The sequence below is a fragment of the Paenibacillus agri genome (assembly GCF_013359945.1).
In the GTDB taxonomy this organism is placed as follows: Bacteria; Bacillota; Bacilli; order Paenibacillales; family Paenibacillaceae; genus Paenibacillus_AQ; species Paenibacillus_AQ agri.
The window spans coordinates 1-57,671 of sequence record NZ_JABWCS010000215.1; the positions used below are offsets into that span (position 1 = coordinate 1).

The 57,671-nt window shown below is 47.7% G+C and carries 54 protein-coding genes (1 of these 54 running past the window's edge); 42 read left to right on the plus strand and 12 right to left on the minus strand.

From position 1 onward, the window contains the following. The coding region (locus HPT30_RS19195; protein WP_175372947.1) for an S-layer homology domain-containing protein at positions 1-794 on the plus strand (794 nt) is incomplete at its 5' end. 310 nt (positions 795-1,104) lie between these two features. After that, positions 1,105-2,067, plus strand: a complete 963-nt coding sequence (locus HPT30_RS19200) for a copper amine oxidase N-terminal domain-containing protein (protein ID WP_175372948.1) — start codon at positions 1,105-1,107, stop codon at positions 2,065-2,067. Positions 2,068-2,514: 447 nt separating this feature from the next. On the opposite strand, the gene HPT30_RS19205 is transcribed toward HPT30_RS19200, so the two are convergent. Continuing rightward, a complete protein-coding gene (locus HPT30_RS19205; protein ID WP_246317281.1) occupies positions 2,515-2,790 on the minus strand; it encodes a hypothetical protein in 276 nt (91 codons plus the stop codon). Positions 2,791-3,036: 246 nt separating this feature from the next. Between HPT30_RS19205 and HPT30_RS19210 the strand changes: the two genes are divergently transcribed. From HPT30_RS19210 to HPT30_RS19265, 12 genes are all read left to right on the plus strand, one after another. Continuing rightward, positions 3,037-3,414, plus strand: coding sequence for a hypothetical protein (locus HPT30_RS19210; protein WP_175372950.1), 378 nt, complete (start codon positions 3,037-3,039; stop codon positions 3,412-3,414). Positions 3,415-3,558: 144 nt separating this feature from the next. Further along, positions 3,559-4,482, plus strand: coding sequence for a glycosyltransferase family A protein (locus HPT30_RS19215; protein WP_175372951.1), 924 nt, complete (start codon positions 3,559-3,561; stop codon positions 4,480-4,482). Between the two features lie 255 nt (positions 4,483-4,737). Continuing rightward, positions 4,738-5,259 (plus strand): serine O-acetyltransferase, encoded by a 522-nt coding sequence (locus tag HPT30_RS19220; RefSeq protein WP_175372952.1) that lies wholly within the window; start codon positions 4,738-4,740, stop codon positions 5,257-5,259. A 348-nt stretch (positions 5,260-5,607) separates the two neighbouring features. Beyond that, the gene (locus HPT30_RS19225; protein WP_175372953.1) at positions 5,608-6,618 is read left to right on the plus strand and encodes a LacI family DNA-binding transcriptional regulator; all 1,011 of its coding nucleotides are present in this window, start codon (positions 5,608-5,610) and stop codon (positions 6,616-6,618) included. Between the two features lie 180 nt (positions 6,619-6,798). After that, a complete protein-coding gene (locus HPT30_RS19230) occupies positions 6,799-9,144 on the plus strand; it encodes a glycoside hydrolase family 65 protein (RefSeq protein WP_175372954.1) in 2,346 nt (781 codons plus the stop codon). Positions 9,145-9,160: 16 nt separating this feature from the next. Then, positions 9,161-10,465 carry an ABC transporter substrate-binding protein gene (locus tag HPT30_RS19235; RefSeq protein ID WP_175372955.1) on the plus strand — a complete coding sequence of 435 codons (1,305 nt, stop codon included), beginning with the start codon at positions 9,161-9,163 and terminating at the stop codon, positions 10,463-10,465. A gap of 62 nt (positions 10,466-10,527) precedes the next feature. Continuing rightward, entirely contained in the window at positions 10,528-11,424 is an 897-nt protein-coding gene (locus HPT30_RS19240; RefSeq protein ID WP_175372956.1) for a carbohydrate ABC transporter permease, read from the plus strand. Between the two features lie 16 nt (positions 11,425-11,440). Further along, positions 11,441-12,280: a carbohydrate ABC transporter permease gene (locus HPT30_RS19245; protein WP_175372957.1), complete on the plus strand. Its 840-nt coding sequence runs from the start codon at positions 11,441-11,443 to the stop codon at positions 12,278-12,280. A gap of 52 nt (positions 12,281-12,332) precedes the next feature. Beyond that, a complete protein-coding gene (locus HPT30_RS19250; protein ID WP_175372958.1) occupies positions 12,333-14,537 on the plus strand; it encodes an alpha-L-rhamnosidase-related protein in 2,205 nt (734 codons plus the stop codon). 51 nt (positions 14,538-14,588) lie between these two features. After that, positions 14,589-15,257: a beta-phosphoglucomutase gene (gene pgmB / locus HPT30_RS19255; protein ID WP_175372959.1), complete on the plus strand. Its 669-nt coding sequence runs from the start codon at positions 14,589-14,591 to the stop codon at positions 15,255-15,257. 503 nt (positions 15,258-15,760) lie between these two features. Beyond that, positions 15,761-16,228, plus strand: a complete 468-nt coding sequence (locus HPT30_RS19260; RefSeq protein ID WP_175372960.1) for a restriction endonuclease — start codon at positions 15,761-15,763, stop codon at positions 16,226-16,228. A 111-nt stretch (positions 16,229-16,339) separates the two neighbouring features. Further along, positions 16,340-16,972, plus strand: a complete 633-nt coding sequence (locus HPT30_RS19265; protein WP_175372961.1) for a carbohydrate-binding family 9-like protein — start codon at positions 16,340-16,342, stop codon at positions 16,970-16,972. A gap of 450 nt (positions 16,973-17,422) precedes the next feature. Here the strand turns inward: HPT30_RS19265 and HPT30_RS19270 are convergent, their stop codons facing one another. The 3 genes from HPT30_RS19270 to HPT30_RS19280 are packed head-to-tail and all read right to left on the minus strand — an operon-like array spanning position 17,423 to position 20,267. Next, a complete protein-coding gene (locus HPT30_RS19270) occupies positions 17,423-18,094 on the minus strand; it encodes a LutC/YkgG family protein (RefSeq protein ID WP_175372962.1) in 672 nt (223 codons plus the stop codon). Then, positions 18,091-19,518, minus strand: a complete 1,428-nt coding sequence (locus HPT30_RS19275) for a LutB/LldF family L-lactate oxidation iron-sulfur protein (RefSeq protein WP_175372963.1) — start codon at positions 19,516-19,518, stop codon at positions 18,091-18,093. Before HPT30_RS19275 ends, HPT30_RS19270 begins: the two co-directional genes overlap by 4 nt. Then, positions 19,515-20,267: a (Fe-S)-binding protein gene (locus HPT30_RS19280; protein ID WP_175372964.1), complete on the minus strand. Its 753-nt coding sequence runs from the start codon at positions 20,265-20,267 to the stop codon at positions 19,515-19,517. The genes HPT30_RS19275 and HPT30_RS19280 overlap by 4 nt, the downstream gene beginning before the upstream one ends. Before the next feature lie 166 nt (positions 20,268-20,433). Here HPT30_RS19280 and aldA point away from each other — a divergent pair, with 166 nt between their 5' ends. Then, positions 20,434-21,879 carry an aldehyde dehydrogenase gene (gene aldA / locus HPT30_RS19285; protein ID WP_312876355.1) on the plus strand — a complete coding sequence of 482 codons (1,446 nt, stop codon included), beginning with the start codon at positions 20,434-20,436 and terminating at the stop codon, positions 21,877-21,879. Positions 21,880-21,955: 76 nt separating this feature from the next. Here aldA and HPT30_RS19290 read toward each other — a convergent pair whose 3' ends face one another. Then, positions 21,956-22,174 (minus strand): hypothetical protein, encoded by a 219-nt coding sequence (locus HPT30_RS19290; protein ID WP_175372965.1) that lies wholly within the window; start codon positions 22,172-22,174, stop codon positions 21,956-21,958. Positions 22,175-22,316: 142 nt separating this feature from the next. Here HPT30_RS19290 and HPT30_RS19295 point away from each other — a divergent pair, with 142 nt between their 5' ends. After that, positions 22,317-22,847, plus strand: coding sequence for a hypothetical protein (locus HPT30_RS19295; RefSeq protein WP_175372966.1), 531 nt, complete (start codon positions 22,317-22,319; stop codon positions 22,845-22,847). Positions 22,848-22,916: 69 nt separating this feature from the next. Here the strand turns inward: HPT30_RS19295 and HPT30_RS19300 are convergent, their stop codons facing one another. After that, on the minus strand, positions 22,917-23,216 hold the full coding sequence (locus HPT30_RS19300) for a hypothetical protein (RefSeq protein WP_246317284.1): 300 nt from the start codon (positions 23,214-23,216) through the stop codon (positions 22,917-22,919). Positions 23,217-23,376: 160 nt separating this feature from the next. On the opposite strand from HPT30_RS19300, the gene HPT30_RS19305 reads away from it, so the two are divergent. The 11 genes from HPT30_RS19305 to HPT30_RS19355 all read left to right on the plus strand — a co-directional run bounded on the left by HPT30_RS19305 (position 23,377) and on the right by HPT30_RS19355 (position 34,685). Then, entirely contained in the window at positions 23,377-24,504 is a 1,128-nt protein-coding gene (locus HPT30_RS19305; RefSeq protein WP_175372967.1) for a DNA alkylation repair protein, read from the plus strand. Next, on the plus strand, positions 24,505-24,792 hold the full coding sequence (locus HPT30_RS19310) for a Dabb family protein (protein WP_175372968.1): 288 nt from the start codon (positions 24,505-24,507) through the stop codon (positions 24,790-24,792). A gap of 857 nt (positions 24,793-25,649) precedes the next feature. Continuing rightward, on the plus strand, positions 25,650-26,567 hold the full coding sequence (nikB, locus tag HPT30_RS19315) for a nickel ABC transporter permease (RefSeq protein WP_281364519.1): 918 nt from the start codon (positions 25,650-25,652) through the stop codon (positions 26,565-26,567). A gap of 24 nt (positions 26,568-26,591) precedes the next feature. Then, positions 26,592-27,416: a nickel transporter permease gene (gene nikC / locus HPT30_RS19320; RefSeq protein ID WP_175372969.1), complete on the plus strand. Its 825-nt coding sequence runs from the start codon at positions 26,592-26,594 to the stop codon at positions 27,414-27,416. 23 nt (positions 27,417-27,439) lie between these two features. Beyond that, the gene (locus tag HPT30_RS19325; RefSeq protein ID WP_217622450.1) at positions 27,440-28,228 is read left to right on the plus strand and encodes an ABC transporter ATP-binding protein; all 789 of its coding nucleotides are present in this window, start codon (positions 27,440-27,442) and stop codon (positions 28,226-28,228) included. Between the two features lie 107 nt (positions 28,229-28,335). After that, on the plus strand, positions 28,336-29,148 hold the full coding sequence (locus tag HPT30_RS19330; RefSeq protein WP_175372970.1) for an ATP-binding cassette domain-containing protein: 813 nt from the start codon (positions 28,336-28,338) through the stop codon (positions 29,146-29,148). Between the two features lie 23 nt (positions 29,149-29,171). Next, positions 29,172-30,860: a nickel ABC transporter substrate-binding protein gene (locus tag HPT30_RS19335; protein ID WP_246317285.1), complete on the plus strand. Its 1,689-nt coding sequence runs from the start codon at positions 29,172-29,174 to the stop codon at positions 30,858-30,860. 3 nt (positions 30,861-30,863) lie between these two features. Beyond that, positions 30,864-31,616, plus strand: coding sequence for a class I SAM-dependent methyltransferase (locus tag HPT30_RS19340; protein WP_175372971.1), 753 nt, complete (start codon positions 30,864-30,866; stop codon positions 31,614-31,616). A 6-nt stretch (positions 31,617-31,622) separates the two neighbouring features. Beyond that, a complete protein-coding gene (locus tag HPT30_RS19345; protein ID WP_175372972.1) occupies positions 31,623-32,372 on the plus strand; it encodes a class I SAM-dependent methyltransferase in 750 nt (249 codons plus the stop codon). Positions 32,373-32,426: 54 nt separating this feature from the next. Beyond that, positions 32,427-33,233, plus strand: coding sequence for an AAA family ATPase (locus HPT30_RS19350; protein WP_175372973.1), 807 nt, complete (start codon positions 32,427-32,429; stop codon positions 33,231-33,233). Between the two features lie 195 nt (positions 33,234-33,428). Continuing rightward, complete coding sequence (locus HPT30_RS19355; RefSeq protein WP_175372974.1) at positions 33,429-34,685, plus strand: outer membrane protein assembly factor BamB family protein; 1,257 nt, start codon at positions 33,429-33,431, stop codon at positions 34,683-34,685. Positions 34,686-34,732: 47 nt separating this feature from the next. On the opposite strand, the gene HPT30_RS19360 is transcribed toward HPT30_RS19355, so the two are convergent. Then, positions 34,733-35,491 carry a creatininase family protein gene (locus HPT30_RS19360; RefSeq protein WP_175372975.1) on the minus strand — a complete coding sequence of 253 codons (759 nt, stop codon included), beginning with the start codon at positions 35,489-35,491 and terminating at the stop codon, positions 34,733-34,735. A 168-nt stretch (positions 35,492-35,659) separates the two neighbouring features. On the opposite strand from HPT30_RS19360, the gene HPT30_RS19365 reads away from it, so the two are divergent. The 4 genes from HPT30_RS19365 to HPT30_RS19380 all read left to right on the plus strand — a co-directional run bounded on the left by HPT30_RS19365 (position 35,660) and on the right by HPT30_RS19380 (position 38,198). Then, on the plus strand, positions 35,660-36,244 hold the full coding sequence (locus HPT30_RS19365; protein WP_175372976.1) for a TetR/AcrR family transcriptional regulator: 585 nt from the start codon (positions 35,660-35,662) through the stop codon (positions 36,242-36,244). 74 nt (positions 36,245-36,318) lie between these two features. Beyond that, positions 36,319-36,978, plus strand: a complete 660-nt coding sequence (rnhA, locus tag HPT30_RS19370) for a ribonuclease H (RefSeq protein ID WP_175372977.1) — start codon at positions 36,319-36,321, stop codon at positions 36,976-36,978. Positions 36,979-37,094: 116 nt separating this feature from the next. Beyond that, positions 37,095-37,763, plus strand: a complete 669-nt coding sequence (ung, locus tag HPT30_RS19375) for a uracil-DNA glycosylase (RefSeq protein WP_175372978.1) — start codon at positions 37,095-37,097, stop codon at positions 37,761-37,763. A 30-nt stretch (positions 37,764-37,793) separates the two neighbouring features. Then, entirely contained in the window at positions 37,794-38,198 is a 405-nt protein-coding gene (locus HPT30_RS19380) for a hypothetical protein (protein ID WP_175372979.1), read from the plus strand. Between the two features lie 110 nt (positions 38,199-38,308). Here HPT30_RS19380 and HPT30_RS19385 read toward each other — a convergent pair whose 3' ends face one another. From HPT30_RS19385 to trhO, 4 genes are all read right to left on the minus strand, one after another. Next, complete coding sequence (locus HPT30_RS19385; RefSeq protein WP_175372980.1) at positions 38,309-39,424, minus strand: AI-2E family transporter; 1,116 nt, start codon at positions 39,422-39,424, stop codon at positions 38,309-38,311. A 961-nt stretch (positions 39,425-40,385) separates the two neighbouring features. Then, entirely contained in the window at positions 40,386-40,649 is a 264-nt protein-coding gene (locus HPT30_RS19390) for a hypothetical protein (RefSeq protein ID WP_175372981.1), read from the minus strand. Positions 40,650-40,844: 195 nt separating this feature from the next. Continuing rightward, complete coding sequence (locus HPT30_RS19395) at positions 40,845-41,561, minus strand: helix-turn-helix transcriptional regulator (protein ID WP_246317287.1); 717 nt, start codon at positions 41,559-41,561, stop codon at positions 40,845-40,847. After that, positions 41,519-42,415 (minus strand): oxygen-dependent tRNA uridine(34) hydroxylase TrhO, encoded by an 897-nt coding sequence (gene trhO, locus HPT30_RS19400; RefSeq protein ID WP_175372982.1) that lies wholly within the window; start codon positions 42,413-42,415, stop codon positions 41,519-41,521. The genes HPT30_RS19395 and trhO overlap by 43 nt, the downstream gene beginning before the upstream one ends. A gap of 334 nt (positions 42,416-42,749) precedes the next feature. Between trhO and HPT30_RS19405 the strand changes: the two genes are divergently transcribed. The 10 genes from HPT30_RS19405 to HPT30_RS19450 all read left to right on the plus strand — a co-directional run bounded on the left by HPT30_RS19405 (position 42,750) and on the right by HPT30_RS19450 (position 56,382). Then, positions 42,750-44,573 carry a cache domain-containing sensor histidine kinase gene (locus HPT30_RS19405; RefSeq protein WP_175372983.1) on the plus strand — a complete coding sequence of 608 codons (1,824 nt, stop codon included), beginning with the start codon at positions 42,750-42,752 and terminating at the stop codon, positions 44,571-44,573. Next, entirely contained in the window at positions 44,566-45,606 is a 1,041-nt protein-coding gene (locus HPT30_RS19410) for a response regulator transcription factor (protein ID WP_175372984.1), read from the plus strand. The genes HPT30_RS19405 and HPT30_RS19410 overlap by 8 nt, the downstream gene beginning before the upstream one ends. Positions 45,607-45,728: 122 nt before the next feature. Further along, the gene (locus HPT30_RS19415; RefSeq protein WP_175372985.1) at positions 45,729-47,405 is read left to right on the plus strand and encodes a type 2 periplasmic-binding domain-containing protein; all 1,677 of its coding nucleotides are present in this window, start codon (positions 45,729-45,731) and stop codon (positions 47,403-47,405) included. A 28-nt stretch (positions 47,406-47,433) separates the two neighbouring features. Beyond that, the gene (locus HPT30_RS19420; protein ID WP_175372986.1) at positions 47,434-48,336 is read left to right on the plus strand and encodes an ABC transporter permease; all 903 of its coding nucleotides are present in this window, start codon (positions 47,434-47,436) and stop codon (positions 48,334-48,336) included. Positions 48,337-48,353: 17 nt separating this feature from the next. Continuing rightward, complete coding sequence (locus HPT30_RS19425; protein WP_066363873.1) at positions 48,354-49,244, plus strand: carbohydrate ABC transporter permease; 891 nt, start codon at positions 48,354-48,356, stop codon at positions 49,242-49,244. A 38-nt stretch (positions 49,245-49,282) separates the two neighbouring features. After that, positions 49,283-51,061: a glycoside hydrolase family 36 protein gene (locus HPT30_RS19430; protein ID WP_175372987.1), complete on the plus strand. Its 1,779-nt coding sequence runs from the start codon at positions 49,283-49,285 to the stop codon at positions 51,059-51,061. A 467-nt stretch (positions 51,062-51,528) separates the two neighbouring features. After that, positions 51,529-52,200, plus strand: coding sequence for a YitT family protein (locus HPT30_RS19435; RefSeq protein ID WP_175372988.1), 672 nt, complete (start codon positions 51,529-51,531; stop codon positions 52,198-52,200). Between the two features lie 348 nt (positions 52,201-52,548). Next, positions 52,549-54,099 (plus strand): spore germination protein, encoded by a 1,551-nt coding sequence (locus HPT30_RS19440; RefSeq protein ID WP_175372989.1) that lies wholly within the window; start codon positions 52,549-52,551, stop codon positions 54,097-54,099. A gap of 5 nt (positions 54,100-54,104) precedes the next feature. Continuing rightward, positions 54,105-55,232, plus strand: a complete 1,128-nt coding sequence (locus HPT30_RS19445; RefSeq protein WP_175372990.1) for a GerAB/ArcD/ProY family transporter — start codon at positions 54,105-54,107, stop codon at positions 55,230-55,232. Continuing rightward, positions 55,210-56,382, plus strand: a complete 1,173-nt coding sequence (locus HPT30_RS19450) for a Ger(x)C family spore germination protein (protein ID WP_175372991.1) — start codon at positions 55,210-55,212, stop codon at positions 56,380-56,382. The genes HPT30_RS19445 and HPT30_RS19450 overlap by 23 nt, the downstream gene beginning before the upstream one ends. 71 nt (positions 56,383-56,453) lie before the next feature. On the opposite strand, the gene HPT30_RS19455 is transcribed toward HPT30_RS19450, so the two are convergent. Further along, positions 56,454-57,071: a hypothetical protein gene (locus tag HPT30_RS19455; RefSeq protein WP_175372992.1), complete on the minus strand. Its 618-nt coding sequence runs from the start codon at positions 57,069-57,071 to the stop codon at positions 56,454-56,456. Between the two features lie 198 nt (positions 57,072-57,269). Between HPT30_RS19455 and HPT30_RS19460 the strand changes: the two genes are divergently transcribed. Next, positions 57,270-57,671: the 5' portion of a response regulator transcription factor gene (locus tag HPT30_RS19460; RefSeq protein WP_175372993.1), read on the plus strand. Its footprint extends 300 nt past the window's final position; the window shows 402 of its 702 coding nt (coding positions 1-402); the start codon lies at positions 57,270-57,272; the stop codon falls past the right edge of the window.

The window sequence follows — 57,671 nt, forward strand, 5'->3', positions numbered from 1 at the left end:
AGCCTGCTGCGCCGACCAAGTCAGGCTATACTTTTGCAGGATGGTACAAAGACCAGGCATTGAGCAACAAATGGAGCTTTACAACAGATACAGTACCAGCGGCTGACATTACGCTCTATGCGAAATGGGAAGCTAACACTCCTTCAGGCAACGGTGGTGAAGGCGGTTCAGTTTCAACACCAGTACAATCTGTGCCTGAATTGAAGCCTTCTCAACCTTTACCTGTGGAGGGAGAGAAACCAGTAACACCAACAACACCTATAGCACCAAAACCTGCGATTACCTTTAAAGATATTGCAACAAGCTGGGCAAAGGACATGATTGAGGATATCGCAGCCCGCGGCATTATTACGGGTTATCCAGATGGGACATTCCATCCCAATGAGCCTATTCAACGCCAGCATATTGCTATCATGTTTGCCCGTGCGTTTGAACTGACACCAATCCGTGAGGCTGTGTCATTTAGTGATGTATCACGAAGCCATCCGTATTATGAAGCTATCACCTTACTGCAGCAGGCGGGTATTGTAGATGGTGCAAATGGTGCATTTCAGCCGGCTGCACCGCTGACTCGTGCACAAATGGCAAAAATCTTAGTTGTGGCACTGGGCATTACACCAAAAGGTACGAGCACATTCCAAGACGTTCCAGAACAACATTGGGCTCATGACTATATTGCTGTATTAGCAGATAAGGGGATTGCTTTAGGTAATAAAGGAGGCTTTAGACCGGATGATTCTGTAACACGTGCAGAGTTTGTGGTATTTATGTATCGCGCATTGAATTTGAAATAAAGTCATCATTACAAATACTTAACCTCAGCTAAGCAGCTTTGGTCCTGAATCTCATAGGACTGAGGCTGTTTTGTTTTTCTTAAATAGATCCATGTAGTAGCACATGGCTCCTGCTCAATCGTAAAACCGAAAATTCTGAACCTCGCATTACTATGTGTGGTAAAATATTACTAAATGCTATAAAACGACAATGACTTGTAATCAGCATACATAAATGGATTATGGTTAGTTTCAAAAAGTAGCTTTGAGCATCAGCAATATTTTAATAATTCTGTAATCTATCCAATCAAAGAGGAGAATTAAATTTATAATGAAAAAACAAATAGTAACTTTAGCAGCCGCAACATTTATTTTCGCATCATTACAGAACGTGTCTTTTGCAGATAGTTTAGATGGTAATTATGATTCTATAGCAACAGCACAAAATCAACAAAATTTAGCTTCTAAAACTATTGACCTCTCGGATACCGGCGTAATTTATAAATCAAGTTCCTTAATTCCTGCTACTTCTATTTTCAAAGCATTTGGTGGCGTTACTGAATTTGATGCAAAGGCAGGATCTATTAAATTGACGTTGGGGAAAGATAAGTTTGTCGGAAAGGTTAATGATAAAGTTTATTACCTCAACGGCGTAAAAAGAGCATTAACAACATCACCGCAAATAATTAACGGGAAATTAATGATACCTGTTCAGGTGCTAAAAGATGCCTTCAAATCTAAAATTAATAAAGAAGGCGACTATTTAACAATACAAATTTCCAATGTTACGGTGAATATATACATTGATCCCAATTATGAAATGTATTCAGTTTATCTTAATAAGACGTTATATTTCTACAATGTGTACTATAACGCTATAGATGCTAATACCGGAAATATAGTAAATATTAAAAATCTATCTGCAATTTATATAAATAAAATAGATACATTAGATAATGGGAATGTGAAAATATGGTTCACTCAAAACAAAAAATATTATTATTCTACAGTTGATTATAATGATCTAGGTGATTCGAAGGAAAATCCGTTTCTAACTAAAGATGTACATACCATTTATAAATATTCGGCAGCAGTATGGACATTAATAGAAACGAACAACATTAAAGCAGGAATGGATAAAACGGCAGTTATTTTATCATGGGGCGTACCTGATAGAAAAAATGAATCTAGTAGTGGTTTTATGGATCAATGGGTTTATGAACAAGATGAGGAAACAGTATATGTATATTTCACGAATGGAGTTATGAAAAGTTGGAGTTCCAGCGATTATTAAAAATTAATTAGGTGATTTAATCCACTTACTCATAGTTTCAACATGATATATTGTTCCATGATTTCCAAATGTATGATACTACGATATTCAATGCTGAGTGAGGAAGATAAACAGAGAGCAGTAAAATGTGTATTTAAAGATTAGCCACTTCAAAATGAAGTGGTTTTTTTGTGAACACGTATACCAATCATAGTAAGGGTTTGGCGAAACAGGCAGACGCACAGGACTTGAAATGCGGTAGGGACTACCGCACCGGTTCGATCCCTGTCCTCGGCATCCACGGAAAAAACCTCGAGAAATCAAGGTTTTTTTGTTTTATATAATTGTTTATAGACTACGGGTCCTGTGAGCTTCGGAAAAGGTTGATGCCGCCGCACAGGAATTTTGCTAAAGGTCCTCTTTTGAGCTATCTGTTCTTCACAAAACAGGTAGGGGGAAGGCGGATTTTTATTTGTCTCGTCTTCTGAATACATAACTCAGAATATCCACAATAGCTCCTGTCAAAAAGAAGGAAGCAAAGTGTAACAAATAAGCAGTCGGACGAATGACATCATCGGTTCCGATGATCCAACTTCGAAAGGGTGGGTCGTTAACGACAGTGTTAAGGAAGGGATTAAAACCAATCAGCAAAATATTCTTGTCGTCGATTCCCATGTAGTTAAGCACACAAACTAGAATGCTTACTAATGAGAACCAGAAAGTAGCTTTTCTGAAAAGGGACATAAGATTCCTCCACGTTCTACAGATAAGAGACATGCTTTGTTACATTTTAATATAAATATTAGAAGTATATAAATCAAAATATTAACCTTTATTGTGCGTCATCTGCCAATTTGATGCTTTTATATATATGGAATGGTAGTATATGTATGAAGTAGAAATTTCATAATTCATAAAAGGATGTTGTGATGTCACTCTGGAATAACAAATTGATAAACATTGGATTAGAATATAGGTGGTGGATTATGGATGGTGAAACCATGGAAAATTGCCATATTTAGTTTCATCGGGATTATTGTTTTTTTAATGATAGATGCCGCTGTATACATCCATAATATTGGGTACAACAACATAAAACAGATGTATCGATTGCAAACAACAGGTCTATCCATTGTGCAGATCGAGAGCGATACAAGTGGGTATGAACGTTATCTTACAAAGGCAGAACAACCACAGGAGCTATTAAAGGCACGCATGAAAAAGGAAGGCTGGACTTATATCAGCCAGGAGGGTGCAGGTTATTTTTTTGAAAAGGATGGCCAGCAAGAGATTGTGACAATGAAAAAATGGAATCATTTTTATATGATTTACGATTTGAAGCTTAAAGTGGCTAACCTTGCAGATTAAATAGCTGAAGATTTAAGCCCTCCACAATCAAGTGGGGGGCTTTGTCGATCTCACACACAAAAACAAAATTTTAAATCCATACAATTTTCGACATAAAGTCTGTCATTATACGTGTATTATTATGGAAAAAAGGCTGTGGTGACTATGGGCAACTCTATTGAACTGTCTGTCGCTATATGCACCAGGAACCGGCATGATGATCTGTTGAAGTGTGTGGAATCCATCTCAAGACAAACGAACATGGAGGAGGACAGCATTGAGGTCATTATTGTGGATGATGGTGATACCGATAGAGAGTGGATCGACCACGCCGGTAGCCTCATTAACAAGGGGAAGATGTATCTTCGATACTATAAGAAAGACCCTAGTGAAGCTGGCTTGATCAAGTCTAGAGTTAAATCTATTGAGATTAGCAGCTACGAGACGATTCTTTTCATAGATGATGATGTTGAGCTTTCAGCTAATTATTTGGATGTTCTTAAGCACACGCTGATTACGTACCCGGAAGCAGTTGGAATTAGCGGCGCTGATCAAGGCTTTTCATGCTCTATCAAAGGTAGATTTATGATGATTCTTAGTGGTCGGAGCTTGTTTTCTCCGGGAAAATACTCGTTAAGTGGATTTGCTTCAGCTATGAACTTGTGGAATATTCAGAAGAATGTTTTTCGGACAGAGTTTTTGCATGGCTGCAATATGTGCTACCGGAAAAAGTACCTTTCTGAGATCGAAGCGGTAAGCTGGCTCCAAGGATACAGTCTGGGCGAGGATTTGTATATCTCTGCTTTGGCTGGTAAACACGGCCCGATGTATGTAAATCCAGATCTGAAATTAATACACCACGGATCACCGACCTCAAGGGATAATGCCGAGCAGGTTGCTCACACGAAAATTATAAATCACTTCCATTTGCTTAAAACGAGAAATAAGGCGAATTACCTCAGGTACTTCATGCTCAGATGGACGGCCGGATTCCTCAGTATGGAGGCCAAGTTTAGTCATAATCGTGAGGCTTACCTTGGATATAAAAAAGGAAAAGAAGAACTCCGTTCACTTTTTAAAGGTGCATAGCACGAATTTCTTTTTCCAAAAAAGAATGCTGAACTGGTTTCTTATTTTTATCCTATGGAAGTATTGGATATTTATATCACCCCCAAATCCACCCCTCCTTAGCTCTTACATAATGAATTATACTCCCATATCAGCAGTGAATTAAACCCAATCCAGAATGAAGCATGCTGAAGATCAGCCCTTTATGATGCGAGTGTGTTGGAAACAGCCCCTTATATGAAATGGAAATTAAATATATAAATGGAGGGAGCCCCGGTGATTAAATCTTTTAAAACAGATTTAAAAGCGAACCGTAAAAATCCGCAAACGCTCATGGTCTTATTTACTTATCGTTTTGGAAATTGGGTGCACTATCAGGTTAAAGGTAAGATCGTAAAGAAACCGCTGTGGATACTTTATAAGGTGATGGATTTGTTTTTCGTCAGGATTCTTGCTAACGGAGAATTACATGCACAGGCCAAGATCGGGGACTATCTTCATTTGCCGCATGGCCTAAATGGGATCGTTATTAGTCACAAGGCAGTGATCGGGAGCTATGCTACGATCTTTCATCAAGTGACGATCGGTGGAAGAAACGGTTTAGGTGAGCCGGTCATTGGAGACAGAGCCTTTATCGGAGTGGGGGCTAAAATACTTGGTCCTATCTGGATTGGGAATGATGCGAATATCGGAGCGATGTCGGTAGTAGTCAAGGATGTGCCTGACAACGCATCAGCCATAGGAATTCCTGCAAGAAACTTGCTCCGCAATGAACCTAAAGAAGGACATGCCAGATAAGATGAACAAAAGAAAGAAACAAAAGAAAGAAACAATAGCGAGGAGGAACGAAGGGGGAAGTTTGGAACTGTAGGAGCGAAGCGCATTGTCCTGAATGAAGCTGTATGAAATCGAGCAATCCCCCCCTTGAATTGGGCTAGAAATAAAGCCATTGAATGCAATCCTTTTCCTTGGTCAAAACTTCTAAAAAGACAAGCCGATCAAGGGGAAGTAGCATTTTTCCGGTAAGCACTATGGTTCTAATTCCCTTCGTTTGTGATCCCCTTAAATTCCTCGCCACGCCCTATGTGTTATAATGGGGTTTACATTCAGTCGTAGTTGAAATATCAAGAAGGATGGTAGTGCGGTATGGTATCGATTAAAGATGTGGCAAAACATGCGGGCGTGAGTATTTCTGCGGTCTCGAAGACGCTTAACGGGTACAGCGATGTCAGCGAAGCTACGCGGAAGAAGATTCTGCAGGCTGCGCAGGAGCTGAATTATTCGCCCAATATGTTAGCTAAAAATTTGAAACATAAGGTGACAAAGACGATTGCGCTGATCATCTCGAACTTTGAGCAGGCCAACGGTAAGGACGGCGTCATGTTCCAGATCATGAGCGGTGTCTATGCGGCGGCTACGCAGTTCAGATATGAGGTCGTGATTTATACCCGCAGTCTGTCCGAACAGCAGGATAAGTCATATTGGCAATTCTGCAAGGATCATAAGATCGCGGGCGTGGTGATCTCCGGTCTGCGGACGACGGACCCTTATTTTGAGGATCTGGTGGGAAGTGATATTCCCTGCGTGGTTATCGATGCAGATACGGTTGGTCCGCACGCTGGCTCTGTAATCACGGATAACCTTACGGCTGCCCGGCAAGCGGTGAAGTACCTGATCGGCAAGGGACATCGGGAGATAGGAATGATCAACGGGCATAAATATGCTACGGTCAGTATTGTTCGGCAGCAGGGGTACCGTGAAGCGCTAGAGGAAGCAGGAATTGAATATATTCCTTCGCGTGTGGTAGAGGCTGATTATAGCGAAGAGCAGGCTTATAATCTGGCAGAATCCTACATTACGGAGAACCCGCACCTTACAGCCGTATTTGTGGCCAGTGATCTTATGGCGATTGGATTCATGAACCGGTGCCGGGAACTGGGACTACAGATTCCAGGCAATATCTCGATCATGGGCTTTGATGATATTGTGCTGTCGAGCTATACAACACCGAAATTGTCCACGATCAGCCAGGACTTTGCCGGTATTGGATACTCCGCATTGGAGCAGGTTGTGAAGATGCTGGAAAATAATACCCCAGGATATCATAAGATTCTTCCTTTCAAAATAGTTGACAGAGAGACAATCATGCTTTTATAATTAGGTCGAAAACGTTTTCGAAATCCCTTACACAATTTGTTCCGCAAAGGGATCCCAATGAGTTTATCGAAATCGTTTTCGATGTTTTTTTCTGAAGTTCGAAAACGATTTCGATATCGCTTACAAAGATTCCCTGAATTAGAGAGAGAATACTAGGAGAAAGAAAGGAAAATCTAACCCATGCTTAATTACAACAAGACACTACCTGATGGAGCCCCGGGGTGGGTTGTATCGGAAGACCAATTCTCAAGCTTGGCACTAGCCAAATGTGAAGCTGTAATGTCTCTTGGCAACGGCTACATGGGACTTCGTTCCGCAACGGAGGAGTCTTATGTAGGAGAAAAACGCAATTTGTTCGTAAACGGTACATTCAACCGTTTCGATGAACTGGAAGTCAGCGAGCTGCCGAATGCGGCGGATCTAACGAAGCTGGACATTCGGATAGATGGCAAACGCTTTACTTTGGAGCAAGGTGAAGTGAAGGCGTATAGCCGCAGCTTGAATCTGCGCGACGCTGAATTGGTTCGTACCTTCATTTGGAACAACGGCGAAGGCAAGGAACTGGAATTCACATTCCGCCGTTTCGTTTCCCTGGATTCCCTGCATGTCATCGGACTGAAGATGGAAGTGAAAGTGCTTCGCGGTCCGGTAAATCTGTCGGTTAGTTCCGGTATTGATGCTCAAGTCAGCAACAGTGGTAGCCAACATTTCCATGAAGGCGAGAAGCGCATCTATGACAAGACTTATCTGGAGCTGATCCAGACGACAACAGAGTCGAAGGTTGATTTTGCTATCGGAGCCTCACACCGCTTGAAGGTAGACGGTCAATTGGTTGAAGTTGCACCAGCAATGGAGATCGACCGCCGTATTGTAGCAGTTGGTTACAGCTTGAGGCTGGAAGAAGGACAGTCCCTTACATTCGAGAAGGTAGCTACTGTATACACTAGCCGTGACAAGGAATTCGGTGACAACTACAGTCTGCCAGCGATGCGGGAAGTAGCACTTGCAGCATTGAAAACAGCACAAGAGTCCGGGTACGACGCATTGTTCAGCAGCCATACTGCTGCTTGGGCTAAGGTGTGGGAGAATTATGGAATTACGATTGAGTCCAGCAATCCATTTGACCTGCTTGGTGTACGCTTCGCACACTACCATTTGGTAGTAATGACGCCAGCTCACGATAACAGAATGGGTATTGGAGCTAAAGGTTTGAGCGGCGAAGGCTATAAAGGTCACTCTTTCTGGGATACAGAAATCTTCATCCTGCCATTTTACATCTACAGCAACCCGGAAATTGCCCGTTCTTTGCTGGAATACCGGTACCTGGGACTGGAAGGCGCACGGAACAAGGCGAAGGAGAACGGTTTTGCCGGAGCGATGTATCCGTGGGAAGCAGCTTGGCCGTCTGACGGCGAAGTAACACCAGTATGGGGTGCAGTTGATATTGTGACAGGTGAGCAGACCAAGATCTGGTCCGGATTCATTGAACAGCATATTACATCCGATATAGCTTATGCGGTATGGCATTACTTCCGGTCTACTGGAGATACCGATTTCATGGAGAAATACGGCTATGAGATTATCTTCGATACAGCTATTTTCTGGGCAAGCCGCCTGGAGTGGAATGAAGCGCTCGGACGCTACGAAATTAACGAAGTTGTCGGACCAGACGAATATAAAGAGCATGTCGACAACAATGCTTTTACCAATTATATGGCTCACTTCAACATCGAACTGGCAATGGATTACTATCAGGAGCTTGAAGCTCAGAGTCCAGAACTGTTCGCCCGTTATGATGAATTGTTGAACCTGAAAGAAGCTCATAAAGTGTGGGAAAGCAAACTGAATCTGATCTATCTCCCGCAACCGAACGAGGATCTGATTATTCCGCAGGACGATACGTATCTGCAAAAGGAAATTATTGACCTGACACCATACAAGGATCAGGAAAAAGTGGGCAGTATATTCAATGACTACAACCTGGATCAGGTTGGTAACTTGCAGGTTTCGAAGCAAGCAGACATTATGATGTTATTCTTCCTACTGGAGAATAAATTCTCACCAGAAGTAAAGCGTGCCAACTACCAATACTACGAGGAAAAAACATTGCATGATTCCTCGCTGTCACTGTCCACACACTCGATTCTGGCCAGCGACTTTGGTGACAAGGAACTTGCTTACCGTCTCTTCCACAGAGCGACCGAGATTGACCTCGGACCGAAGGTTCATTCCTCCGATGCAGGTATCCACTCGGCTTCACTTGGCGGAATTTGGGAATGTGCGGTAATGGGCTTCGCCGGCGTGAGAATGCTGGACGGAAAACTTCATCTGGCACCAAAACTGCCTGAGCATTGGGACCGGTTGTCCTTCCCGCTCTACTGGCAGGGTAAACGCCTTGAAGTTAACATTACCCCGCAAGAGATTTCCATTACGAATGTTACAGGTGGGTCGATTCAACTGATCGTTCACGGTAAGCAGCAAGAAGTTCATGAAAGTGCTACATTTGCTAATACATCGACATTATAAGGGGAGGTCTTTCTATATGAAAAAGACAGTATCCATGAAGATTGCCAGCGTGCTCGCAGGCGTTATGCTTCTTTCGGCTTGTTCCGCAGGTAACACAAACACAGGTAACAACGAAAGCTCCGGCAATGCCGGAGGCAAAAAGGTACAGCTGACCTTTACAACTTGGGGTGACGTAACCAGCGGTTCCTCGGAGCAACAACTGGCGGATGAATTCAATGCAGCACACCCTGATATCGAAGTGAAATTCGAGCCAGTTCCGGGCGACGGCTATGCAACAAAGCTGACAACCTCTCTGGCAAGCGGTACCGCAGCGGATGTATTCCTGATTGGGGAAGGCGACTTCTACTCCTACGTGGATAAAGGTGTTGTTGAGCCACTTGACGATTATATCGCCAAGGATTCTACATTTGACCTTGCCATGTACCAAAAAGACCTGATCGATATGGAGCGCATCAACGATAAGCTGTACTACCTGCCGAAGGATTTCAATCCACTCGCGCTGTGGTACAACAAACGTATCTTTGACGAAGCAGGCGTTCCTTATCCAAGCGATGACTGGACTTGGGATGATATGTTCGCTACAGCGAAGAAGCTGACCAAGCAAGAGAACGGAAAATATACACAATTTGGTTTCAACGCAGGCACTTGGGAGTATCCGATTTACACTTACTTGTGGACTAATGGCACTGATATTGCTAATGAAGAAGGCACCAAAGCTGAAGGCTTCATGAACAGTGAGAAGACCGTTCAAGCCATGGAGAAATATGTAGCGCTGTCCAAGGGTGATGGAAGAGTATCCCCTACACCACAAGATACACAAACCATGGGTGGTGACTCCTCCATGTTCATGACCGATAAGTTGGCCATGATGGTTACTGGTCGCTGGATCAAGTCTGATCTGGACAAATCCAATGTAGAATACGGCTCCGCGCTGATTCCTAAGGGTGCTGACGGCGAACGTGCCGGCATTATCGCAGCTGCAGGTTGGGCGATGAACTCTAAGACGAAGCATAAAGCGGAAGCTTTCGAACTGATGAAATGGTTGTCCGGTACAGACGCACAGAAACTGCGCTCCAAGAACGGATTGGTACTGCCTGCTACTGTAGCTGAACTGGATCAAGTGAAAACTACAGAAGAGAAAGACAAACCAGTTATCGAAATGATGAACTTTGCACGCAAACCGGTTACTATGCGTTCTGCTAACGGCCCGATTTTCAAAGAGGCCTTCACCCAGGCACTTGAGAAAATCCTGCTAGGTAAGCTGGATGTGAAGAGTGCACTCGACGAAGCAGCTAAAACCGCTGATTCCAAAATCAAATAAATAAGTTTGCGGGTGGAGCACTGATCACGGTGCTTCACCTGCTTTCCATCAAGGAGGCCGTCATGAATAATACCAAATCGGAGCGCGCGGGCTATTGGTTTATCCTACCGTGGCTGCTGGGACTGGTTATTTTCACACTTGGGCCGATGATCTTTTCGCTGATCCTATCCTTCAGCAAATGGGATGTAATCACCGGCGTCGAGTCGATTCAATTTGTGGGATTGGACAATTTCAAAGCCATTTTTCACGATGAATTGTTCTATCAGTCTTTAAAAGTAACCTTTATCTTCGCACTCGTCTCAGTGCCTCTCTTCCAAGTGGCATCCATTCTGATTGCATTGCTTCTAAATATGCGTTCGCGCGGAATGAAGTTTTTCCGTCTGATCTTCTTTATGCCTTCTGTAATTCCTGCTGTCGCCACCTCTATGATGTGGGTGATGATCTTCAATCCGGAATACGGGATTCTGAACAAGGCATTGGCTTGGTTCGGTATTCAAGGACCGGCTTGGCTGCAGGATCCTAGCTACGCGCTGGGCGCCCTGATCGTAATGGGTCTATGGGGCGTGGGTAACACAATTATCATCTATCTCTCAGGTCTGCAAGGGGTACCGGAGGACTTGTACGAGGCGGGTCAACTGGATGGTGCAGGTCCGCTCCGCAAATTTTTCAGTATTACGTTGCCAATGATTACGCCGACCGTATTTTTCAACTTGATTATGGGGATTATCGGCGGATTCCAATATTTCACCCAAGCTTTCGTTATGACGAACGGTGGACCGCTGAACTCGACCCTGTTCTATAATCTCTATTTGTACAACAAAGCATTTATGGAATTTGACATGGGTTATGCGTCCGCGCTCTCCTGGATTCTGTTCCTGATCATCATGATATTCACGCTATTGGTCATCCGCAGCTCGTCCTTCTGGGTTCACTACCAGGGCGATGATCAAAATGACTAAGGAAGGAGAAGCCAAGATGCAAAAAATACAACCTAGATTCAATCTGTCCCAACTAATTGCGCTGTTACTGCTGCTCGGTGGTTCTGCTATCGTACTGGTTCCGCTATTGTGGACGATTTCGACATCCTTGAAGACGCCGGCCGAAGTGTTCGGTTCTGCCTTCTGGCCGACTAAATGGCAATGGTCCAACTATGCGGATGCCGTGACGGCGATTCCGTTTTTTAAATTCCTGGGCAATACGCTTATTATCCTTATTCCAGTCATGATCGGTACGGTATTCACATCGGCGATCAGTGCTTACGGCTTCGCCCGCTTCAACTTCCGTGGCAAAAGAACGCTGTTCCTCGTACTGCTCGCGACAATGATGCTGCCGAGCCAAGTAACCTTGATTCCGACCTTCCTGTTGTTCAAACAAGTAGGACTCACGAACTCATTCTTGCCGCTGGTCCTTCCGGCGTTCTTCGGTCAAAATGCATTTAATATCTTCCTTGTACGTCAGTTTATGCGTGGAATTCCGCGTGAGCTCGATGAATCGGCTTATGTGGATGGTGCCAACCGCTGGCAGATTTTCACCCGGATTATGATGCCGTTGTCCAAAGCACCGCTTGTTGCCGTATCCATCTTCACCTTTATGGGCGTATGGAATGACTTCCAAGGTCCGTTGATCTATCTGAACTCCAATGAGAAATATACACTCGCACTGGGACTTTCCATGTTCAAGGGCTTGTACAACGTAGAATGGAACATGCTCATGGCGGCGACGATTCTCATTATGCTGCCGGCTTTGATCTTGTTCTTTATCGCGCAGAAATATTTCATCGAGGGCATTTCCATCTCCTCAGCTGTGAAAGGCTAATGGGGCTAAAGTGTTATCGTATGACCTACAGATAAGGAGATGAGTTACCTTAATGGCTAGAACTACTAGCAAGCATCCATTCAATCTATACTATAACGGTGGAGAATACGTCAAAATCTGCGGTACGCAGGACGGCTATTTTCCTGATTTCGGCCACCATGTTGCCAATGAGATGGGCGGCGTCTGGCTGCACCCGATCAAGCTGCTGGATGGCTTTTGGCTAAAGCTTACGGACAAGAAGCGGAATATTTCCGTCTGGTCCCGTGCGGATGGCTTCACAAGCGAGCCCTGGGACAGCCGGTTCCAATATGATCATGGCCTGAGCTACATCCCGGTATCCATGGAGCGTACACAGTTTGCTCCTGAGCATGTAAAAGGGATGACGGCTGCTTATGAAATTAAACACTACGGTGATGAGGAATTGCAGCTTCAGGTGGAACTTCTGTTCCGTACCGATCTGCGCCCGGTTTGGTACTCCGATGAGGTTGGTATTCATGATGGTACTGCGGATGAAGCGACCGTGCTTAACCCGCGCGAAGTGCTCGTGAAGGACTCCAGCCATGATTGGTACACACTGGTTGGTACCGATCTTCCTGGTGATCAAGTTGAGACTCGTCCGGATCTGTATGGACCTGAGTTTACTGCCGGAGCAGGCTGCGGTATCGCTTTCCGTACTGAACTGAGACTGGCTCCAGGTGAGAAGCACAGCTTTAATCTGTTTGTCGCTGGGTCCCACACTTCCCGTGAAGAGGTTGAGGAGACTTATCGTCATTTATCGGCTCATTATGCAGGTCTGCTGGCTGAGAAGCGTGAGGTATATAACGCCATTGCAGATCGGGCAAAGCTGACCATTGAAGGCGAAAACGAATGGAACGAAGCCTTTACCTGGGCAAAATGGAACAACCAATGGCTGATCCAAAAGGTGGATGGCATCGGACGTGCCCTGACTGCGGGCGGACCGACGTATCCATGGTGGTTCGGCTGTGACAATACGTATTCCTTGCAAGGGGTGCTGGCGATTGGTGATCCACAGCTGGCCAAGGATACACTGAACCTGTTGCTGCAAAAGTCGGAAGAAGTTAACGGCAACGGTCGTTTCATTCATGAAGTGACGACGCTTGGAGCGGTATCGAACAAGGGGAATACACAAGAAACAGCTCATTACATTGCTTTCGTATGGGATCTGTTCCGCTGGACCGGGGACGAGGAGTTGCTGCGCCGCCACTACGATTATTGTGTCAAAGGCATTGACTGGCTACTGGGTGAAATGGACCCGGATGGCGATCTGTTCCCTTCCGGTTACGGCATTATTGAAATTGCCGGATTGAACATGGAACTGATCGACAGTGCAGTGTATACAGCACAGGCACTGCGGGCCATGACCGAAATGAGCGGTTATTTGCAAAATAGCGAAGCCCAGAACAGATATAGTAAACTGGCTCAACGCTGCGCAGATGCCGTGAACAAGTACTTCTGGCAAGAAGAAGAAGGCTTGTACGCCGATGCAGTAGCTCCAGCTTCAGATGTTGCGCCAAAAGTAGACTACATGGTCTCCTTGGCAGAAGGACAAGGGATTAACGACTACCGTGAATATGTAGACGGACTCTTGGCTGCCTCTGGTGAGGATGCATCTGCTGACCGTGGTTGGTTGCTGAACAAGAACTGGGTTATTGTGACCCCGATGGAAGCTGGCATCGCTGAGCCTGATAAAGCTCGCCGGGCGCTGGACAACATGCGCAATGATACCTTCATCGGAGAATACGGTACGTACTTGTCCGGAATGTATCAACAGGGAACGATGACGATTTCAACGGGTGTGCACGCAGTAGCGGAAGTTGCCAACGGCAATCCGGACGCAGCATTGGATCTGTTGAACCGGATGAAACGCAGCTTCTCACGCGTAATGCCGGGTTCTTTTTCCGAAATGTCACCGGATTATGGTTGTGTAGTGCAGGCTTGGACCATTTATGCTATCGCGGTACCGTTTATTCGGCATTTCTTCGGCGTAGAGCCTTTTGCTGCTAATCACGAATTGAAAATCAAACCACAACTGCCTGCTGCCTGGAACGGCAAAGCTTGCTCATTGGAGCATTTGGTGGTTGCGGACGCAAAATTCGATCTGACCCTGACCCAAAACGATGGAACGCTGAAGGCGGTCATCCATAATGAGGCGGGCTGGAAAGTAACAGTAGATTGGAACGGCGAAACGGTAACTAGCAGTGAGAAACATATTGAACTTGAACTATCCGCAAACTAATCTATAACCTATATAAAGAGAACAGAACATAGAGCTGGGAGATGGAGAATAATGAAACTGGAAGCTGTTATTTTTGACCTGGATGGTGTCATTACTGACACTGCAGAATACCATTACGTAGCGTGGAAAAAGCTTGGGGAATCCATTGGAATTCCATTCGAGCGTGAATTCAACGAGACCCTTAAGGGCATCAGCCGCGGCGAATCCCTGGAGCGGATTCTGCGTCTGGGCGGCAAGGAAAATTCCTTCACGCCTGAACAAAAGGCCGAATTGGCCCATCAGAAGAACGAACATTACGTCTCCTTGCTGGTAGATCTTACACCGGCGGATACTTACCCTGGCATTGCTGAGCTATTGAAAGAGCTGAAAGAACAAGGCATTCCGGCAGTTATCGCTTCGGCGAGCAAAAACGCGCCGCAAATCCTGCGTTCCCTTGAGCTGGATAGCTTCTTCCAGTATGTGGTGCCCCCAGATTCCGTACAGCATGGCAAGCCTGCACCTGATCTGTTCCTTGCTGGAGCAGAGAAGGTCGGTGCGAATCCTGAGTTTTGTATCGGCGTCGAAGATGCTACAGCTGGTGTTGAAGCCATTAAATCGGCTGGCATGAAGGCTGTAGGTATCGGCGAGCGAGAAAGCCTTGAAGAGGCTGGGGCCGATGTAGTGCTTCCGGATACGACTGGCCTGAGCCTGGCGTTCCTGAACAAGGTGCTGGAAGGTTAAGACCTACATTCGCAAGCTACCAGCGTTCTTATGAGCCTGTGTGGCAGGGGAATTGATATAAGCCAGCAAGTCCTTTGGGACTTGCTGGTTTTTTTGTTGTTTAAAAGTTAGTAGAAAACTCATATATTATTTTACAAATAATGCTTATTAAGCTGAGATAAATAAGAAAAATATGGTATTATACTGATGGAGTTATTCTTCTAAAGTTTTACAAGACTTGGCTTGCTAGAGCTATTCCCTATAATTTAATTAAAGTCCCCGTAGTATAAACAGAAAAAATGGTTCACCTCTCCAATTAAGAGCATTTTCGTACCTTATTTTGCTTAAATATAGATAAATAGGTCAATTAAGAGCATTTTTGTATCTTAATTTCGAAAAATCGAGCTGAAATGCCTATTATGGAAAATTTAAGGTACAATATTGTCGTTAATTCCCACTAAGCGGTAGCTGCAGAGTATTTAAGGTACAAAAATGCCTTTAATTACACTTTGGTATAGTTATTAATGCGTTCCATATATTATTTGTTAGGTTATACGGGCGTTTATAAAACTTTAGGGAGTCGTGATTTTGGAGCTGATGTAATTTTCACAGACCGTCATGGAATCAGAAATGTTATCCAGGCAAAACGCTATTCTGTAGATAATACAGTGGGTATCAGTGCTGTCCAAGAGGTCTATTCTAGTATGAGATATTATAAAGCTAAAAAGGCTATTGTAATTACTAGTTCTAGATTTACAGAGCCTTGTGAGACGCTGGCGGGGATTAATCATGTGAAGCTCCTGGATCGTTCAGATTTGGTAAAAATGATCGAAGCCTTCAAAAGAGATGATATAAGAGAGGCCCGAAACATTATCGAAGCGGAGCCGCGAATGATACTAGAGTCTTGGAGTGAAGCTAATAGCACTGAACTAAATGAAATCCGTAAGGATTATAAGGCTGAGAAGCATATCAGCAAGGTAATGGGAGACTAAAATTCAATATTTCCCAGGGATGGGGAATATACTGCGTACATAACAAGAAGTGTTTTCGAGAAATTAGAGTGTTAAAGTATCTTATCACATTTGAAAAGAGGCGATTGTTCCATGGCAAACCATCGTACATATCAGATTACCGCAAGCGCTGCACGCAAAGACTGGTCTGAAGTTCCGGCGCTCCCGGTAGACCAATATCTTTGGCTAGATAACGGCTATGCGCCTAAGGTCGAAGTCAGGTCGTATTACACCGCAGAGCGGCTGTATGTTCAATTCAAGGTGGATGAAGAGCATCCGCTGGTTCGCTATCGTCAGCCTAATGAACCGGTGTATACGGATAGCTGTGTCGAATTCTTCGTACAGCCGTTGCTCGGAAGCGACGCCCGGTATTTGAATTTTGAACTGAATGCGGCGGGGACGCTACTGCTTCAGCTTGGCGAGGGACGTGACCGGAAGTATCTGGAGGATGCACCGCCTGCGCTTTTTGAGATTCAGACCTCTTATGCAGAAAGGGAACAACATCCTGAAGGGAGCGGCTGGGAGCTGGAATTCTCCATTCCTTTCGATTGGCTGTCGGGATTGTTCCCAGATTTCACAGTCAGTTCAGGACAGGTCCTGCGCGGAAACTTCTACAAATGCGGGGATGAGACAGAACTCCCCCATTATGGCTCTTGGAACAGGGTGGATTCTGCCACACCAAACTTTCATCTAAGCGCGAGCTTTGGAGAATTAGTGCTGGAATAGGTTATAGAACAACGGGTACCTTCCTTAATTTGAAGGTACCCGTTGTTTGTTGTATGAGAAGTAGTGTAGTTGACTATAAGTACCATCTGTGCTGGGACTCTTATAATGCCGGATTGTAAGTTTTAATATAAAGTGCTCAACTAGAACATCAATTAGGCTAAGTTCGAACCTTCCAATGTGCATGCAACAGCACTGGAACCCCGATCCTTGAGTGCAAGTTGTAAAACCGAATAGGCTCAGCCTAAAAATCGGTACCTGATTATAAGCGCGGAGCAGCGGAGGCCCTACAGGATTCTGGAGAAACGGCAGTGTTCGCCTTTAAGGTCTGAGTTCAACCGCTAATCCTTTTCCAATCCAGAAATCAGACTTTAACAGCGATTGTAAGAACCCTTCGAGCCCGTAGCGCCTTAACGCATGAGCAGTCATCTTTTTAAGCGTGGCCTTCAGCCTCTAAATAAGCACATAAGTTGCCCTCAAAGGACCATGAACCCCGACAACGAGTTGCATCTCAATATCGGCTGAATTGGAAGGTCCAGAGATGAAATTGATGGCTGAGCCCACAGGCTCACCTGCTTCAACTCGTCGGTTCAGATCTGCCGCTGCCTGGGTGGAACGAAGCACGAGCCGCTCTTTTTCAATAATCGCAATATAGTTAGTAGGCAGAAAGTGGAGGGAGCGGCCTTGGTCTGGGCGACTCTCTATGACTATCGTTCCTGACTCGGCCAGTGCATAATCAGCGAAGACAATAGCTGTATTGGCCGCTTCGGAGCGGAGAAGATTCTCCTCCCGTCCTGCGGCTTCTTCCCAAACGAACGAGTTGGGGAAGCTTAGCCCGTAATGTAGAAAACGGTCATCTCCAGATGTGATTACAGCGCCCCCGCCATTCGCATGGATTAGATCATTTAACGTTGTCTGCAAAATCTCTGAGTTCGACTCGATTAACTGGGTGTGGATGAAATAGCATTGCTCTTTAAGAATCTCAATCAGATCATCGTTGGTTAGACTACCATAGCTGTTCGGGATCAACGGGCGCAGGTCGGGGCGTTGTACATCATAGACACGTTCCCGTCCAAGCTTGGCAGCGATTGTATTTAGAAAGGACTCCTTACCATATACCGTCATTGGTTAGCGCCTCCTTTGCGTCGGTCAAGCCAGGTCCGGAAGCTGTCTTGCTGCTTGACTGGCTGACTAAGATCACGAGCGTTGATCCAGCCGCGGACGAGTCCCGGTCCTTTTATAATTCGTCCATGCCTGCTGAGCAGCCGGCTTGCCGGATTTGCAAACCGCAGGGCTTTGCCGAACAACGTCTGAGAAGACAGGAGACGGCCTGCCGTCTTCATCTGGATTCTTTCTGAGCTACTTGTTCTTTTTTCCTCTACAATTCTCTGACGGTGTAAGATTAACTGCTCGTGAAGCGGGATTTTAACCGGACAAACATCGGTACAAGCTGCACATAGGCTAGAGGCAAAAGGAAGCTCTTTGTAGTCACCGTATCCGCCCAGTAGCGGGGTGATTACAGCGCCAATCGGACCCGGATAAATAGACCCGTAGGCATGACCGCCAATATGACGGTAGACCGGACAGACATTAAGACAAGCGCCGCAGCGGATACACTGCAGGGCTTCGTTAAATTCGCTTCCCAGAATCTCGGAGCGGCCGTTGTCCACGACAACTAAATGGAACTCTTCGGGCCCATCCGTCTCCCCGGTAGCGGAAGGACCCATCACGGTAATGTAACTGGTCAATTTCTGCCCTACAGCACTTCGACAGAGCAGATTATCCAGTATCTCCATCTCCTCAAGCGTGGGCACGATTCGTTCCATCCCCATCACAGCGATATGCGTTTTTGGGATGGAGGCTGTAAGATCGCCGTTGCCTTCATTGGTAACGAGATTAATGGCACCCATGTTCGCGATGGCAAAGTTGCAGCCCGTAATCCCGACATCCGCTTCCAGAAACTTTTGCCGCAGCACCGTCCGGGCGTGCCTGGCGAGGTTTTCGGGACTTTCATCACCTGTATAGCCTAGCTTCTCTGTGAACACCCTTTGAATTTGCGACCGGTCTTTATGCAGCGCAGGGGCCACAATATGTGAAGGCGGATCCCAATCATCAATTTGCAGAATATATTCTCCAAGGTCAGTCTCGATCAGCTCGCAGCCGGCATCCATCAGGACACGGTTCATTTCAATTTCCTCGGTAACCATCGATTTGGATTTGACGATTTTTTTAGCCTTTTTTTGCATGACGATGTCCCGGATATAGCTGCTGGCTTCCTCTTTTGTCTTGGCAAAATAGACATACCCGCCCTTTTTCTCTACGTTATCCGCCAACTGCTCCAAGTAATAATCGAGATTCTTCAGCGTATGCTGACGGATTTGCTGACCGATAGAACGCCATTGTTCCCAATCCCCAAGATCAGTCGCAGCTGACAGTCGTCTGGTCTTCAGGCTGTCCTGGGCTGAACTTACCGCGCTTCTCATGAAGTTATCCCCGAGGCCTTCTGAAGTCCTTTCGCTGAAGTCACGTTTATCTGTTTGCAGGCTCATGTCTCGCGTCCTCCTTTGGCAGCAGCAGTAGCATGATGATGGTTAAGCACTTCTGCAATATGCATTATTTTTACGGGTTCGCCCTTACGTGACAGCCGGCCACCGATGTTAAGCAGGCATCCCATATCTGCACTGATCAGAATATCTGCTCCGGTGTCCACGACACAACCACATTTTTCATCGACCATTTGCTCGGAGATCTCAGGCATTTTCACAGAAAAGGTTCCACCGAAGCCGCAGCAATTATCGCTGTTTTTGAGCGGCTCCAGTTGAAGTCCCTTAACCTTGCCAAGCAATTGATAGGGGCTTTCCTTCTCGCCCAGCAGTCTTGTCATGTGGCAAGAACGGTGGTAGGTGGCGTTTCCTTTAAGCTTTGCGCCAACATCGGTAACGCCGAGCACCTTTACGATGAACTGGGTAAACTCATATGATTTGTCTTTTAGGGCAAGCGCTTTCAATTCCCAGTGTGGATCTCCTTTGAAAATCTTCGGGTATTCATGAAACATAGCGATACAGGAGCCGGACGGACCCACGACATAATCGGAGTTTTCGAAGGCAAGCATCATGTTCTTCATCGCAAGCTTGGAATCTTCAAGATAGCCGCTATTATAAGTGGGTTGACCGCAGCACACTTGCGCAGCCGGGTAATCGATTTCACAGCCCAGCCTTTCAAGAACTTCAACCATTGCTATTCCAACATTCGGAGTCATAAGGTCTACTAAACAAGTCGAAAAAATACTGACTTTCATTCCGATCCCTCCAATTGCAACCTTGATGAGAATAGCTTAACTCAGGAAGTCAATGAAAAACAACATAAAAACAAATAAAAAAAGTGAACTTTGTTGACAATAAATATTGATAGCGTTTACACTGAGAGAGGATAAAATGGATAATCTACCTTGAGGGGGAGAGTCAGTGGAAAAGCATTTGATGTATATCGACGGCCAGTTTGTGGAATCAGAAGGCAAAGAGTGGATGGATGTAACCAATCCAGCAACAGATGAAGTCATTTCACAGGTTCCCAAAGCTACAAGGAATGATGTGGTGCGTGCCATTAACGCAGCGGAAGAAGCCCAGTTAGCCTGGGAGGAGACACCTGCGGTTGAACGGGGAAGGTACCTTCATGCCATTGCCGACGGGATTCGGGCAGAGGTTGATATCCTGGCCAGACTGATCTCCGAAGAAGTAGGTAAGACCTTGGAATTGTCCACGGTAGAGGTTAATTTTACAGCAGATTATATGGATTATATGGCAGAATGGGCACGTCGCTATGAAGGGGAAATTGTTCAGAGTGATCGTGATAATGAGAATATTTTTGTTTTTAAAAGAGCGATTGGCGTAACAACAGGCATTCTGCCTTGGAATTTTCCGTTCTTTCTTATTGCTAGAAAAATGGCACCGGCGCTGATCACCGGAAATACGATTGTCGTCAAGCCTAGTGCCGAATCTCCCAACAACGCGGTGGCTTTTGCCAAAATTGTGGATAACATCGGTCTTCCTAAGGGTGTGTTCAACCTTGTGACCGGTAAAGGCGGAGAGGTCGGTAATGAATTGGCCAGCAACCCTAAAGTGGGCATGGTCAGCCTAACGGGCAGTGTGCCAGCAGGACAAAAGGTGATGCAAGCAGCTGCTGAAAATATCATCAAGGTGAGTCTTGAGCTTGGCGGCAAAGCCCCTGCCATTGTTATGGATGATGCCGATCTGGATTTGGCAGTTAAAGCGATTGTAGACTCCCGGGTGATCAATACAGGGCAGGTCTGTAACTGTGCGGAGAGGGTCTATGTTCATGAGAAGATCAAGGACGAATTCACTACCCGTCTGGTTGAGGCGATGAGCGCAGTGAAGTATGGTGATCCGCTGAAAGACGAAGGTATTCATATGGGGCCGTTGATTAACAAGGCGGCGCAAGAATCTGTGCAGCAAAAAGTAGACCGTGCAGTAGAAGAAGGTGCCAAGATCGCCTTAGGTGGTAGTAAGGTAGAGGGAACCGGCAGCTTTTTCGAACCTACCGTCATTACCGATGCTACCAATGATATGGAAATCGTGCAGGAGGAAATTTTCGGACCGGTTATCCCTATCATTTCTTTTGCTAACCTGGATGAAGCGATTGCGCTGGCCAATGACAGTGAGTTTGGACTGACCTCATCCTTATATACTCAAAATCTAAACGTCGCTATGAAAGTGATCAAGCGTCTCGAATACGGGGAAACCTATATTAACCGCGAGAACTTTGAAGCAATGCAAGGCTTCCATGCAGGCTGGCGGAAATCCGGCATCGGCGGCGCGGACGGCAAACATGGCTTGAACGAATATTTGCAGACCCATGTAGTGTATCTGCAGTACGACAAATCGATTAACTGATCAGCTGAAAATGAAATACGCAAGTAACCGATACGGCCCGAAAGGGCCGTATTTGTGTTAATAGATCAGGCCCCTGTTATCCCTTGTCCCGCTGGAACTTGGTCGTTTCCCGGTCATAGTGTGAGATCGAGCCGTCGAACCCGACCAGGCGGACATAACCTTCTGAGAATTTGTCAATCCGTCCAAAGCCGACCCGGGCATACATTCCGTCAGGGTCGAGCTGCAAAGCAGAGACGAAGGTCTGGGACAGGGCGGCTACGAAAAAATCAATATTTTTAACCAAAGTGTGTGGCATAACGTTCTTCCTCCGTTGAAATGGTAATTCGGCTAAACCGTGTGGTGTTGCTCGTTCTAATATAATAGCATGAGTAGAGTCACTTTGTGATAAGGTAGGACATATTGGAAGACAAATGTCAGCAAGAGAAGGGGAATGTACATTGAACGATCAACTAGAGCGCGCGAAAGCGTTGTTCATGGAATACTGTGGCAGCTTGCCGGATATGCACCGGGGTGGAAGGTATGCGGAGTACAAAACCTATGGCGTCGATATCGCGACAGAGAAGCTATGGTGCAAGGAAATGGTGGAGCAGCTGAGCGGAGAACTGTCCATTCGGGATTGGGAAGCAGTGTCATCGCTGAGCTCAGTCTCCAAGCATTATCAAGATAGCAGAATTGTCGAAAATGTGATTTCTTTTGCCGCCCGCAATATGATGAGTGCCGATAGCGTGGTCCGATTGATGTTTGCTGAACACTTACTGGATATTATCCGGTTGCATAAAAAAGAAATCTCCCAAGAGCTGCTGCTGCGGGCCTGCAAGTCGGCTGCCGAACTGCTTGAGGCGATTATCGCCCAGCCGCTGATCGTCGACCCCGGCCATGAACTGGCACAGCTGAAGCTGAAGGATAAACGGGGGCTGAACCAGCGGGCCAAGCAGGACATGGAATCTATTGAAGAGATTTTGAATTGAACGGTAGCAAAAACCCGCCCTTAAACTGGCTAAAAGAGGCGAGTAACAAACTAAAGTTTAGCTTAATTATTAGAATCTAACCTCTACGTCCCGGCTCGGATCGCTGTATTTATAGATACCAGGGTTCAGTTCAATTTTTCCGTTAAAAGGAACATCTTTGTAGCTATCGATATTAGTTCCTGTAGATACCATACCTTTGGGTGTAATTTCAGGCACCACTTCTTTGCCATTAATCCGTAACGTAGTTTGGTTAACGCCCTTGAAGCCAGGAGACTTGGAAGTCGACTCAACAATCAAATTTCCGCCTTCAGTATAGTACGTGAATTGAATTTCACAACCATCCACAGTCAGTTTGGTGTTCTCACGCAAAGTAGAAATGGTCCCGCCCGTTGTTGCAGTAGCGCGGGTGGTAACCTGACATAAGGCTGTCCAGTTACGTATGCTACAATTTCTCCAATGGGCATAATGGATGGATCAAGCGTTCATGCCGGAGTGCAGACAAGTTATAAATTCTATGGGGGGCAAAAGAATGGCAGAGCCTTTGAAGGCCATGTACAATAAGGAGTTTTTGCACAGCCTCGCCGGGAAAGTACAGCGTGCCTATTCGTCGTTTGACACGGAGGGCTTCATCGCTGCGGCGATGGCGGAGCCGTGGGAGGAGCTGGAGCTAAAGGGGCGCATGAGGCGTATTACGCAGTCGCTGGGAGAATATCTACCTTCGCGCTATGAAGATGCACTGCGGGTTCTATATGAGATTGATAAGGATTGTGTCGGGTTCCCGTATCTGATCTTTCCTGATTTTGTGGAGGTGCATGGACAGGCCCCGGAACACTGGGAGTTGTCCATGGAGGCGCTGGAGCGGTTCACGTCCAAATCATCCGCAGAGTTCGCCGTAAGACCGTTTCTGCTACGCGAGCCGGAGCGGATGATGGCGCAAATGCTGATCTGGTCCAGGCATGAGAACGAGCATGTCCGGCGGCTATCCAGCGAGGGATGCCGGCCACGCTTGCCATGGGGGCAGGCGCTTCCGATGTTCAAGCGTGACCCGGCACCCGTGCTGCTTGTGCTGGAGCAGCTGAAGGCCGATCCGTCTCTCTATGTGCGCAAAAGCGTCGCCAACAATCTGAACGACATCGCGAAGGATCACCCGGCGCTGGTGCTGGAGATTGCGAAGCGCTGGAAGGGTCAGCATCCTGACACAGACTGGATCGTACGGCATGCTTGCCGCTCTCTGATCCGTAAGGCCGATCCTGGGGTGATGGCCTTGTTCGGTTACGCCGAATCGGAAGATTCAGCGCCGCTTGTAGTTGGCGCTTCCTTGACTGCTGCATCAGAAGCGCTGAAGATTGGCGAGAGCAGCGAGCTGACGTACGAGCTGCGGGTCCGCGAAGGAGAGCCTGTCCGTATTCGTATCGAATACGGGATCGACTTTGTGAAAGCGAGCGGCAAGACGTCCCGCAAGCTATTCCTCCTGTCCGACAAGACTGTCCCCGGTGGGACAAGACTGGCGGGTACTCGCACGCACCGCTGGGCTGATCTGACGACCCGCCGTCATTATCCGGGCGAGCATCTAATTACGCTCTTGGTTAATGGACGTGAAGCTGCCACCACCCTGATTAAGCTGGAATTACCCGAAGAAGCAGAAGGAGGAGTATAGATGATTACAAATAACATGATGATCCGGTTGAAAGACCGGAGTCCCGAGAATATCGCAAAGGCAAAAGAGGTTTTACTCAGTATGAGGGGGCAGATCGAGACTCTGCGTGACCTGAGAGTGGAAATAAATATCCGTCACGAGCGGTCTTCCTATGATCTGATGTTTGTAACACAATATGATTCTATGTCTGATCTTGATGCGTATATGGCACATCCCCTTCATGTGGAGGTAACACAGTATATCGGAAGCGTAATCGATACGGGAGCCTCTGTATGTTATGAATCGTAAATTGTAAAACCTGGATTGTTAGTGCTAAGTGGTAAGTGGTAAGGCTGAGTGCTGAGTGCTGAGTGCTGAGTGGTAAGGGGTAAGTGCTAAGTGCTAAGTACTGAACGTTGAACGCTCATTGCTCCCAACTATGGTCTACGTCATAATCAGTGCCTGCCAAAATAACTTGGCCACAACAGTGTTATCAGAACAACTTCGTTAATCTAACCTTCTGATCTGGTCAAAACAATCATGATAGATGAATGAGTTCACATCAGGGAACTAACGGACCGTATAGTCGTTATTTGCACATAAAGCAGCCTCTGATACATGGAACGGACTCAGGAGACGCTATTTCCTCCTAAACCGTGGATTTTAAGCAAGTATTTCGTTAATAAGGTCACTGGAGTCCTTTAGCTTCCTGAACGGTGAAATCCGTAGGCAATAAAGGCTCTGGGGTCCGTTGTTTTGTTGCTTTGTTTCTTCGTTGCTTAACGAAGCAAGTACTGATCTTAAGGTAGATCTTTAATTTAGTAGCTCTGAAGTGCGAGGTTCCCCCGATGCCGGTTAACGGCTGGGGGAGCCTCTTTACTATGGTTACACTATGTCTGCACTATGTCTGCACTATGTCTGCACTATGTCTGCACTATGTCTGCACTATGTCTGCACTATGTCTGAGCTATGTCTGAGCTATGTCTGAGCTATGTCTGAGCTATGTCTGAGCTATGTCTGCACTATGTTTAAGCTATGTCTGCACTATAATCGCGTCATATTTCGACAAAACATTTATTTTTAAGACTATTAATTTTAAAAGATTATGTTATAATCGTAAACATTACGATTAAAGCAAGGGGATGTGAGCAACACTGATACGTTATCTGTTTCAGCGGCTTCTGTATATTCTTCCGGTGCTGCTCGGCATCTCCTGCATTACCTTTGCGCTGATGCACTTGACGCCAGGCGATCCCGCAGAGATTATACTGCGGGCGGATGGTATCAAGCCTACGACAGCGGCGATCGAGGTTACCCGCCATACACTAGGCCTCGACGGGCCAGTATACATACAGTATGGGCATTGGCTTAGCCGTGTGCTGCATCTGGATCTAGGGTCGTCTTATAGCAGTGGCCGGCCTGTTCTGACGGAGATACTGAGCCGTTTTCCCGCTACCTCGCTGTTGGCGATCTGCGGGATCATCGTCGCTTTACTGCTCGCAGTGCCGTTAGGTATCCTCTCGGCACTCTACCCGGACCGCTTGATTGACCGCTTGGGCCGGGTGTTCGCGCTGCTCAGTGTATCCATGCCGGGCTACTGGCTTAGCCTGCTGCTGATATACTATGGCGCGGTTAAGCTGCGACTCTTCCCGTTGATGGGAATGGAAGGGGGCTCCAGTCTGGTTTTGCCCTCGTTGGCGCTGGGCTTCGGCATGGCGGGTGTCTACATTAGGCTAATCCGCGCAAGTATGCTGGAAGCGTTGGGCCAATTGTACATTAAAGCGGCCAGAGGTAGGGGGATGCGGGAATGGTCTGTGATTGGCAGACATGCCTTCCGCAACGCTCTGTTGCCAAGTCTTACTCTGCTAGGTGTCCAGATTGGCGGGCTGCTGGGTGGCTCGGTGATTGTGGAGACTGTATTCGCCTGGCCGGGCATCGGCCGATATGCTGTTGAGGCGATTTTTGCCAAGGATTATATCGTCATTCAAGGCTATGTATTATTGATGGCGGTTGTCGTCGTTTTGGTAAATCTGATTGTGGATGTAGGCTGTCTGCTGCTGGACCCGAGGATCAGGCTGCGCTAGAGCCGGAGAGAGGAGAAACTGCAAATGATTACTCTGCACTTGCCCAAGGGAAGTCGCGCAGCCTTGGCTGGAGGCAGCATCGTACTGATATTTATTGTAATTGGGATCTTCGCTCCCTATCTGGCCCCATCCGATCCGCTGCAGATTCATATGGATCACAGACTGAGCCTGCCCTCCTGGGAGTATCCGCTTGGCACTGATCATTTGGGCCGTTGTGTCTTGTCCCGTCTGATCTATGGCACACGTACTTCTCTATACTGTGCCCTGATAGTATTGGGTGTCGTATTCGCCATCAGTATTCCTGTCGGCCTGATCGCCGGTTATGCCGGGGGGAAGGTGGATCAGCTGATTATGCGAATCATTGATGTACTGCTGGCTTTTCCCAGCCTTATTCTTGCGCTGGCGGTGACAGGGATGCTGGGACCAGGCCCCGTGAACCTGCTGATTGCATTTGCAGCTGTCTGGTGGACAGGTTATGCGCGGATTATCCGTGGTATGGTGCTGCAGATCAAGGAGCGCGATTTCATAATGGCGGCTAAAGCAGCAGGATCATCGCATCTACAGATTATGGTGCGGCATATTTTAACGAACGTTGCCCGTCCGATTCTTGTCTTGGCCTCCATGGAGGTAGGAACGATCATTCTGTCACTGGCCGGAATGTCCTTTCTCGGACTTGGCGCTCAGCCACCGGCACCGGAATGGGGCGTGATGCTGAATGACAGCCGAACCTATATTCAGACCGCACCACGCCTGATGCTCTTTCCCGGCCTCGTAATTTTGCTTGTCGTTGTGGGCTTTAATCTGCTGGGCGAGGGGCTGCGCAGAGCAGATGGCCGAATGCATGAATGAGTTCGGGGAGAGGAGGATGACATTTGACGATAGAGACGTCCGCTATACTGCGGGTTGCGCAGTTAACTACCCGGTTCCATACACCGGGCAAGGTCATTACTGCGGTTGATAGCGTTAGCCTGGAGGTGAAGCCAGGGCAGATTGTTGCCCTGGTTGGGGAAAGCGGCAGCGGCAAAAGCGTCACGGCCATGTCGGTTCTCGGTCTGGTCGACCCGCCCGGCGTGGTAGAGCAGGGCGAGATTTGGCTCGGCGGCGTCAATCTCCGGGAATGTACGCCGCGCAGGCTTCGGGCGCTCCGGGGAAGTCAGATGGGGGTCATCTTCCAGGACCCCATGAACGCCCTGAACCCGGTGCTGACCATTGGTGCACAGATGATCGAGACGATCAGACTGCACCAACGGGTGTCCCGGGCCGAGGCGAAGGAGCTGGCCCGGGCTCAGCTGACCCGGGTCGGCCTGCGAGACCCGGATACGCTGATGACGCAGTATGCGTTCCAGATCAGCGGTGGAATGTGCCAGCGGGTGATGATCGCGCTGGCGTTAGTCTCCCGGCCTCGCCTGCTTATTGCCGACGAGCCAACGACGGCGCTTGATGTAAGAGTGCAGGCCGGAATTTTGAAGGAGCTGGACCGGATCAGGGTGGAGGAGGATATTGGAATTCTCTTGATTACCCATGATTGGGGCGTTGTCGCCGAATTGGCAGATGAAGTCTATGTGATGAAATCGGGGCAGATTGTGGAGTACGGGAATGTATTCGATATTTTCGAGAATCCCCGGCATCCCTATACCCGAGAACTTATAAACAGCAGATAACAATTAATATAATTTGGTTTTTGGAAGGTCATCGCATTTATACATTATATTTCGTTCTACGAATTGGAACTCGAACTTGACTGCTGGACAGGGGAGGACAATGAGCAATGAAACTGCTGGAGGCTGTAAGTCTTAGCAAAACCTACGGCAAAGAGCGGAGCTGGTTCACTACGCAGGCCGGGGCGATGCAGGCTGTACATAATGTGTCATTAAGTCTGGAACAAGGTGAGACCCTCGGGTTGGTTGGAGAGAGCGGCTCTGGCAAAAGCACGCTTGGCCGTCTGCTACTCGGTCTGGACAAGCCCACCTCAGGGAAGGTGCTGTACCGGGGGCAGGATATCACGGACCTCAACCTAAAGCAGATGCGGAGTGTCCGGCACAGAATGCAGATGATTTTCCAGAATAGTCTGTCGGCCTTCAACCCGCTATTTACCGTCGAACAGATTATCGGCGAACCGCTGAGAAATTATAGAGTGGGAACTGCTGAAGCACGGAGGGAGAAGGTGCTGGAGAGTCTGGAGCGGGTCGGCCTATCCAGCCAGTATATGAGGAGACATCCGCATGAACTGAGCGGCGGCCAGCAGCAGCGGGTTGGAATTGCCAGAGCCATCGTGCTTGGGCCGGAGCTGCTGATCTGTGATGAACCCTTTTCCAGTCTGGATGCGACCTTGCGGAGACAAATGCTGAATCTGTTGCTGGATCTGAAATCACAGCTGGGCCTATCCTATGTCTTCATTACACACGACTTATCACTGGTCGACCGCTTCTGTGACCATGTGGCGGTAATGCACCAGGGGCAGATTGTTGAATGGCAGCGTAGTGAATGCATCTTACAGAATGCTGTTCACCCTTATACACGCTCTTTGCTGGAGTCGGTACCGATCCAGGACCCCAGGTTAAGACAAGTAGCTTTATTTTGAATAGAGAAGAGGAGCAAATCAATATGAGCAAGATGGAGAAGAAAAAAGGTGTACGATGGAGTACAGTATTTCTGGCTATGGTGACGACGGCAGTTCTGGTCATTGCCGGATGCAGCAGCCAAAGCGGTACCAGTAAGGATAGCAGCAAAGCTGCCAATGGAACTGCGGCGAATGCAGTGACAGAACCTGTCAGTCAATCCGCTGATGACAACAAGTCAATTACTGTGGCAATAGCGGCAGATGCCGGTATTGATCAATTGGATGCTGGTGCCTATAAAGGCTCAATGAATGTACATGCCATGATTTACGATGGGCTGGTGGAATACGGAGAGAAAGGCGAGATTTTGCCGGCACTGGCGGAGTCGTGGGAGATCTCGGAGGATGGCAAGGTCTATACCTTCCATTTGCGTAAGGGCGTCAAGTTCTCCGACGGTACGGATCTGAATGCAGCGGCGGTCAAGTTCTCTTTTGAGCGCTGGATTAAAGACCCTGCTAATTCCCTGAATATCGCAACGGCGATGCAGTCACTTGAAGCTGTGGATGATCTGACGATCAGAATGACATTCAATAAAGCTTACTATCCGTTTCTGACGGAGTTGTCTTTCGCAAGACCGGTCCGGATCATCAGTCCTTCTGCTGTCGAGCCTGCTGGCGATCCGGATGGAACTTTTGTTAAGGCGATTGGAACCGGGGCATGGATGGCGGAGAGCTATAAAACCGATCAGGAGGCAGTGCTCGTCAGAAACCCTTACTACTGGGGAGAGAAGCCGAAGCTGGCCAAGATTATTTTGAAGGTGATTCCTGATCCACAGTCCAGAGTGCTTGCGCTGCAGAACGGTAGCGTTGATCTTGCTGGAGGCCAGTTGGGCAAAATCCCGGTGGAGAGTCTGCCCGTCCTGCAAAAAGATTCTACATTGAGCGTACAAGAGGCGCCGGGCACGAATTCCCATTTCCTTGCCTTCAACGGCAACAACCCTGTCCTTCAGGATGTGAAAGTGCGTCAAGCGATCAATTTGGCGATCAACAAGAAGAGCATCGTTCAGGATCTAATGGGTGGAATAGGCAAGGAAGCTAAGGGATTATTTCCGCAGACCGTTCCTTATGTGACTGAAGCAAATAGTACCTGGTATGGCTTCGAGCCGGAGCAGGCCAAGGCGCTGTTAGCTAAAGCAGGGTATAGCGACACTGACGGTGATGGAATCGTGGACAAGGCGGGAGTTCCGCTGACACTGAATTTTGTGCTGCAGGAGTCCGAATTTCCGGAATGGAAATCCATCGGGGAGCTGATTCAGTCGGAGCTTAAGGACATCGGCATTGACGTGAAGCTTCAGGTGCTGGAGCCGAATGCCTACTACGATGCGCTGTGGAAAACGAAAGATTATGACCTGATCATCTATCGTACCTATGACGATGCGTACAATCCGCATGCCTTCCTCTTGTCGCTATTCCATAAGACAGGGGATGCTCCTGCTGTTGTCTGGTCCGATGCCAAGCTGGAAGCGCTGATTGACAAAGCTGTAGGTACGACTGATCTGAAGAAGCGGCAGTCCGCTTACGATGACATTTTCAAAAAGCTGTATCAGGAAGCAATGTTCGCCGCGGTGTATTTCCCGGATGATATCTTTGTCGTCAATAACAGAGTGAAGAACTTCAAGCTGGGCTACACCACCTTTACTCCGGTCTTCTGGAATCAGCTGGATGTGGGTGAATAATAAATGCTTAAAGAGATTTCCAAGTATTGGACCGTCAGCTCTGAGGGCTATGACAAGGTCATCCGTGCCCAGTTCCGCAGTGCTAAAGCAGTGTCCATTTGGAAAGAGCTGCTGGAAGAAGGGTTACAAGGCAGACAGGAACAGAGGGTGCTCGATGTGGGTACAGGCCCCGGTTTCTTCTCCCTGCTGCTGTCGCAGATGGGGCACCAGCCGACGGCAGTGGATGCTTCGCCAGGGATGATTGAACGGGCATCGGCTAATTTTGACTGCTTTGGCTACAAGGTGCCTGCATTTGTTGGGGATGCAGCTAATCTGGAGCGAATTGCCGACAACAGTTTTGACGCGGTGGTCTGCCGGGATGTGGTGTGGACTCTGCCGGAGCCGCAGAAGGCGTATGCGGAATGGCACCGGGTTCTGAAGCCGGGCGGAGTGCTGATTGTTTTTGACGGGAATTATTTGTATCAGGAGAAGCGTTCTCTGTTCCATAAGCTGTGGTATGCCTTATCCTGGACGTTGATTTTACTCACGGAAAAAAGAGTCCGGCGTCGCAGCAGTCGTGATACAGCATTGCTCGGAGGGCTGCCGTTCGTCAAAGTCCTCCGGCCAGAAGCGGATGAAACGGCTCTCCAACTTGCTGGATTCAAGAGTATCCGCATTCGCCGCGACTTCATTCCGGCCCGTCGGCAACCTCTCCATCATTTGAAATATGGAGTTCAGAACGTACAACGTTTCATGATAACCGCCACAAAGGAGTAGAAATCCATGAGTATACAGCAAGAAGTAAAGACCTATTGGGAGGGCGAGGCCGAGCTATACAGTGAAGGCATTCGCCAGGAATTAAATGGTTTTCAGAGACAGGCCTGGCTGGACCTTATTCTAGAGCATGCCCCGCAGAAAGAAACCCTGAAAGTGCTGGATATCGGCTGTGGTCCCGGATTCTTCTCCGTGATCCTGTCGAGCGCGGGTCATCTCGTTACCGGGATTGACTGTACAGACAATATGCTGGAGCAAGCACGCAGTCATTCCGAGCGGGAAGGTGTTACGGTTACATTCCGGAAGATGGATTCGCATGTACTGGATTTTGGTGACGATAGCTTCGATCTTCTGGTATGCCGGAACGTGACCTGGAGCCTGGCTGATCCCGAGGCGGCGTATAAGGAATGGAAAAGGGTGCTGAAGCCGGGTGGGCGGCTCCTGGTCTTCGACGCCAACTGGAACCGGCATCTAGTAGATGACGAGATGAAGGAGAAGCGTGAAGTCGATTACCGCGACTATGAAGCGAAAGGCTGGGGCAGTCCGCCGCGTCACATAGACTGGGAGGAGTCCGATAGACTTAGCAGACTTCTGCCGCTGACCCGGGAATGGCGGCCGGCATGGGATGTCCGGACGCTGGAGAAGGAAGGCTTCGCCAAGGTGTACAGCAAGGAGAATCTGTCGTCCCTTGTGATGGATGAGAGGGAGCAGCTCCTGACCCGTTCCACCCCGGTTTTCATGGTGTGCGCAGAGAAATAATTCGGCTGGCAATAGGCTTAATGAATTTATCAGCTAAAGGAGTATTCTTATATAATGAACAAAAGCAGTTCTGCCGGACGGCTTCCGAGGGCCAAAGGAATAGACATGGCCACCTGCTATATGCCCAAGGAATGTGCCAGAAAAGTCCGCCACCTCGTCTTGCCTACGGTGAACCAGAAGATCGTTGAAGAGTTTATTACGATTCTCGGCATGCGTGAGACCTTCGAGGAACATGGTGTTCCTATTCCGAACAAGATTGTGATGTACGGTCCCCCAGGTACCGGGAAGACGCTGACCGCCTTTCATCTCGCGAAAATGTTGGAGCTTCCGCTCATTCTGGTCCGGCTCGATGCGCTTATTCATAGCCACTTGGGCGAGACCGGAAGCAATATCCGCAAAATTTTCGAGTATGCCAAGCAGTCGCCCTGTGTCCTCTTCCTTGATGAATTTGATGCGATTGCCCGGACCCGGGAGAGCGGCGATGAAGTCAAGGAGATGGCGCGGGCAGTCAATACGCTGCTGCAATGTCTGGATGACTTTGGAGATAATAGTATCTTTGTAGCAGCCACCAATCTGGAAAAAGATTTGGACCGCGCCATTTGGCGGCGCTTTGACACCAAAATGACTTATTCTCTCCCCGATAACGAGAGCAGAGAGCAATATATCAAGCTGTTGATCGGCGAATTCGGACAAGAGGAAGGATTGGCTGAGCTTGCTTGTCAGCGGTTGACGGGTTGTAGCTTTGCCGATATCGAACAGATCATTCTGAAAGCCAAGCGCAAAGCGATTATTGCAGGCCTTCCGCTATGCTGGCAGCATGTCTCGGTCTCCTATGACGAGTATAATCCGGCTGTCCAGTAGCATCTGAACATCATCGATAACGGTACGACAAAGAAGCCTTTCCAGTAAGGGGGATTCCCTTTTGGAGGGGTTTCTTTCAATTGGGTTACATTTTATTGCTGAAAAAGAATACACTTTTGTGACCTTTTCCACACTCTTCCTATTATACAATGGTTAGATAGTAACTTAGTATAAATGAACAAAGGTGGAATTGCAGTGAAGAAAACAACTCAATACAGTAAATGGGCCGCGGTGCTGTTGACCAGCGCACTCAGCCTGACCCTGACCGCGCAAGCCTTCGGCGCGCCGCTTCAAGCCGGACTGAAGCCAAGCTGGACTTCAGCGTCTCTGTTCACATCCTCGGTTCTGGTCCCGAAAGATGCAGAATCCGTTATTTATGACGTTAAGGCTGTTCCTGCGAAGAAGCAGGTATACGTACATATGGGACAGAATGTGCCGAATACCACCAGCAAGACGAAGCAACTGTGGTACGTCGATACGTTAAAAGCACTGGATGCCGATACCGGCAAGCAGAATTGGGAATATGTATTTCATGATTCCAAAGGACCTTACACAACTGCCGGCAGCTCGGTCTTTAACAGCAACGGCACTGCCTATGTCTATCAGGCTTTTTCGGACAAGACCTATCGGTTGTACTCGGTGAACAGCTCTGGGAAGCTGAACTGGGTTCAATCTCTGACCGGACCATCTTCTATCTCTCTGCTGAAGGACGGCTCTATTCTGGCAGCATCTCCTGGTGCGCCGGACAGCAAGGGGATCGTCAAGACCACGCTCACCCAATTCGACGGCAGTGGCAAAGTGTCCAAACGTCAACAGCTACCAGGGACTTTGCTTACCGCCCAGGAAGACCGGATTATCCTGTCCACCAGTCCACTAGTCAAGAATAGTGCTGGTATTTGGCTGGACAAGCTGAACCCGCGCCTGGAAGTCTATGATTTGTCTTTCAAGTCGCTGTACAGCTATCAGGTACCGGCTGGTTCCAGCATATACGGAGACGGCAGTCCTGGACAGATGGTATTGAAGGACGGTACGGTGGTCCTCCGGACTAACGTCAATGGAACGGGGAATAAGCTTCAGGCGTTTAACTCGCAGGGTAGCGTGCTGTGGGAGCGTAGTATTCCGGGCAGTGCACTTACCCAATCGACAGGTAACGGTTATGTCGTGTTTGCCAACGGGACGATGACCCTGTATGATTTGGAGAAAAATACAGCGACTCGTACTTTTGAAGAGGAAGAAAGCAAATATACCGTAATTGCCCAAACGGGTGACGGGAAGCTAAGCCTGAACCTGAAAGATAATACGTACCTGTTGAATCCTACGTCGCTGGATGTGATTCTCTCCTTCAACAGCGGCAGTCATAATCCGCTGATGACTACCTACGGAGACAATGCTGTATATGTCTCTTCAGCGGATGGCAAGCTGACTAAATTGGCTGTAAAGGCTGGGAAATAAGCTGTTCATCTAAAATAGTAAAGAGGGGTGAAGCACCCCTCTTTTTGTTATGAAGGAGACATTTTTCTATGGTAAGCCTCGTCAAGAACTTGTTTTAGCCCTTCGGATCTCTTCTGAATAAACGTTTCCCAGAATGTCTGACCCCGCTGGCTCAATTCCTCATCCGTGTAGCTTCCTTCTTCAAATTTGCCCCAACAGCCATCTTCCGTAAGTTTATCCCAACCCATGTAATCAGCATAAATACGATTGTTCTGAGGAACATCCGAGCCCATAGAACTTTTCTTAACAAGCTCAGGACAGAGCCACATCGCCGTGCATACAGACAGTAGGCCACCATGCATCTCATTTAAATCTTGAAATCCGGCCGTATGTATAGCTTCTTCCCAAGCGTTATGAGTATTGTGATTTGGGGCAATTACAAGAATATGAGGGTATTTATAATTAATATGTTTAATAAAAGCCGCTTCCCAGTAGGCACCCCCATGCCCGGTACAAACTACAAACTTATTGAAATTTTGTCTTGCCAAATTGACTATTATTTCTTCTATCATTGCCGTTAAAATATTGGGGCTGACAGTCACGGTCCCTTTATAGTTGGCGTGTTCTTCTGATGTGTTGAAGGGCAGTGTAGGTAACACGTATGCATTCAATGCTTTACCGTAAGCCTCGGCATATAGATCTGCTATAAGCGTATCCAAATGCATTGGAAGAAAAGGACCAAACTGTTCGGTAGCACCTATGGGTATAATTACGGTGTCAGTCCCACTGCTGGCTATCTCAGCCGTTGTGTTTGTATAATTTAGCATGTACATCTCCTGATTTGAATGGTTTTTAATTTATAATGTACCATAATGTGGATGAATTGAGATAGTAGTTTATAACACAACACCCATCTACTGTGAGTACTTAGAAAGTAATGAATATTTACCGTTCGTTCTACAAATGCTAAAATAGTTTTAGAAAGGAGCATGATTATGGCTCGGAGTAAAGAATTTGAGATTGACGATGTTCTTGAAAAAGCGATGAACCTCTTCTGGCTGCAAGGTTATGAGAAGACCTCCATGCAGGACTTAGTGACTGAGATGGGGATTCATAAGAGAAGTATGTATGATACTTTCGGAGATAAGCACTCGTTATATATGAAGGCCGTTGAACGGTATGGAAGAAGCGCCGCCGAGCGGATGAAGGAGCAGGCTGAGGCACAGCCTACAGTGAAGAAGGCGATCCGCAGTTTGTTTGAGATGGTGCTTCGGAACGACACAGAGAGGCCCAGAGGCTGCTTGATGGTTAATACGGCGGTGGAGCTGTCGCTGCATGATCCCGAGGTCGATTCTCTTGTACAGGATAGCTTTCTGTCTAGTGAACGACAATTAGAAAAGCTGGTGTTAAGCGGGCAGGCCAGCGGGGAAATCTCCCGGAAGCAGGAGGCCCCAGCCCTGGCAGCTTATCTGCATAACGCGCTGGTAGGACTGCGAGTGATGGTCAAAACGGGGCAGGACCCCTCCAGACTGGAGCAAATCGTGGATCTTACATTGGCTGCTTTGGATTCAGATAAATAGCTTCAACTAAGGAAGCGAATGAATTACAATAAAGCTTTGAGCAACTTCTTTGCGTTGAAAGGAGATTCATCAAAGTGGCTAAGCAGAAATTTTATGTAGTATGGGAAGGCAAGCAGCCTGGAGTCTATGGTACCTGGGCGGAATGTCAGGCCCAAACAGATCATTATACAGGAGCGAAATATAAATCCTATGAATCCAGAGCGGCTGCAGACGCAGCCTATAAGGCGGGCTGGAAAGGCAATTGGGGTACAGGCGCTACAGCAGGCGGAGCAAAGCCTAAAGCAGGTAGTTCATTTCGACGCAGCGCCGCTGTGGAGACTTCGGAGGAGATCGACTACGATAGTATTTCGGTGGATGTCGGTACCAGAGGCAATCCTGGTCCGGTAGAATATAAGGGCGTGGATACCCAGACTGGTGATGTTATCTTCTCCTGTGGTCCGATCCGAAAAGGAACGAACAATCTAGGTGAATTTTTGGCGATAGTGCATGCCCTTGCCTACTTAAAGAAGGAAGGTAGCAATCGAACAGTTTATAGTGATTCTGTTAATGCCATCAAATGGGTGAAGCAGAAGAAGGTAGCGACAACCCTGCCGCGCGATGCTTCAACGGAAGAAATCTGGCAGCTGATCGATCGGGCGGTGCAATGGCTGCAGAGTAACACCTATGACAACAAGCTGCTGAAGTGGCAGACCCGTGAATGGGGCGAGATTAAGGCGGATTACGGCCGGAAGTAGCAAGGGACGTTTGCCGTAAATGACGATTCTTCTATCGTCAGTACGTTCGCGGACTTATAATAGGGTTAATACAGAAGTAAACCATGTATCAAACAGGGTAGCAGGAGGAACAACTCATGTTCGGCAACGATTGGGATAAAGTATTACAAGAGGAAGTAGAAAAACCGTATTTCGATGAGCTGCGCTATGCATTGGCGCGGGAGTATAAGACCCACACTGTTTATCCGCCTAAGGATCAGCTATTCTCAGCTTTGAAGCTGACACCTTATGAAGGAACAAGAGTCGTCATTCTTGGACAGGATCCTTATCATGGAGAGGGACAAGCCCATGGGCTTAGCTTCTCGGTGATGCCAGGCGTTCGGATTCCGCCATCGCTGCGTAATATCTATGCGGAGCTGCATGAGGATATCGGGATGACAATTCCGGCCCATGGCTACCTGAAGCACTGGGCGGAGGAAGGTGTTCTGATGCTGAATGCGGTGCTGACTGTCCGTGAGAGTCAACCTAATTCGCATAAAGGTCTGGGCTGGGAGCGTTTCACGGATGCAATCATGGAGAAACTGAATGAGAGAACCGTACCGATGGTCTTTATTCTGTGGGGAAGTCATGCTCAGAAGAAGGGGGCCTTTATCGATAAGAACCGGCATCTGGTTATCCAGTCACCGCATCCGAGTCCGCTGTCGGCGCATCGCGGGTTCTTGGGCAGCCGCCCGTTCACGCAGGCGAACCGGTTCCTGGAATCCCACGGATTGCAGGGGATTGATTGGACCATACCGAATTTGTAGGGATTCGGACACAGTGAAGGGGGTGGAGCCATGCGCCATTGGGTGGGCAGACCGGTCATAATGTATTGCGGCGAGAAGCCGTACACGATCATGAAGGGCATTCTCCGCAAATGGGACCCTTCCCTGCGAATTGCGGTAATCGGCCATCAGGAGATTGCGGTGCCTTTTCAGGATATTGTATATATCAAAGCCTTGGCGCCCAAGGAGAGAGCACTGCCCCCTGTCCTTCATGCCGTAGGGTATGTCATGCGGGAACGACAGCAGTTCGATAATGCGGTCTATTTCAAGTCGGCGGTGACCGTCTGGAAGGGCGATAAGCTGATTGCCCTCAATACCACCATTGTGTCACATACGAAAGGCTCCGTGATGCTGGAGGATGGTCAAAATCTAATGAAGGGTAATCACATCTTTGTAGTGCGCTCCTTGCGGGGCTGAGGGGAAATTAACCTCAGGCTCAAAATATAACGATAGAATCGCTCCTAGCGGATGAAGAGGACAGGTGTTCCTTCAATCCAGCCGGGAGCGATTTTTTAATGGACAGACTCTTACATCTGCTCTTCTTTGATCAGTGGTTCCTGGGCCGAGTTAGTGTCGCCGGTTCGTTCAGCAATAATAATTCCATATAGCCGCCGTACTATAATCTTGAGAATCATATATACCGGGAGCGCAATCAGCACACCAATGATCCCGTAAAAATCCCCGCCGATCAGCACCAGCAGCACCGTGGTTAACGGATGTACATCCAATGACTTCCCATACACAATTGGCGAGAGCAGGTTATCCTGAATCTGCTGGGCGATTACGATCACAACCGTTGCCCAGATCGCCATCGTAGGCGATTCGATAAAACCGACGATGATGACCGGCACAGCCGAGAGCAGAGACCCGACATAGGGGATGAAATTGAGCGGAATCGCTATAACAGCCAGCAGCAGTGAGTAAGGCAGGCCGATAATCAGAAATCCTATGTACAGCATTACCCCCAAAACGACATTCAGCAGGACGCGAGTCACGATAAAGTTGCTGAGGGCACCGTCGATCTCGCGCAGCATTTCTTGACCGGACTTGCGAAATCTTCGGGGAACTAGACGTAATAGAATCGGCGCCAGCTTGTGTCCGTCCTTGAGCATATAGTAGAGAATGATGGGTAGCGTGGCGATGATAACGACAATATTGGAGATGACCCCGATGAGATTACTGACAGAATTCGATACCCAGTTGATCGCATCATTCAGATAAGAGGACAGACGTGTTGCCAAGTCCGAATCTCCTGTGAAAAAGCGGGACCACACTGGATTCTGCTGCAAATCTTGGAACTGCTCTTGCAGACCATCCACAAGCTGTGGTGTGTTGTCGATGAAGGTCTGAATCTGCTCCTGCAATGTCGGCCAGACGAGCACCGAGAATAGTACGAACAAGCCAATAAAGACAAGATAAATCAGCAGGATGGAGAGCATACGGTTCAGTTTTCTTTTCTCCAGGAAATTCACCAGCGGCCGGAGCAAATAAAACATGAAGCCGGACAGCATCATAGGCACCAGTAGAAGTTTAAGAATGGAGATCAGCGGTGTGAACAGGAAAAAGACCTTTGAGCCCAAATACAAGATTAGCAAAAAAGCAATAATAGCCATGCTTGTCCGAAAATACTTGCTTTGCTGCATGGCAGCACCCCCCGATTACTTTCTATTCCTATACTTGACCCGATTCTATATTTATAAACAGAAATGGTAGGGGTAAAGCATGGGGGGATAATATAAATATCAGTTTATAAAATGTAGATAAGATGGTTCTGTGATAAATTCATATAAAATAGATAAATAATTGAGGTGTTCAGTTGCTAACTTTTTATAATTCTTTTTCATACACGGGTGAGCTAGTATTCACTTTTGGTTGTGGAATTTGTTTATTAGTCTTATCGTATTATGCAAGTAGGTTAAATAAAATAGCGAGTATTGCTTTGGTAGTGCTGGGAATTGCGATGATTGGTGCGGGATTTAATACTATCCTGGAAAAACACAACTACATTGATTCATCAAGTGTAATACATATAATACCTATCTTTGTAGGTTTAACGAGTATACCATTACTATCCCTTGCCTCCTTGCGATTGATCGAAGGAAAAGCAGAATTAGTAAAACTTAAACAGGTAATAAAAGTAAGCTCTTTTATGTTCATGTTTTGTATTCTGATGTTTATCGTAATCTATTTGCTAATTGTTAATAAATGAAGTTAGTCTCATACACGGTGGAACGGTGAATTCCCAGCAATCACTTAATAATATTTATAGCCCAAGTAATGTTTGTATTAATATTCCCTCACAGCTTGTACACACATAAATGCTTAAATTTTATTACCTAAATAACGCTACTGTCCCCACACCCAACAGGTGATAACAGCCAGACCATGCTGGGCTGAAGCGGGCCGGGGATGGTCCATGATGAACGTAATTGCGATTTATTTAAAATGGGAATTTGAATCTCCCCATATATAAGGCGGAGGCATATACTAAATATCTGAAGAAGGACATGTAATGTTGCTTACTCTTGAACAAGGAGGTGGCTTAATCCATGGTCACTCCACCATGGGCATAATGCATTCCAGCTAAAAGCAGATGGAGTCATTTTATCTCCTTCTCCGCGGCCGGCCTTTTTGTTTAGCTACTGCCTTCTTATAAGATCTAATAATAGCCAGCGGGAGAACATCGCTTTGTCCTCCGGTCTCCTTAGTAATCTCCCTGGCTTTGACAAGCGACAAAAAGGCGAAGAAGTCGCCCAAGGCAGTAAGTCCGGCTCCAATGATGGCATAATCTTCAGCGCTCAGCTCATTCGCCTCTACACCGTCACCCCCGGAATTTTTGGAGCTATTCCCGTTACTATTCGTGGGCATTCTCGTTCACCCGCTTTCTCTAATGTACTATAAAATATGTCGTGAGGTGCGGTAGGGAAATAGGCAATTTGGACGTAATTTAATGAGGACGCAGACTTCCGGCGTAGCCAGGATAAATCGGATGAGCTCATAAGCGCTTCGTCCATAAAAAAAGGTGGCGCACAGTGAATATCCTGTGCGCCACCTTTTATTTACTTATGATTCTTGTGCCCGTTTTTGAATCTTGTAGAGACATTTGCGTCCGCCTTGTGCCAGGCAGTCCGGCCGGGAAATCTCTGCCTCAAGCAGCGACTCGAATAACTGAAGCTCGCACTGACAGGCGTGGTTGTACTGATTGGCAATCTGGGAGATCGGACAATTGTATTCCACCAGTTCGTAATCGTCCTGACCAATCTGCTTCCATTCCACCATATAGCCATTGTCATTCTGTAGTTCGGCCAGCAATGAGACTTTCTCGTGGAAGCTCTTGTTCTCCATAACAGAAGAATAACGCTTGAACAATTTTTCTTTCCGCCGTTCAAACAACCGTTCCACCATATCCTCACCGGTCTCCTGCACCAATTCATCGAGCAGATCCAGGGCCACGGTGTGATATTTATTGGGAAAAAGCACATTAGAACGCTCTGTCAAATGATAGGTCGCTGTTGGTCTGCCCATAGGCTGCCGGATGGTCCGCGCTTCAATAAATCCGTCGCGCTCCAGGGCATCAATATGGCGGCGCACCGCCATGGAAGTAATATTGAGCCGATCTGTCAGCTCTTTGGCTGTCAGCTCATCATTGGTTTTAAATAGATGTAATATCGTCTCGCGGGTGGACAAATCCTCTTTGGGTTGCACGGTCAGCTCACCGCCCTTGTCTATACCTTTATTTAGCGTGCTGCACTCGTAACAGCGGCGCATTCGTCCGAGCAATGACCACTGTGCTCCGCTTCACAGTCCTCACAGCAAATATGCTGCAGATGGCAAGCATCGTTGGCACAGTTGATGAATCGGTCAGCCGGCTGACCGCAGTGATGGCAGCGTCCGACAACGATATCCTCATCGGTATGATTGATCTGCACGGAGATACGCTCATCGAACACATAGCATTTTCCATCGAACAGTCGGCCTTGTACCTCAGCGTCTTTACCATAGGATACGATACCGCCGTCCAGTTGGTACACCTGCTGGAAGCCCTCATTCATCATAAACCCGCTTAATTTCTCGCAGCGGATACCACCTGTACAGTAGGTCAAGATTGGTTTATCTTTAAGATCGCTCATATTCTCGCGGATCCAGTCCGGGAATTCCTTGAAGCTGTCTACCTCTGGCCGGATCGCGCCGCGGAAATGACCAAGGTCATATTCGTAACCGGTACGACCGTCCAGAACGATAACATCGTCGCGCTGTAACATTTCGTGGAAGTCCTTCGGCGCGAGGTGCTCTCCCGTGATCACATTAGGGTCCAGTTCTTCCTCGACACGGAAGGTCACGAGTTCTTTTTTATAACGTACAAAGATCTTCTTGAAGGCATGGCCATCAGCCTCATCGATCTTGAAGACGATATCGCTAAACAGCGGGTTCGCGCGCAAATCCTTCATGTATTGCTCGGTTTGGGCGATCGTACCGGATAGTGTTCCGTTAATGCCCTCTTCGGAGATGAGAATCCGTCCTTTTACGTCCAGCTCTTTGCAATAAGCCAGATGCTCCTGGGCGAATTGTTCTGCATCCGGTACTTTTACAAATTTATAATAAAGCAGAATTGCATATTCCGATTGTGGATTCATTCTTTTCACCTGTCTCGTTAGAATTACACTTCACGTGCTGTTTACTTTGACTACTAAGTAAATGTTTAACTATAAAAAGTATTGTAACATATTATCTAGGCTTGACAAGAGATACTCTTGAAGCAGTATGGTATAAGCGCGGATTCCGGCGAGCAGAAGAGCATAACCAATATGTCATAATCATCACAAATATGGGGGATTATTCACTGCTTCTTGAAGAAATCATTGCGTTACTGCAAAAAAGATTATACTTAGAAAATAGATGAAGGGGAATCATGGGAGGGCTCTTGGCAGTGATTCCTTGGTTTACCTAGTTTAGAAGGAGTATGACACCATGAAATTAATCGCCAACCTCTCTCTTCAGAAAAAAATAATACTGTTAATGCTGATTTTGTACCTCCCGCTTCCGCTGCTAGGTCAATTCTGGTACGAAAAAAGCCATAAGGTCATTCGGCAAAACACCATTGAATCAAGCTATCAGCTGGTTGAACAGGTCAATAGATATGTGGACAGGTATTTTCAGGACATTGAGCATCAAATGTATCCTATCCTGGTTAATGATCTGACATTGCAATTTTTAAATGATTCTGTAAGCGGTTCCTATGATCGTTTTCTCCGCTCCAATCGCATCGAGCGAGAGCTTTTGAATCCGCTAACAAGTAACCGAGAAGGCATCCGGGGAATCTCTCTGGTCAATGGGGAGGGGAGGGCGGTATCGTCTTCCAGCTTCTCATCTGCGGAGCGGAGATATAAGGAATATAACGCCAAGATTACGAAGACCGGCGTTTTTGAAGTTATGGGACTGGAACAGGATGAATGGAGCCCGCCCTTTTTGTCCATTGCGCTTAAATTCAACAGCACGAGTTACAGTACCAACAGCGGGCTGTTAATTATTGATTTGAAGCTGGACGAGGTGATCCAGATTGCCCGGAATGTGCGGATTGGCAAAACCGGGTACGTCTGGATTGCAGACAGCAAGGGGAGCGCGATTTATCGGCCTGGCAGTCATCCCAATGAGGGACTGTCTATTGACTATGCCAAAGCTATGGGCGATAAGCGTCAGGGGACGCTGACGATGCCTGGTGAATCAGGGGACAAGCTTGTAATGTTCTTTCATTCTAATACCACAGGTATGTCACTGTTCGCGGAGGTGCCGCTTGCTGAATTGAACGAGCCTCTATTGCAGATTAGCAGAATTTCTACCATTGTATTGCTGCTGATCTTCCTGCTGATCATGATTATTGTCAGTGGGGTGATGTATATGCTGAGCAATTCACTGCTGACACTCTTGCGACTGATGAAGCGAACTCAGCTTGGCGAACTGGGAGTCAGAGCGCCAGAAAACCGAACTGCAGAAATAGGCAGCTTATACAGGGGCTTCAATAAGATGGTTGATGAAATTCAAAGACTCATCGATACGGTGCACCGGGCCAAGTTAAGGGAGAAGGAGCTCGAGGTGAAGCAGAAGGAAGCGCTTCTTCTAGCTATGCAGGCGCAGATCCATCCTCATTTTCTCTACAATACGCTGGAATTTATTAATGCCAGTGCCATTGTTGAGGGCAACCGGAAGATTAGCCGGATGATCGTTTCCCTCGGTGATATGTTTCGATACAGCGTAAGGAACCCGAATGAAACGGTCACGCTTGCCTTGGAGCTGGGGCATGTGTCTGCCTATCTCTCGATTCAGGCCGAACGCTATGAGAGTCTCTCCTACTTTATTCAAGTCTCTGAAAAGGCCGCAGCACAGACCTCAGCGATCAACTCTATGCTGCAGCCGATTGTAGAGAATTGCTTCAAGCATGGATTTGATAAATATAAAATCGTTCCCAATTACATTCGTATATCGGAAATGCAGGTCGCAGCCGGCTGTTTAATTTCGATTGAAGATGGGGGCGGTGGCATGCCTCCGGTGATCATGGACAACTATAATCGGCTCTTTGATCTATCCGGAGATGAATTACTGGAGCTTGAAGCAGAGAACAAGCAAAAAGGTATAGGTCTGCTGAATGTCCATACCAGATTACGGCTGTTATTTGGTGAACCGTATGGACTGTTCATCTCCACTTCGGGTCCAGATGGGACATGTATCGATATATTGTTGCCTACGCACATCGCGGCATTAGAGCAGGAACAACAAGGAGGCATACAGGATGTATAGAATCATCCTTGTGGATGATGAATCCATGAGCAGAAAAAGTTTGGATAAAATTCTTACTTCGGCGCATTCTCAATACCAGATTGTGGGCGAAGCCGCTAATGGGGCTGAAGCCCTGGAGCTGATACGGCTTCAACAGCCTCATCTGATCATTACAGACATCAGCATGCCCATAATGGATGGAATCGAGCTGATCCAGCGATTGCGCCAGGATGGCTACGATGGTGAAATTATCATTTTGTCAGGGTATGGGGAGTTTGAATATGCCCAGGCCGCCCTGCGCCATGGGGTAGTAGATTATCTGCTGAAGCCGCTGAAGGAGGAACTGGTTGTAGAGCTGGTTGGCCGACTGTTCGCTCGCTTTGCCAACACCCGCCAGAAGGCGATGGTAAAAAATCAGCTGTTAGCACCGGTTATATCAGCTGCAGAACGAATTAGCACGGCACTCTGGGCTGCGAATGCACCGGTTCTTTCCCAGGAAACCGAAAATCTGCTTAAACTACTTGCGCATCAGGAACTTTCTTATGAGGAACGGCGCACACTTTTGGAGAACGCAGCCTCATTGATCCAGAATCAGCTGGGGGATCGGCTCTTGATCAGCCCATGGGAGATCCCATACGATGAACCAGGGTACACCACGCTGGAGTCATCGTTCAGAGACTGGCTGGAACGCAAGCTGGCAGAGACACGGGACAAGCGGAATTGGGGAAGACGCAGTGCCACCCAGCAGGCGATGGACTATATTAAGCAGCATTTCTCAGATAGTGAGTTGAGCCTGGAAAAGGTGCTTGAGCCACTGGATATTTCCACGACTTATTTTTACCATCTGCTGATGGAAGAGACAGGGATGTCCTATATTGCCTACCTGACTAATGTCCGCATGGAGCACGCCAAAGCGTTGCTGACAGACACTTCGCTGAAGACCTATGAGGTTGGACAACGCTGTGGCTATCCCGATTATTCCCATTTCACGAAGCGTTTCAAGCGGATGATCGGCCTTTCGCCCTCAGAATATAGAAAACGGATGCAACAATAATGTAACCGCTAACACTGAGTGATGAAAAGAACATAACGAAATGAAATCTCCATTTTTTTGCCCCAGACTATCTTCTACAATAACCATGTAGACAAGAAACACAACTAAGAGGGGGAACACTGATGAGCAGAAAAGGTAGTGTCTTGGGCACGGCTATGCTGGCATCCGTAATGCTATTATCTGCCTGCGGCGGCAATTCATCCGGCAACAATAGCGGCAATACTGCTAGCGAGGGTGATAGCACAACACCGGCGGTGGAGAAGGTTAATGAGTTCGGCTGGAAGCTGCCACAGAAAACGACGCAGATTCACTTTTTCCAAGCAGAGAAAGGAAATCCGGATAAGATCAACAGGAAACAAGCAGCGTTCCATGATTATTTGTTGAAAGAATTTAATGTAGATATCCAAAGATCGTCTCTGGATGTTGATCCCAAAGAAAAATTGAATCTGATGCTGGTATCCGGTGATTACCCAGAGGTTATTGCAGCCATGGATGAATCCCAGATTTCCCAGTGGAAGGCACAGGGGAAAATCATCGATCTGGCCCCGCTGGTAGATAAATACGGACCGAATCTCAAGAAAGAGTTGGGCTCCCGTTATGAAACCTATCTTGACGCAGATGGCAAGCTGTGGGGACTTCCTCGTGGTTGGGGATATCTGCCTATTCCTGATTTTACCGCTCACATCCGTTGGGACTGGTATCAGGAGATTGGTGCTCCCGAGATCAAAACGCCTGATGATTATTACAATGTCCTGAAACAGATCGTAGCCAAGCATCCTACCAATGACAAAGGTGAGAAGAACTATGCACTGTCCTGGAATAGCGACGTCAGAATTGACAGCGCTCTCGGCTTCTGGGGCTTGAAGGATGGCTATAAAGAGGACGGGGATCACAATCTGACTCACTGGCTGAACACGGCAGAGGGCAAGGAAGGTCTGCTCTACTACAACCGCTTCTTCCGTGAGGGACTGATGGATCCAGACGCATTTATCAATAAGTTCGACGATTGGAAAATCAAGTTCTCCAACGAGCGCATCGCCGGCCATATCGGCCCATGGTGGCAATCATGGAATGCTGGTCATGAAATCTGGCAAAAGACAGATCCGGATTACAAAGAAGACAAACGTTTCGTACAAATGGCATTTAAAGCTCCTGACGCAGAGAAAGCTTATCTGTCCGCCAAGAATACACATGGCTGGAATTACACAGTAATCACAGATAAAGCAAAAAATGCTGAAGAGATTATCAAGTTCCTCGATTTCACAGTTTCACCGATCGGTACGCGCCTGATGGGCTGGGGTATTCCGAACCTGCCAGAATCCTATTGGAACTATGAAGGTGACGGCAAATGGTCGTTCAATGAGACACAGAAGCAAACACTTCTGGACGGCAAGCTGGATTTTGAGAAAACAGAAACAGCTAACGGCAGCAATTCCTTCTGGCTGGCTTATCCGCAAGGTCTGCTGAGTGATGATAACAAGAGCACTGCTTGGTTCGATCAGAACTTCATTGCTGATGAGAAGTGGAAGAAGCTGATGAATGATAATGTCAAGGATACGATCTATGACAATACGGAGCAGCGTGTCAGCTTCACCAATGAGAACCCGCTGACGATCAAGAATCAGCAGGTCGAAGATCTCGTTAAAACAGGATTTGTTAAAGTCATTATGTCCCAGTCTGAGGATGAAGCATCCCGTAACTTCGATGAGCTGCGTGACAAGGCTAACAAACTGGGTCTGAAGGATCTCGAGCAGTACCGCACTGAGGAATATAAAAAGAACCTCGCGCTCGTGAAATAACAAGGAGAGATTTGGAGGGAAACCTACTATGAATTACCTCAAGCGATTTTCCCGCGAACGGCAGCTGTGGCTGTTAAGTTTGCCAATCATCCTATGGGTACTTTTGTTTGCCTATTATCCGATGTATGGCTTAGTAATCGCCTTTCAAAATTATATTCCAGGGCAATCCCTTTTCGGAAACTGGATCGGCTTTGACAATTTTGTCCGGTTCTTTAACGAACCTGACTTCTGGATGATTATTAGAAATACGCTTGTCATCAGTATGCTAAATCTGCTGATTGGCTTTCCGGCACCGATTCTGCTGGCACTGCTGCTAAGTGAAGTGAAAAGCAAGGTTTTTAAGAAAACCATTCAATCTCTGTCTTATGTACCCTACTTCATCTCATGGGTCGTGGTGGCCAGCATCCTGTTCACCCTTCTGGGAAGTGACGGTATTATCAATGAACTGCTGGTCCGCTTCGGCTGGATCGACAAACCGATTCTGTTCCTTGGCGAAGGTAAATATTTCTGGGGAATTCTGACTTCCGCTAACCTGTGGAAGGACGTCGGCTTCAGCTCGATCATTTACTTGTCTGCTATTGCCGGGATCGACAAGGAGCAATATGAAGCTGGCAGAGTAGATGGTCTGGGACGGTTTGGGTTGGTATGGCATATTACACTACCAAACATTCGTGCCACAATTGTACTATTATTTATTCTTGCGCTAGGCGGTATTCTGAATGCGGGCTTTGAGCAGCAGCTGCTCTTGGGAAGCCCTAACACGAGGGATTATCATGAAGTCATCGATACGTATGTATACCGGTTCGGGGTTCAACTTGGTAATTACTCCTATGGTACTGCGGTCGGCTTGATGAAGAGTTTGATCGGATTAACTTTGGTCATAACAGCCAACCGCTTGTCCCGAAAATTTATGCAAACGTCTATTTTCTAGAAAGGAGAATGCACCCGATGACTTCACGATCGGTTCCTTGGTCACAACGCTTATTTGATATTGTAAATATTCTCGTCCTGTCATTATTCGGTATTGCTGTAGCCTATCCATTCTTCAATCTGCTGGCACTGTCGCTGAATGATGGTGCAGACGCGGCGCGCGGTGGTATTTACATTTTTCCACGGGTGTTCTCGTTAGATGCCTACAAGCTGTTGTTCGAGAACAGCAAGCTGCTGGAGGGCTTCGGATGGTCCGCTCTTCGTGTAGCGGTGGGTACGAGCACCAGTTTGTTCGTCACAGGTCTGCTGGCTTATATCGTCAGCGTCCGGCATTTCTCGGGACGTAAGTTCCTCCGTGTGTTATTCCTGGTTACGATGTACTTCAACGGCGGACTGATTCCAACTTACCTGCTTATGGTGAAGCTGGGCTTAACGGATTCTTTCCATGTGTACTGGATTCCGTCTCTGATCAGCGCGTACTATATGCTACTGATGTCTTCCTATATTTCTGAGCTTCCTGAAGCCCTGTTTGAATCTGCGAGAATTGACGGTGCTACCGAGCTGAAGATTTATATCCGGCTGGTGCTGCCAATGTCGCTTCCGGTGTTTGCAGCGATCTTTATCTATTCCGCGGTAGCACACTGGAATTCGTGGTTTGATGTGGTGCTGTATAATTCCAGCGGACATTATGACACGCTTCAGGTCTATCTGCGCCGATTGCTTCTGGAAGTAGAAGCTTCACAGCAAATTATGGATCAGCAGCTTCTGCATCAGAAGTTCAACAGCCTATCACCACTAACGCTGCGTGCAGCAACAACAATCGTGGTAACGGCGCCGATCTTGCTAGTTTATCCGTTCTTGCAGAAGTACTTTATCGGCGGCTTGACGATCGGTTCGGTTAAAGGCTGATACAGCTATCATTAGAGGAGAACCCAACAGGAGGAACTATGACGAATTTGATTGACGCTCTTCTCCCCACCGTAAATGTGGTAAGCGAAGAAGATTTCTTTGAAATATCCAAGACTGTAGAGCGGACTGAGGAACATCTGCTGTTCATTGGCATTCGCTTAAAGGCGAAGCGAGACGGTATCCCGCCAGTATGTACGATTAGCTGGTCGATTCCAGCCCTCGATATCCATTCGATGTGGCATCCCGGCGTGGAGCGGAATCGGGCATTCCAGATTGATTGGGGCTCCGGTTTTAACAGCCGTAACTCTTCGCAGGCGCCTGTGACGGCCTTGTTAAATCTTGCCGGAAGAAACCGTATGACCTTTGCTTTCACCGATGTCTTGAACAAGATCGAGGTGAAGGCAGGTATTCATGAGGAGGATTCCTCCTTCCTGTGCTCACTGAAGCTCTTTGAAGAGCCTGTGCCTAGCCTGGAGGTATACGAGGCGGTACTGCGGATTGATACCCGAGATATCCCGTATCATGAGGCATTAGCAGAGGTTAGCCGTTGGTGGGAGGGGCAGCCGGGTCTTGAGCCTGCTGGCGTTCCTGATGCTGCCCTGCGCCCGATGTACTCTACTTGGTATTCTTACCATCAGGAGCTGACTGATGCTGCACTTGAGGAAGAATGCCGTCTGGCCCGTGAAATCGGCTGCGATACGATTATCGTCGACGATGGCTGGCAGACCGATGATAACAACCGGGGATATGCGTTTACCGGGGACTGGGAGGTCTGTGAGACCAAGATCCCGGATATGAAAGCGCATGTGGACCGAGTGCATGATCTGGGCATGAAATATATGCTCTGGTATTCTGTACCGTTCGTCGGCCGGAAAAGCCGGGTCTGGGACATCTTTAAGGACAAGGTGCTCAAGGTAGAGGAAGGTCTGGACGCCGGCGTGCTGGATCCGCGCTTCCCTGAGGTACGGGATTACCTCCTGCATATTTACCAGCAGGCAGTAACGGAGTGGGGTATCGACGGATTGAAGCTGGATTTTGTGGACAGCTTTCAGCCGAGAGACGGTGAACTTCCGGTAGAAGGGGGCGGCCGTGATTACCGTTCCATCCCGGAAGCTGTAGACCGGCTCTTCACCGACATCATGCAGTCGCTCAAATCGATCAAGCCGGATATTCTGATTGAGTTCCGTCAGAGCTATATCGGACCGTTAATGCGCAAGTACGGCAACATTTTCAGAGCGGGGGATTGTCCGAACGATTCCATTCAGAACCGTGTGCGTACGCTTGATCTTCGGCTGCTGTCCGGCGATACGGCTGTACATTCCGATATGATTATGTTCAATCCGCATGAGGACACTGCCAGCTCAGCTATGCAGTTCATCAACAGTCTCTTCTCTGTGCTGCAAATTTCTGTGAGACTCGCAGAGATTGGGGAGGAGAAGCTGGCGATGCTGCGGTTCTGGACCGACTTCAGCCGCGAATACAGTGATGTGCTTCTGCGTGGAAGCTTGTCTCCGCAGCACCCGGAACTGCTGTATCCGATCGTAACGGCGAACAAAGACAACGTCCAGGTGATTGCTTGTTATGCTGAAATGGTCATCACGCCTCAGGGAACGCCTGAGCGGCTGGCGATTGTCAACGGAACGTATACTGATAATGTAGTCGTTAAATGGACGTCTGATCCTGCCGTGTATGTGGCAGTGATTAAGGACTGCCGTGGGGAAGTGACGGAACAGCTGACACTGGAATTACGGAAAGGGCTGCTGGAGGTGCCGGTGCCACGCGCAGGCGCAGCTATTTTGACCCGACTACAATCATAAAGGTGAAGAGGGAGTGCAGATATCTGCATTCCCTCTTTTTTACATTGGCATAACAAACCGTAGCGTAGTTCTCGAAATACGACCATTGTTCCCGCATTTCGATGTATTTTTTAACGTTTTTTTAAATATAATGGGAGAAAAACAGAAAGGGCCAAATCATCATTTTTACACAAAGGTGTTTAGAGTCTCTTCTTCGCGTGGTATAATGTAAACAGAACTTATCAAATTAAAGAAAGGATCAGGATACCATGTGTCCCCGAAGGACGAATCCCCAAAGGACGATTTGGAAACGTTATGATCTGTCTTATACTTAGCTTCCCTGCCGAAGATGCGCGAACCGTTAATTGACGAAGCCGCCTCTACGAGGGAAGGGAGTAGCATTATGCGAAGGAGCAATACCTCCGGTTCAACCCGTCGTAGAGGTTGGTGGGACGTTTAGCCGCCATTTACGATAAGGGGAGACCAGTATGAGGAAACACAATCACGGAGCAGAGCTTCTGCTGCGGTTGACAGTCATTTTGTTAGGAACATTGCTGCTTGCATTTACGTATTATCACATTAATTATCAGAACCATTTGACCGAGGGCGGGTTCGTAGGATTATCGCTGCTTGGTAAATATGTATTGGGCATTTCGCCTTCACTTTCTATTTTGATCCTAGACATACCAGTACTTCTGATTGCCTGGTTCTTCAAAGGAAAAGCGTTTGTCTTGAACACATGTGTCTCTGTAGGAGCGTTCACTCTCTTCTACGGACTGATGGAGCATTACTCCGGATGGGTCATCAATCTGCATGATAATTTGCCGGTTGCGGCTCTGTTATCAGGAGTACTGACAGGTCTGGGAGCTGGAATGGTGCTTCGCGCAGGCGGGGCGAGCGGCGGTGACGATATTTTGTCGCTGCTGATCAGTGAATGGAAAGGAATTAAAGTTGGCACCGTATTTATTCTGATGGATGTTATCGTGCTGGCACTATCCCTCTTCTATATGCCATTGAAAGAGACGCTATACACGGTTATGGCTGTCGTTGTGGCAGGTTATGTAATTACCTTTACAACCTCTCTGGGCAAAGGAAAGCTGGCGAAAGCGCCAAAGCCGAAATTGCCAACACCGCTGGGCAACCCCCAGAATGTGCGATAATTGGAATGCAAGGCTGAATCATCAGCTAGCTATGGATATAGACTTATTAGTGAGAGACCGGTCAGAATTTCTGGCCGGTTTTTTGCTCGTGATAGGTTACTAGTTCAGCGACTTCTACAGAAATCTGGACTGATCAAAGCCAATAGTAAGTAAACTTTCATGACTCATACGAGCGTTGTATTTTCACATAAAAGGCTGCTTATTCTTTCTGCTTTTTTCGCGCTCTTTTTCCTAGCGACCTCCGACATAACACCTGATTCCTTGATCGACCAGTCTATTCCATATGTATGTTTATCCAGATTTAGGGGAACATAACAAGGAATTTAGTGGAAAGACGAGGTGTGCAGTATGGACAATCTCACGGATAACACAGGAGGAACGGATTATACAAGCCAGCTTGAGCCCGTTTCTTCCGCTATCCCTGTTCACGTTCAAGCTGCAGTTCAACAGCTGAAGGACGGTTATTTTCAACGTGTCGATGATCTCTACGTCCGTTATAACAACGTCAGTTCGGCGCCATCCGCCCTTATTTATATCCATACCATCGTGGACCCATCCATCTTGGAACGAGATCTCCTTCCGTATTTGAATCAGGCGGTCGAACATTCGGACGCAGGCAAGAAGTTGTTCGATCGGTTGAAGCAGTACATTCCGATTGGACAAATCGATCATACAACCGACATGGCTTATGTCGCCTACATGCTTCTGCAAGGCCAGGTGGTTCTCTTTATCGAAGGAGAAGCCAACGCATATCTGTTCCAAACGAAGCTCATTTACCAGCGGGCCATCGATGAGCCATCTACAGAACCGAGCACCTCTGGCGCCAAGGAAGGCTTTAACGAAAGCCTGGATACTAGTATGGCTCTCTTGCGCCAGCGCATCCGTTCCCCTTTGTTCAAGAACAAGAAATATACAATCGGCAGTTTGACCCAAACGCGCGTAGTTATCGCCTATATAGAGAGCGTGTCTAATCCGGCAGTTATCAAAGAGATCGAGAGGCGGATCGGGTCCGTTGAGCTCGATGCCCTTCAGTCTAGCCATCAGTTGCTTGAATTTATCCAGGATCAGCGGTATACCTTGTTTCCGCTTATCGCCAAGACCGAGCGCACGGATCGAATCGTCCAGCACCTGCTGAACGGAGGATTCGCAATTATCGTGGACGGTACATCCTCTACGCTCTATGGACCGATCAATTTCCTGGAGCTGCTCCATGCGCCGGAAGACCATAATTTCTCAACTTGGGCGGGTACGTTTTTTCGGATGCTACGGTTTACAGCGATGTTGATTACAATCTTTATGCCTTCGCTTTACGTCGCCTTGAGCAGTTTTCATCCCGACTTGCTTCCGACCTTTCTGACCTACAGCATCATTGCTGGCCGGGAACGAGTCCCGTTCCCTTCCATTGTCGAAGTGCTTCTTATGGAAGGCACCTTCGAACTCCTTCGGGAAGCCGGCATTCGACTTCCCAAAATCGTCGGCAGCACCATAAGCATCGTCGGGGCATTGGTTATCGGGGAATCTGCCGTAAACGCAGGCATCATCAGTCCGCAGATGGTGATCATCGTATCGATCACTGCCATTTGCTCGTTCACGATTCCTAATTACAGCCTGGGGGTCGGTCTTCGCTTGATCCGGTTCATTTTTATTATGCTGGCAGGCACTTTGGGGTTTTTCGGCATCGTATTTTGCATGATGTTCTTATACCTGCATTTAACCGGTCTCAGATCAGTAGGCGTGCCTTACTTGACGCCGGTGGCGCCTTTTCGGAGAAAAGAAATGAGGGACTCGCTCCTGCGCTACCCGGCTCCCAAGTTGAACACCTATTCTGAGTTTCTCGCGGAAGATGTTAACCGGCTCCGATTCCCCGAACCCGCACCAACACCAAATGACAGGAAGTGAACAGAATGGACCTTTCGGAGAAAATAACCCCTTTGCAGGTAGCAGGCCTGATCGCACTGCTTGTCGCAACCCAGAACCATGTATTCGCACCTGCGATCATGGCCCGCTTCGCCCATGAGGACATATGGATTTCGTCCTTGCTGTCAGCCGCGGGCGCTTTCCTCTTTTGCGTATATGCGGTTTGGCTGGCCGGTCAATTCCCGAATCTAACGCTGATTCAATTTCTGTCCGTCTTGCTCGGCCGCTGGATCGGAAAAGCCATTGGCATCTTATACTTGGGATACTTTATTTGCCTGACGGTGATTTATGTTCAAATGCTGGCAACTTCCTTTAAGACACTCTTCCTGCCGATGACGCCTCTCATTGTGTTCGTCGTTCTCATCGTTTTGTTTTGTATTTATGGGGCGGCTCAAGGGATGAGCGTATTAGGCAAAATGAGCACGTTGGTCATTCTGGCGCTTCTTTTAGCAATGCTGCTTTTGATCGCAGGCACGCTTCCAAGCGTTGAGATGAGCAATTTCCTGCCTATCCGTCAATCCACTTGGTTCAATATCTTTCATGCCTCCTTGTTCAACCTGGCTTCTTTCACTCAGAGCATTGTCGTTACGATGCTGTTTGCGTTTGTTCAGCCTGACAAGATGAAGTATGCGAAGAAGTACGTGATCTGGGGTAGCATGCTCACGTTCGTCGTAACCAGCTTGCTCGTGATCGAGGTAAACGGCGCTTTCTCCCCGAATCAATTGGAAATGCTGACGTTTCCGACAGTTGAGCTCATCACCTTGTTCAATTTCGGCACCTTCTTCGAGCGGGTTGAGTCGATATTTGTATCGGTATGGGGAGCCGCGATGTTTCTGGTCATCGGCATGCTGTTCACAAGCTGCTTGATTATCATCCGGCACTTGCTCGGCCGGTCCGGCCGATCCGCGTCTAAGCGGTTTTCGCTTCTATTCGGTGCAGCCGTTCTTTTACTATGCTTGTACTATGTGCCAAATACGCAGAAGCTTTCCTATTTCATGTTGCATTATTGGACCTACTTGTCGCTGGTATTCCAGGTCGGGATCCCGCTTCTGCTTGGATTGGCCTGTTTGGTTGCCAGAGGGAGAATGTCACATGCGGACAATACGGATGCTTAAAATTGCGCTGCTGATGTGCGGATGCCTGCTCATGGCCGGCTGCTGGGACCGTAGGGAGGTTAATGAAACCGTATTTCTGACGGCTTTATCGGTCGATAAAGGGAGCCGCCAGAAATACGAGGTCACCTTCCAATGGGCGAATCCGGAGACCTTCTCTCAGTTTCCCTCCGATATCACCAAGCAGCCGATCACGGTCTTCACCATCGAAGGAGACTCGATCGAGGAGGCAGCGGGTAAGCTGACCGAGATCTCCTCGAGATCGCCGAACTATTCGCATTTGGAAGCTGTCGTAATCGGGGATGAGGTTGCGCGAGAGGGCATTCACGAGATTCTCGATAAGGTCGGAAGAACCTTTCAAATCCGTCGGACCAAGTTCCTGCTGGTGGCCGAGAATAAAGGAAAAGACTTGCTTCAAGCCAAAACTCTCTTCTCCATCCCTGCTTTCGATTTAAGTGAGGTGCTCTTGAGCAGTAATCGGGCCTCGTCGTATGTTCAGGTGAACTATAATGAATTCATGCAACTCTATAAGGCTGCAGAGTCAACCTCGTTCCTGCCCACTTTGCATGCCGTCTCCACCAAGGAAGACCGGCCATCAGACGAAGGTGTCCAGAATACGCTTCTTAAGGTCAAAGGAATGACATTCTTTCAAGGCGACCGCGCCGTTTATCGGCTCAATGGCCAACAAACGAAAATGTGGTTATGCGTTCGGGGAAAACTCCGTAAGGGCACGCCCCTTCTTTGGAAAGAAGACTCCCATACGCTGGCAACCTTCAAAACCATGACGCAGTCGAGCAAGTTCGACTTAAAGGGAAACGCTGCCTCTGTTTCCGCCGAGATCGACATCCATGTCACGGTCAGCACAGACGAGATCTATGATAACGTGACCGCGAAAGGCGAGCAGGATGTTGAGAACATGAAAGCTGGCTTAGAAGAGACGTTAGAGCGTGAGATCAGCCAGTTAATCGCGAAAACACAGCAGAGCAAAAGAGATATATTCTTATTTGGACGAGAGATTCGTACCCGGTATCCATGGAAATGGAAGCAGTTGAAGGAGGAATGGGGGGATACGTATTCATCGCTTGAGATTAAGGTGAACGTACATGTCAAGATTGTCAATTCAGGCATGCTGACGCGCAATGCGCTGGATTAGGAAGAAGGCAGCATCCTCGGTGGCCTCGGTAATCTGCTGGACGGCCGGTAAGAAAGTCTGTGAAGCTGTGTTTATGTTGAAAAAGCGGCCTTACCGGGGGATTTCCGGTGAGGTCGCTCTTTTGTTCTTTCGTTATTGATGGAGGCAATCGTTTCAAATACCCATGAATACGCAGCCTTGATGTTCGTACTATTCACTATGTCAAGTGTAATCCCCCAATCCTGACGCGCCATGACTGGTGGATCTCCGCCGGGTTGATCTTCAGGGTGCAGCAGAAAGCCTGAAATATACATATGAGGATTTATGTCTGCAAAAGTGCCGTATTCCACATCCTCGAGAGTAAAAAAGGCGGCGGGCTGCTTGGATTCCACGAAAAAGATGGGCAGCCTCGTCTCCCCGTACATTTTCGCATATTGGCCTTCGGCGGCTTCGCGAAGATGCTCCTTCATAATAAAGACGGCGTCGTAATGGGACGCAAGCTCAGCCCCTCTTTTCAAATCCTCAAAAGTAATCTCAGTGAAGGTCACATGCTTTTCTCTCACGATCGGCGGATCGCCAATGACCGCCAGATTTAAGCTTTGTCCTCTGTATAGCGATGTATCATCCGATTGCTGAATCATCTCAAACGTACAGCCAGCCAGCAGCACAACCAGCGATGCCAAGAACAGTATAAGTTTACTTGCTTTCATTGCATTCATATCCCTAAAGCTCCAATCCAGTTATTGTTGAAACGATATTCCATTATTTTACTTATGGTTATAGGATACCATAGAATGTAATTGCACCGTATACTAAAGAGCTGAATTTGACGTACGTCCCTGGTGCTGTATATATTAGTTGGCAGACCCCCGGTCAAGAGGTCTGGGTCATTGGAGGCGCAAATTAGAATGTTTAAAATATTCATTATTGAGGATGATCAGGGCCTGGTGTCGTTGCTCCAGGACTACTTGCATAAATTCGGTTATGAGACACAGGCCGTGCATAATTTCGAGACGGTGCGCGAGCAGTTTGAGGCGTTCGCTCCGCATCTGGTGCTGTTGGATGTCAACCTGCCTAAATTCGACGGGTATTACTGGTGCCGCCAGATTCGTGGCATCTCTACCTGCCCGATTTTGTTCATTTCGGCAAGAGCGGGCAAGATGGATCAGGTGATGGCACTGGAGAACGGTGCGGATGACTATATTACGAAACCCTTCGATTATGAGATTGCTATGGCCAAAATCAAAAGTCAGCTCCGGCGCGCCTACGGTACTTTCGCGGGCAACTTTAATGAACGGAGTCTTACCGTT

What these genes read in the sequence shown, in the direction of transcription:
- HPT30_RS19410 (WP_175372984.1), top strand. Translation starts at nt 44,566, where the DNA reads ATGTATAGAATCATCCTTGTGGATGATGAATCCATGAGCAGAAAAAGT.
- HPT30_RS19225 (WP_175372953.1), top strand. Translation starts at nt 5,608, where the DNA reads ATGGTATCGATTAAAGATGTGGCAAAACATGCGGGCGTGAGTATTTCT.
- HPT30_RS19230 (WP_175372954.1), top strand. Translation starts at nt 6,799, where the DNA reads ATGCTTAATTACAACAAGACACTACCTGATGGAGCCCCGGGGTGGGTT.
- HPT30_RS19435 (WP_175372988.1), top strand. Translation starts at nt 51,529, where the DNA reads ATGAGGAAACACAATCACGGAGCAGAGCTTCTGCTGCGGTTGACAGTC.
- HPT30_RS19235 (WP_175372955.1), top strand. Translation starts at nt 9,161, where the DNA reads ATGAAAAAGACAGTATCCATGAAGATTGCCAGCGTGCTCGCAGGCGTT.
- HPT30_RS19420 (WP_175372986.1), top strand. Translation starts at nt 47,434, where the DNA reads ATGAATTACCTCAAGCGATTTTCCCGCGAACGGCAGCTGTGGCTGTTA.
- HPT30_RS19415 (WP_175372985.1), top strand. Translation starts at nt 45,729, where the DNA reads ATGAGCAGAAAAGGTAGTGTCTTGGGCACGGCTATGCTGGCATCCGTA.
- HPT30_RS19445 (WP_175372990.1), top strand. Translation starts at nt 54,105, where the DNA reads ATGGACCTTTCGGAGAAAATAACCCCTTTGCAGGTAGCAGGCCTGATC.
- HPT30_RS19310 (WP_175372968.1), top strand. Translation starts at nt 24,505, where the DNA reads ATGATTACAAATAACATGATGATCCGGTTGAAAGACCGGAGTCCCGAG.
- HPT30_RS19305 (WP_175372967.1), top strand. Translation starts at nt 23,377, where the DNA reads ATGGCAGAGCCTTTGAAGGCCATGTACAATAAGGAGTTTTTGCACAGC.
- nikC (WP_175372969.1), top strand. Translation starts at nt 26,592, where the DNA reads ATGATTACTCTGCACTTGCCCAAGGGAAGTCGCGCAGCCTTGGCTGGA.
- HPT30_RS19200 (WP_175372948.1), top strand. Translation starts at nt 1,105, where the DNA reads ATGAAAAAACAAATAGTAACTTTAGCAGCCGCAACATTTATTTTCGCA.
- HPT30_RS19360 (WP_175372975.1), bottom strand. Translation starts at nt 35,491, where the DNA reads ATGCTAAATTATACAAACACAACGGCTGAGATAGCCAGCAGTGGGACT.
- HPT30_RS19455 (WP_175372992.1), bottom strand. Translation starts at nt 57,071, where the DNA reads ATGAAAGCAAGTAAACTTATACTGTTCTTGGCATCGCTGGTTGTGCTG.
- HPT30_RS19350 (WP_175372973.1), top strand. Translation starts at nt 32,427, where the DNA reads ATGAACAAAAGCAGTTCTGCCGGACGGCTTCCGAGGGCCAAAGGAATA.
- HPT30_RS19215 (WP_175372951.1), top strand. Translation starts at nt 3,559, where the DNA reads ATGGGCAACTCTATTGAACTGTCTGTCGCTATATGCACCAGGAACCGG.
- trhO (WP_175372982.1), bottom strand. Translation starts at nt 42,415, where the DNA reads ATGAATCCACAATCGGAATATGCAATTCTGCTTTATTATAAATTTGTA.
- HPT30_RS19250 (WP_175372958.1), top strand. Translation starts at nt 12,333, where the DNA reads ATGGCTAGAACTACTAGCAAGCATCCATTCAATCTATACTATAACGGT.
- HPT30_RS19280 (WP_175372964.1), bottom strand. Translation starts at nt 20,267, where the DNA reads ATGAAAGTCAGTATTTTTTCGACTTGTTTAGTAGACCTTATGACTCCG.
- HPT30_RS19390 (WP_175372981.1), bottom strand. Translation starts at nt 40,649, where the DNA reads ATGCCCACGAATAGTAACGGGAATAGCTCCAAAAATTCCGGGGGTGAC.
- HPT30_RS19345 (WP_175372972.1), top strand. Translation starts at nt 31,623, where the DNA reads ATGAGTATACAGCAAGAAGTAAAGACCTATTGGGAGGGCGAGGCCGAG.
- HPT30_RS19450 (WP_175372991.1), top strand. Translation starts at nt 55,210, where the DNA reads ATGCGGACAATACGGATGCTTAAAATTGCGCTGCTGATGTGCGGATGC.
- HPT30_RS19340 (WP_175372971.1), top strand. Translation starts at nt 30,864, where the DNA reads ATGCTTAAAGAGATTTCCAAGTATTGGACCGTCAGCTCTGAGGGCTAT.
- HPT30_RS19260 (WP_175372960.1), top strand. Translation starts at nt 15,761, where the DNA reads ATGCGTTCCATATATTATTTGTTAGGTTATACGGGCGTTTATAAAACT.
- HPT30_RS19330 (WP_175372970.1), top strand. Translation starts at nt 28,336, where the DNA reads ATGAAACTGCTGGAGGCTGTAAGTCTTAGCAAAACCTACGGCAAAGAG.
- HPT30_RS19205 (WP_246317281.1), bottom strand. Translation starts at nt 2,790, where the DNA reads ATGTCCCTTTTCAGAAAAGCTACTTTCTGGTTCTCATTAGTAAGCATT.
- ung (WP_175372978.1), top strand. Translation starts at nt 37,095, where the DNA reads ATGTTCGGCAACGATTGGGATAAAGTATTACAAGAGGAAGTAGAAAAA.
- HPT30_RS19380 (WP_175372979.1), top strand. Translation starts at nt 37,794, where the DNA reads ATGCGCCATTGGGTGGGCAGACCGGTCATAATGTATTGCGGCGAGAAG.
- HPT30_RS19385 (WP_175372980.1), bottom strand. Translation starts at nt 39,424, where the DNA reads ATGCAGCAAAGCAAGTATTTTCGGACAAGCATGGCTATTATTGCTTTT.
- HPT30_RS19440 (WP_175372989.1), top strand. Translation starts at nt 52,549, where the DNA reads ATGGACAATCTCACGGATAACACAGGAGGAACGGATTATACAAGCCAG.
- HPT30_RS19270 (WP_175372962.1), bottom strand. Translation starts at nt 18,094, where the DNA reads ATGACGGTATATGGTAAGGAGTCCTTTCTAAATACAATCGCTGCCAAG.
- HPT30_RS19405 (WP_175372983.1), top strand. Translation starts at nt 42,750, where the DNA reads ATGAAATTAATCGCCAACCTCTCTCTTCAGAAAAAAATAATACTGTTA.
- HPT30_RS19275 (WP_175372963.1), bottom strand. Translation starts at nt 19,518, where the DNA reads ATGAGCCTGCAAACAGATAAACGTGACTTCAGCGAAAGGACTTCAGAA.
- HPT30_RS19245 (WP_175372957.1), top strand. Translation starts at nt 11,441, where the DNA reads ATGCAAAAAATACAACCTAGATTCAATCTGTCCCAACTAATTGCGCTG.
- HPT30_RS19335 (WP_246317285.1), top strand. Translation starts at nt 29,172, where the DNA reads ATGAGCAAGATGGAGAAGAAAAAAGGTGTACGATGGAGTACAGTATTT.
- HPT30_RS19210 (WP_175372950.1), top strand. Translation starts at nt 3,037, where the DNA reads ATGGTGAAACCATGGAAAATTGCCATATTTAGTTTCATCGGGATTATT.
- HPT30_RS19265 (WP_175372961.1), top strand. Translation starts at nt 16,340, where the DNA reads ATGGCAAACCATCGTACATATCAGATTACCGCAAGCGCTGCACGCAAA.
- HPT30_RS19365 (WP_175372976.1), top strand. Translation starts at nt 35,660, where the DNA reads ATGGCTCGGAGTAAAGAATTTGAGATTGACGATGTTCTTGAAAAAGCG.
- HPT30_RS19240 (WP_175372956.1), top strand. Translation starts at nt 10,528, where the DNA reads ATGAATAATACCAAATCGGAGCGCGCGGGCTATTGGTTTATCCTACCG.
- HPT30_RS19425 (WP_066363873.1), top strand. Translation starts at nt 48,354, where the DNA reads ATGACTTCACGATCGGTTCCTTGGTCACAACGCTTATTTGATATTGTA.
- HPT30_RS19430 (WP_175372987.1), top strand. Translation starts at nt 49,283, where the DNA reads ATGACGAATTTGATTGACGCTCTTCTCCCCACCGTAAATGTGGTAAGC.
- HPT30_RS19290 (WP_175372965.1), bottom strand. Translation starts at nt 22,174, where the DNA reads ATGCCACACACTTTGGTTAAAAATATTGATTTTTTCGTAGCCGCCCTG.
- pgmB (WP_175372959.1), top strand. Translation starts at nt 14,589, where the DNA reads ATGAAACTGGAAGCTGTTATTTTTGACCTGGATGGTGTCATTACTGAC.